The organism is Pseudomonas sp. No.21 (assembly GCF_054558415.1).
Map to the genome: position 1 here is coordinate 335,482 of NZ_BAAJNO010000006.1, position 55,224 is coordinate 390,705.

Annotated in this window: 51 protein-coding genes, 1 tRNA gene and 1 pseudogene (1 of these 53 only partly in view); 27 read left to right on the top strand and 26 right to left on the bottom strand. The window is 66.7% G+C overall.

All coding sequences use genetic code 11. The features are described 5' to 3' along the window. Positions 1-8: 8 nt before the first annotated feature. The 7 genes from ACYJSS_RS14675 (at position 9) to ACYJSS_RS14705 (ending at position 8,916) form a co-directional block, all read left to right on the top strand. On the top strand, positions 9-1,610 hold the full coding sequence (locus ACYJSS_RS14675) for an ABC transporter substrate-binding protein (protein WP_111263645.1): 1,602 nt from the start codon (positions 9-11) through the stop codon (positions 1,608-1,610). 244 nt (positions 1,611-1,854) lie between these two features. Continuing rightward, a complete protein-coding gene (locus tag ACYJSS_RS14680; protein ID WP_236204751.1) occupies positions 1,855-3,300 on the top strand; it encodes an OprD family outer membrane porin in 1,446 nt (481 codons plus the stop codon). A 45-nt stretch (positions 3,301-3,345) separates the two neighbouring features. Further along, complete coding sequence (locus tag ACYJSS_RS14685) at positions 3,346-4,926, top strand: ABC transporter substrate-binding protein (RefSeq protein ID WP_111263643.1); 1,581 nt, start codon at positions 3,346-3,348, stop codon at positions 4,924-4,926. Positions 4,927-5,040: 114 nt separating this feature from the next. After that, positions 5,041-6,051: an ABC transporter permease subunit gene (locus ACYJSS_RS14690; RefSeq protein ID WP_021217741.1), complete on the top strand. Its 1,011-nt coding sequence runs from the start codon at positions 5,041-5,043 to the stop codon at positions 6,049-6,051. A gap of 9 nt (positions 6,052-6,060) precedes the next feature. Continuing rightward, positions 6,061-6,963 carry an ABC transporter permease subunit gene (locus ACYJSS_RS14695; RefSeq protein ID WP_043244191.1) on the top strand — a complete coding sequence of 301 codons (903 nt, stop codon included), beginning with the start codon at positions 6,061-6,063 and terminating at the stop codon, positions 6,961-6,963. 10 nt (positions 6,964-6,973) lie between these two features. Next, the gene (locus tag ACYJSS_RS14700; RefSeq protein WP_043244193.1) at positions 6,974-7,945 is read left to right on the top strand and encodes an ABC transporter ATP-binding protein; all 972 of its coding nucleotides are present in this window, start codon (positions 6,974-6,976) and stop codon (positions 7,943-7,945) included. Further along, positions 7,945-8,916, top strand: a complete 972-nt coding sequence (locus ACYJSS_RS14705; RefSeq protein WP_111263642.1) for a peptide ABC transporter ATP-binding protein — start codon at positions 7,945-7,947, stop codon at positions 8,914-8,916. Before ACYJSS_RS14700 ends, ACYJSS_RS14705 begins: the two co-directional genes overlap by 1 nt. 140 nt (positions 8,917-9,056) lie before the next feature. Here the strand turns inward: ACYJSS_RS14705 and ACYJSS_RS14710 are convergent, their stop codons facing one another. Beyond that, complete coding sequence (locus tag ACYJSS_RS14710; RefSeq protein WP_111263641.1) at positions 9,057-9,692, bottom strand: LysE family translocator; 636 nt, start codon at positions 9,690-9,692, stop codon at positions 9,057-9,059. 131 nt (positions 9,693-9,823) lie between these two features. Between ACYJSS_RS14710 and ACYJSS_RS14715 the strand changes: the two genes are divergently transcribed. Then, the gene (locus ACYJSS_RS14715; protein WP_043244196.1) at positions 9,824-10,306 is read left to right on the top strand and encodes an Lrp/AsnC family transcriptional regulator; all 483 of its coding nucleotides are present in this window, start codon (positions 9,824-9,826) and stop codon (positions 10,304-10,306) included. Between the two features lie 81 nt (positions 10,307-10,387). Here the strand turns inward: ACYJSS_RS14715 and ACYJSS_RS14720 are convergent, their stop codons facing one another. From ACYJSS_RS14720 to ACYJSS_RS14740, 5 genes are all read right to left on the bottom strand, one after another. Then, positions 10,388-11,314 carry a 5-oxoprolinase subunit C family protein gene (locus tag ACYJSS_RS14720; protein WP_111263640.1) on the bottom strand — a complete coding sequence of 309 codons (927 nt, stop codon included), beginning with the start codon at positions 11,312-11,314 and terminating at the stop codon, positions 10,388-10,390. Continuing rightward, positions 11,311-11,988: a 5-oxoprolinase subunit PxpB gene (pxpB, locus tag ACYJSS_RS14725; protein WP_111263639.1), complete on the bottom strand. Its 678-nt coding sequence runs from the start codon at positions 11,986-11,988 to the stop codon at positions 11,311-11,313. The genes ACYJSS_RS14720 and pxpB overlap by 4 nt, the downstream gene beginning before the upstream one ends. Further along, a complete protein-coding gene (locus tag ACYJSS_RS14730) occupies positions 11,985-12,731 on the bottom strand; it encodes a 5-oxoprolinase subunit PxpA (RefSeq protein WP_111263638.1) in 747 nt (248 codons plus the stop codon). Before ACYJSS_RS14730 ends, pxpB begins: the two co-directional genes overlap by 4 nt. Before the next feature lie 124 nt (positions 12,732-12,855). Beyond that, positions 12,856-15,474, bottom strand: coding sequence for a sulfite reductase flavoprotein subunit alpha (locus ACYJSS_RS14735; RefSeq protein WP_236204752.1), 2,619 nt, complete (start codon positions 15,472-15,474; stop codon positions 12,856-12,858). Between the two features lie 220 nt (positions 15,475-15,694). Further along, complete coding sequence (locus tag ACYJSS_RS14740; protein ID WP_111263636.1) at positions 15,695-16,858, bottom strand: type III PLP-dependent enzyme; 1,164 nt, start codon at positions 16,856-16,858, stop codon at positions 15,695-15,697. Positions 16,859-17,421: 563 nt separating this feature from the next. On the opposite strand from ACYJSS_RS14740, the gene ACYJSS_RS14745 reads away from it, so the two are divergent. Continuing rightward, positions 17,422-19,005: a peptide chain release factor 3 gene (locus ACYJSS_RS14745; RefSeq protein ID WP_111263635.1), complete on the top strand. Its 1,584-nt coding sequence runs from the start codon at positions 17,422-17,424 to the stop codon at positions 19,003-19,005. 84 nt (positions 19,006-19,089) lie between these two features. After that, on the top strand, positions 19,090-19,878 hold the full coding sequence (locus ACYJSS_RS14750; protein ID WP_111263634.1) for a TatD family hydrolase: 789 nt from the start codon (positions 19,090-19,092) through the stop codon (positions 19,876-19,878). A gap of 115 nt (positions 19,879-19,993) precedes the next feature. On the opposite strand, the gene ACYJSS_RS14755 is transcribed toward ACYJSS_RS14750, so the two are convergent. From ACYJSS_RS14755 to ACYJSS_RS14775, 5 genes and pseudogenes are all read right to left on the bottom strand, one after another. Continuing rightward, positions 19,994-20,707 (bottom strand): methyl-accepting chemotaxis protein, encoded by a 714-nt coding sequence (locus ACYJSS_RS14755; protein ID WP_373874030.1) that lies wholly within the window; start codon positions 20,705-20,707, stop codon positions 19,994-19,996. A 144-nt stretch (positions 20,708-20,851) separates the two neighbouring features. Continuing rightward, positions 20,852-21,991: pseudogene (locus ACYJSS_RS14760) on the bottom strand (HAMP domain-containing protein); the annotation flags it as partial. 316 nt (positions 21,992-22,307) lie between these two features. Beyond that, on the bottom strand, positions 22,308-23,144 hold the full coding sequence (ampE, locus tag ACYJSS_RS14765) for a regulatory signaling modulator protein AmpE (RefSeq protein ID WP_111263632.1): 837 nt from the start codon (positions 23,142-23,144) through the stop codon (positions 22,308-22,310). After that, positions 23,141-23,704, bottom strand: a complete 564-nt coding sequence (gene ampD / locus ACYJSS_RS14770) for a 1,6-anhydro-N-acetylmuramyl-L-alanine amidase AmpD (RefSeq protein WP_111263631.1) — start codon at positions 23,702-23,704, stop codon at positions 23,141-23,143. The genes ampE and ampD overlap by 4 nt, the downstream gene beginning before the upstream one ends. A 106-nt stretch (positions 23,705-23,810) precedes the next feature. After that, the gene (locus ACYJSS_RS14775) at positions 23,811-26,150 is read right to left on the bottom strand and encodes a DUF1631 domain-containing protein (protein ID WP_111263630.1); all 2,340 of its coding nucleotides are present in this window, start codon (positions 26,148-26,150) and stop codon (positions 23,811-23,813) included. A 321-nt stretch (positions 26,151-26,471) separates the two neighbouring features. Between ACYJSS_RS14775 and nadC the strand changes: the two genes are divergently transcribed. After that, on the top strand, positions 26,472-27,320 hold the full coding sequence (nadC, locus tag ACYJSS_RS14780; RefSeq protein WP_111263629.1) for a carboxylating nicotinate-nucleotide diphosphorylase: 849 nt from the start codon (positions 26,472-26,474) through the stop codon (positions 27,318-27,320). Positions 27,321-27,381: 61 nt separating this feature from the next. Here the strand turns inward: nadC and ACYJSS_RS14785 are convergent. Together ACYJSS_RS14785 and ACYJSS_RS14790 are read right to left on the bottom strand one after the other, a co-directional pair. Continuing rightward, positions 27,382-27,457: transfer RNA gene (locus tag ACYJSS_RS14785), tRNA-Thr, on the bottom strand. Positions 27,458-27,501: 44 nt separating this feature from the next. After that, a complete protein-coding gene (locus ACYJSS_RS14790; protein ID WP_111263628.1) occupies positions 27,502-29,214 on the bottom strand; it encodes an O-antigen ligase family protein in 1,713 nt (570 codons plus the stop codon). Between the two features lie 152 nt (positions 29,215-29,366). On the opposite strand from ACYJSS_RS14790, the gene ACYJSS_RS14795 reads away from it, so the two are divergent. The 6 genes from ACYJSS_RS14795 to yacG all read left to right on the top strand — a co-directional run bounded on the left by ACYJSS_RS14795 (position 29,367) and on the right by yacG (position 34,504). Next, positions 29,367-29,795 (top strand): pilin, encoded by a 429-nt coding sequence (locus tag ACYJSS_RS14795; RefSeq protein ID WP_111263627.1) that lies wholly within the window; start codon positions 29,367-29,369, stop codon positions 29,793-29,795. 103 nt (positions 29,796-29,898) lie between these two features. Then, on the top strand, positions 29,899-31,602 hold the full coding sequence (gene pilB / locus ACYJSS_RS14800) for a type IV-A pilus assembly ATPase PilB (protein WP_111263626.1): 1,704 nt from the start codon (positions 29,899-29,901) through the stop codon (positions 31,600-31,602). A 3-nt stretch (positions 31,603-31,605) separates the two neighbouring features. Continuing rightward, positions 31,606-32,826 (top strand): type II secretion system F family protein, encoded by a 1,221-nt coding sequence (locus tag ACYJSS_RS14805; RefSeq protein ID WP_111263625.1) that lies wholly within the window; start codon positions 31,606-31,608, stop codon positions 32,824-32,826. Then, on the top strand, positions 32,827-33,696 hold the full coding sequence (locus ACYJSS_RS14810) for a prepilin peptidase (protein ID WP_111263624.1): 870 nt from the start codon (positions 32,827-32,829) through the stop codon (positions 33,694-33,696). Further along, positions 33,696-34,307 (top strand): dephospho-CoA kinase, encoded by a 612-nt coding sequence (coaE, locus tag ACYJSS_RS14815; protein ID WP_111263623.1) that lies wholly within the window; start codon positions 33,696-33,698, stop codon positions 34,305-34,307. Before ACYJSS_RS14810 ends, coaE begins: the two co-directional genes overlap by 1 nt. Then, positions 34,304-34,504, top strand: a complete 201-nt coding sequence (yacG, locus tag ACYJSS_RS14820) for a DNA gyrase inhibitor YacG (RefSeq protein ID WP_111263622.1) — start codon at positions 34,304-34,306, stop codon at positions 34,502-34,504. The genes coaE and yacG overlap by 4 nt, the downstream gene beginning before the upstream one ends. Positions 34,505-34,507: 3 nt before the next feature. Here the strand turns inward: yacG and ACYJSS_RS14825 are convergent, their stop codons facing one another. The 4 genes from ACYJSS_RS14825 to ACYJSS_RS14840 all read right to left on the bottom strand — a co-directional run bounded on the left by ACYJSS_RS14825 (position 34,508) and on the right by ACYJSS_RS14840 (position 36,403). After that, positions 34,508-34,717, bottom strand: a complete 210-nt coding sequence (locus tag ACYJSS_RS14825; protein WP_371921727.1) for a hypothetical protein — start codon at positions 34,715-34,717, stop codon at positions 34,508-34,510. Between the two features lie 113 nt (positions 34,718-34,830). Further along, positions 34,831-35,517, bottom strand: a complete 687-nt coding sequence (locus ACYJSS_RS14830; protein WP_111263620.1) for an energy-coupling factor ABC transporter permease — start codon at positions 35,515-35,517, stop codon at positions 34,831-34,833. After that, positions 35,514-35,981, bottom strand: a complete 468-nt coding sequence (locus ACYJSS_RS14835) for an FAD/FMN-containing dehydrogenase (protein ID WP_111263619.1) — start codon at positions 35,979-35,981, stop codon at positions 35,514-35,516. Before ACYJSS_RS14835 ends, ACYJSS_RS14830 begins: the two co-directional genes overlap by 4 nt. Then, on the bottom strand, positions 35,978-36,403 hold the full coding sequence (locus ACYJSS_RS14840; RefSeq protein WP_111263618.1) for a GNAT family N-acetyltransferase: 426 nt from the start codon (positions 36,401-36,403) through the stop codon (positions 35,978-35,980). Before ACYJSS_RS14840 ends, ACYJSS_RS14835 begins: the two co-directional genes overlap by 4 nt. Positions 36,404-36,515: 112 nt before the next feature. Here ACYJSS_RS14840 and ACYJSS_RS14845 point away from each other — a divergent pair, with 112 nt between their 5' ends. The 10 genes from ACYJSS_RS14845 to ACYJSS_RS14890 all read left to right on the top strand — a co-directional run bounded on the left by ACYJSS_RS14845 (position 36,516) and on the right by ACYJSS_RS14890 (position 43,899). After that, positions 36,516-37,142 carry a DUF1780 domain-containing protein gene (locus tag ACYJSS_RS14845; RefSeq protein ID WP_111263617.1) on the top strand — a complete coding sequence of 209 codons (627 nt, stop codon included), beginning with the start codon at positions 36,516-36,518 and terminating at the stop codon, positions 37,140-37,142. A gap of 86 nt (positions 37,143-37,228) precedes the next feature. Next, positions 37,229-37,402 (top strand): DUF3094 family protein, encoded by a 174-nt coding sequence (locus ACYJSS_RS14850; RefSeq protein WP_111263616.1) that lies wholly within the window; start codon positions 37,229-37,231, stop codon positions 37,400-37,402. Positions 37,403-37,465: 63 nt separating this feature from the next. Next, positions 37,466-38,767 (top strand): NAD(P)/FAD-dependent oxidoreductase, encoded by a 1,302-nt coding sequence (locus ACYJSS_RS14855; protein WP_111263615.1) that lies wholly within the window; start codon positions 37,466-37,468, stop codon positions 38,765-38,767. A 312-nt stretch (positions 38,768-39,079) separates the two neighbouring features. Further along, entirely contained in the window at positions 39,080-40,090 is a 1,011-nt protein-coding gene (locus tag ACYJSS_RS14860; protein WP_111259782.1) for a LysR family transcriptional regulator, read from the top strand. Continuing rightward, positions 40,087-40,830 carry a 2OG-Fe(II) oxygenase gene (locus tag ACYJSS_RS14865; RefSeq protein ID WP_236204753.1) on the top strand — a complete coding sequence of 248 codons (744 nt, stop codon included), beginning with the start codon at positions 40,087-40,089 and terminating at the stop codon, positions 40,828-40,830. The genes ACYJSS_RS14860 and ACYJSS_RS14865 overlap by 4 nt, the downstream gene beginning before the upstream one ends. A gap of 53 nt (positions 40,831-40,883) precedes the next feature. Further along, the gene (locus tag ACYJSS_RS14870; protein WP_111259780.1) at positions 40,884-41,120 is read left to right on the top strand and encodes a hypothetical protein; all 237 of its coding nucleotides are present in this window, start codon (positions 40,884-40,886) and stop codon (positions 41,118-41,120) included. Positions 41,121-41,130: 10 nt separating this feature from the next. Beyond that, entirely contained in the window at positions 41,131-41,676 is a 546-nt protein-coding gene (locus ACYJSS_RS14875) for a methylated-DNA--[protein]-cysteine S-methyltransferase (protein ID WP_111259779.1), read from the top strand. Between the two features lie 176 nt (positions 41,677-41,852). Beyond that, complete coding sequence (gene ada, locus ACYJSS_RS14880) at positions 41,853-42,980, top strand: bifunctional DNA-binding transcriptional regulator/O6-methylguanine-DNA methyltransferase Ada (protein ID WP_111259778.1); 1,128 nt, start codon at positions 41,853-41,855, stop codon at positions 42,978-42,980. After that, positions 42,977-43,606, top strand: a complete 630-nt coding sequence (locus ACYJSS_RS14885; protein WP_111259777.1) for a 2OG-Fe(II) oxygenase — start codon at positions 42,977-42,979, stop codon at positions 43,604-43,606. Before ada ends, ACYJSS_RS14885 begins: the two co-directional genes overlap by 4 nt. A gap of 2 nt (positions 43,607-43,608) precedes the next feature. Continuing rightward, positions 43,609-43,899 carry an Ada metal-binding domain-containing protein gene (locus ACYJSS_RS14890; protein ID WP_111259776.1) on the top strand — a complete coding sequence of 97 codons (291 nt, stop codon included), beginning with the start codon at positions 43,609-43,611 and terminating at the stop codon, positions 43,897-43,899. Between the two features lie 177 nt (positions 43,900-44,076). Here ACYJSS_RS14890 and ACYJSS_RS14895 read toward each other — a convergent pair whose 3' ends face one another. The 9 genes in view from ACYJSS_RS14895 to ACYJSS_RS14935 are tightly spaced (at most 58 nt apart) and all read right to left on the bottom strand, a layout consistent with a single transcriptional unit that may run on beyond the window. Then, positions 44,077-45,327 (bottom strand): acyltransferase family protein, encoded by a 1,251-nt coding sequence (locus ACYJSS_RS14895; RefSeq protein ID WP_158545566.1) that lies wholly within the window; start codon positions 45,325-45,327, stop codon positions 44,077-44,079. A gap of 25 nt (positions 45,328-45,352) precedes the next feature. Continuing rightward, a complete protein-coding gene (locus ACYJSS_RS14900; protein ID WP_111259774.1) occupies positions 45,353-46,099 on the bottom strand; it encodes an SDR family NAD(P)-dependent oxidoreductase in 747 nt (248 codons plus the stop codon). Positions 46,100-46,128: 29 nt separating this feature from the next. Beyond that, on the bottom strand, positions 46,129-46,899 hold the full coding sequence (locus ACYJSS_RS14905; RefSeq protein WP_111259773.1) for an aldolase: 771 nt from the start codon (positions 46,897-46,899) through the stop codon (positions 46,129-46,131). A gap of 58 nt (positions 46,900-46,957) precedes the next feature. Next, positions 46,958-48,676, bottom strand: coding sequence for a GMC family oxidoreductase (locus tag ACYJSS_RS14910; RefSeq protein WP_236204754.1), 1,719 nt, complete (start codon positions 48,674-48,676; stop codon positions 46,958-46,960). 53 nt (positions 48,677-48,729) lie between these two features. Then, positions 48,730-49,494, bottom strand: coding sequence for an SDR family oxidoreductase (locus ACYJSS_RS14915; protein ID WP_111259771.1), 765 nt, complete (start codon positions 49,492-49,494; stop codon positions 48,730-48,732). A gap of 35 nt (positions 49,495-49,529) precedes the next feature. Further along, entirely contained in the window at positions 49,530-50,255 is a 726-nt protein-coding gene (locus tag ACYJSS_RS14920; protein WP_236204755.1) for a cupin domain-containing protein, read from the bottom strand. 36 nt (positions 50,256-50,291) lie between these two features. Then, positions 50,292-52,022: an FAD-dependent monooxygenase gene (locus ACYJSS_RS14925; RefSeq protein WP_236204756.1), complete on the bottom strand. Its 1,731-nt coding sequence runs from the start codon at positions 52,020-52,022 to the stop codon at positions 50,292-50,294. A 22-nt stretch (positions 52,023-52,044) separates the two neighbouring features. Further along, positions 52,045-52,758, bottom strand: coding sequence for a methyltransferase (locus ACYJSS_RS14930; protein ID WP_236204757.1), 714 nt, complete (start codon positions 52,756-52,758; stop codon positions 52,045-52,047). A gap of 34 nt (positions 52,759-52,792) precedes the next feature. Beyond that, on the bottom strand, positions 52,793-55,224 hold the 3' portion of the coding sequence (locus tag ACYJSS_RS14935; protein ID WP_236204758.1) for an AMP-binding protein. Its footprint extends 10 nt past the window's final position; only the last 2,432 of its 2,442 coding nucleotides appear in the window; its start codon lies off the right edge, out of view; its stop codon occupies positions 52,793-52,795.

Consider the following 55,224-nt stretch of genomic DNA (forward strand, 5'->3'; position numbering starts at 1 on the left):
AGGTTTGCATGCGCAAGAACACCCCCATCCAGGCCCTGCTCGCCGCAGGCCTGCTTCTCGGTTCCCCATTCGTTTCCGCCGCCAGCAACCTGGTGTTCTGCTCCGAAGGCAGCCCGGCGGGCTTCGACCCCGGCCAGTACACCACCGGCACCGACTTCGACGCGGCATCCGAAACCCTGTTCAACCGCCTGGTGCAGTTCGAACGAGGCAGCACCCAGGCCGTCCCCGCCCTCGCCGAGAAGTGGGACATCTCCCCGGACAACCTCAGCTACACCTTCCACCTGCGCCAGGGCGTGAAGTTCCACAGCACCGACTACTTCAAGCCCACCCGCGAGTTCGACGCCGACGACGTGCTCTTCACCTTCCAGCGCATGATCGACAAGGAGCACCCGTTCCGTAAGGCGTACCCCAGCGAGTTCCCCTACTTCACCGACATGGGCCTGGACAAGAACATCGCCAAGGTCGAGAAGGTCGACGCGCACACCGTGCGCTTCACCCTCAACAGCGTGGACGCGGCCTTCATCCAGAACCTGGCGATGCCCTTCGCCGTGGTGCATTCGGCCGAATACGCCGACCAGTTGCTCAAGGCCGGCAAGGCCGCCGAGCTGAACCAGAAGCCCATCGGCACCGGCCCCTTCGTGTTCAAGCGCTACCAGAAGGACGCGCAGATCCGCTTCGCCGGCAACAAGGACTACTGGCAGCCGGGCGAGGTGAAGATCGACAACCTGATCTTCTCCATCAATACCGACGCCTCCGTCCGCGCGCAGAAGCTCAAGGCCGGCGAGTGCCAGATCACCCTCAACCCGCGCCCCGCCGACCTCGAGTCGCTGAAGCAGAACGCCAAGCTGCAGGTGCCGTCGAACCCCGGCTTCAACCTCGGCTACATCGCCTACAACGTCACCCACGCGCCCTTCGACAAGGTCGAGGTGCGTCGCGCGCTGGACATGGCAGTGAACAAGCCCGCCATCATCGACGCCGTCTACCAGGGCGCCGGCCAGCTGGCGGTCAACGCCATGCCGCCCACCCAGTGGTCCTACGACGAGACCATCAAGGGCAGCGAGTACAACCCCGAGAAGGCCCGCGAGCTGCTCAAGGCCGCCGGCGTCAAGGAAGGCACCGAGATCACCCTCTGGGCCATGCCCGTGCAGCGCCCCTACAACCCCAACGCACGGCTGATGGCCGAGATGCTCCAGGCCGACTGGGCCAAGGTCGGCATCAAGGTGCGCATCGTCAGCTACGAATGGGGCGAGTACATCAAGCGCGCCCACGCCGGCGAGCACGACGCCATGCTGATCGGCTGGACCGGCGACAACGGTGACCCGGACAACTGGCTCGGCACCCTCTACGGCTGCGACTCGATCAACGGCAACAACTTCTCCAAGTGGTGCGACCAGGACTACGACAAGCTGGTCAAGCAGGCCAAGAACGTCACCGACCAGGCCCAGCGCACCGAGCTGTACAAGCAGGCCCAGCAGTTGCTGCAACGTGAAGTGCCGATCACCCCGATCGCCCACTCCACCGTCTACCAGCCCATGAGCAAGAGCGTGCAGGGCTTCAAGATCAGCCCCTTCTCCACCAACTCCTTCTATGGCGTTTCCAATGCGCCCTAGCCGCACCTGACGAACCCGGCGGGCCCCACGCCCGCCGGCTTTCGCGGCCCGTTCCGGGCCACTCCGTGAACCCCATCTCCATCCGACGCCAGATCGGAGGAGGCCTCTTTCATACCTGCCCCAACGAGTTCGCAAGGATGCAGCGCTTGCGCGCGTCGGCACCGGCTTGCCCGGCGTCGGCGGCAGTCCGCATGAGCGTTCCTTGTTTCGATGAAGAAGCGATAACAAAAAAGGAGCACACGTGATGAAATCCACCCCCTTCCAACGAGCAACCCTGGGATTGGCACTGATGGCTGCCAGCGCACACCTCTTCGCCGCCGAAGAGGAAAAGGTCCCGCCGGTGCCCGAGAACCCCAGCTACGCCGCCCAGGTGCAGAACATCCCGTCGGTGGAGAAACCGGTGAAGGGCCAGGCCGGCGCCACCGGCTTCCTCGAAGGCCAGAGCCTGACCCTGACCACCCGCAACTTCGCCGCCCGCGAGCAGATGAAGGACGGCTTCGGCTTCACCATCCCCAAGGATGACGGCCCGCAGCGCACCCACAGCCGCCGCGCCTGGGTGCAGGGCACCCAGCTGAAATACAGCTCCGGCTACACCGAAGGCACCATCGGCTTCGGCCTGGACGTGGCGGCCTTCAACGCCATCAACCTGGAACGCGGCAAGGGCCGCATCGGCGGTGGCGGCAACCGCACCCTGGCCGACAGCAACGGCCACGGCCAGGAGGAATGGTCCAAGCTCGGCGTCGCCAACGTGCGCCTGCGCGCCTCCAACACCGAGTTCAAGGCCGGCCGCTTCCTGGTGGACACTCCGGTGCTCAGCTACATCGACAACCGCGCCCTGCCCTCCAGCTTCACCGGCTACGCGGTGACCAGCGAGGAATTCGATGGCCTCGCCCTGCAGGCCGGCAGCTTCCGCCGCGCCAGCCCGCGTACCGGTGCCGGCGACGAAGCCTTCACCACCGAATACGGCACCCGTGAGGTCACGGGCGAGCACATGCATTACCTCGGCGGCAACTACAAGCCGCTGGATAACCTCGAGGTCGCCGTATACGCCGGCCGCTTCGAAGACGTCTGGGACCAGTACTACCTGAGCGTGGCCCACGACCTGGGCGACCGCGAGACCCTGTCCCTGCGCACCGCCTTCAACGGCTACCGCACCCGCGACACCGGCGACCGCAAGGCCGGCTACATCGACAACGACACCTTCAGCCTGGCCTTCACCCTGGCCCACCAGGCCCACGCACTGACCCTGGCCTGGCAGCAGGTCGACGGCAACGAGTACTTCGACTACATCCACGAGACCGCCGCCATCTACCTGGCCAACTCCCTGCTCTCGGACTACAACAGCCCCAACGAGAAGTCCGCGCAGATCCGCTACGAGACCGACTGGAGCTACTTCGGCATCCCCGGTTTCTCCACCACCGCCTGGTACGCCAAGGGCTGGGACATCGACGGCACCCACTACGACGGTGACCGCAACGGCGCCTACGGCAACTACGCGGAAGTGCGCGCCATGGACGACGAGCACCACCGCGAATACGGCCTGATGGCGGCCTACAAGGTGCAGAGCGGGACCATCAAGGACAGCACCTTCAAGGTCACCTACATGTCCCACAAGGCGAGCAAGCAGCAGATCGACGGCAGCGTGAACGAGCTGCGTATCGTCAGCACCTTCCCCTTCGACCTGCTCTGACATGGATGCGGCGCCGGCCCCGAGCCGGCGCCTGGAGGATTCGACATGAAGCTACGTTACCTGCCCCTGCTGGCAGCCCTCGCCGCCGCCAGCGCCCAGGCCCAGAACCTGGTGGTCTGCACCGAAGCCGCGCCCGAGGGCTTCGACATCGTGCAATACACCGGCGCGGTGACTGCCGACGCCACCGCCGAGACCGTGTTCAGCCGCCTGCTGGCCTTCAAGCCCGGCACCACCGAGCTGATCCCCGGCCTGGCCACCAGCTGGGAGATCAGCGACGACGGCCTGGTCTACACCTTCCGCCTGCGCCCGGACGTGAAGTTCCACGCCACCGACTGGTTCACCCCCAGCCGCCCCTTCAACGCCGACGACGTGGTCTGGACCTTCCAGCGCGCCCTCGACCCCAAGCACCCCTGGCACGAGTCGGCGCAGCGCGGCTACGCCTACTTCGACGCCATGGGCATGCGCGAGCTGATCAAGTCCGTGGAGAAGGTCGATGCGCTCACCGTGCGCTTCACCCTCACCCACCCGGAGGCGCCCTTCCTGGCGGACATGGCCATGCCCTTCGCCTCCATCTACTCGGCCGAGTACGGCGACCAGCTGCTGGCCGCCGGCAAGACCAACCAGCTCAACCAGTTGCCCGTCGGCACCGGCCCCTTCGTCTTCGCCCGCTACGCCAAGGACGCCCAGGTGCGCTACAAGGCCAACCCGGACTACTTCCGCGGCAAGCCCGAGATCGACAACCTGGTGTTCGCCATCACCCTCGACCCCAACGTGCGCTTGCAGAAGGCGCGGGCCGGCGAGTGCCAGGTGGCGCTCTACCCGAAACCCGAGGACGTCGCCGGCGTGCGCACGGACAGCCGCCTGGCGGTGGACGAGATCGACGCCCTGCTGACCACCTACGTGGCCATCAACACCCAGCACAAGCCGCTGGACGACACCCGAGTGCGCCAGGCCATCAACCTCGCCATCGACAAGCAGGCGATGATCCGCGCGGTGTTCGGCGAGGGTAACGCCAGCGTGGCGGTCAACCCCTTCCCGCCGACCCTGCTGGGCTACAACCATGCGATCGAGGATTGGCCGCACGACCCGGAGAAGGCCCGCGCGCTGCTCGCCGAGGCCGGGGTGAAGGACCTGAAGATCACCCTCTTCATCCGCAACGGCACCTCGCCTACCATCCCCAACCCCGCGCTGGCGGCACAGATGATGCAAGCGGATCTGGCCAAGGCCGGCATCCAGATGACCATCCGTTCGCTGGAATGGGGCGAGCTGCTCAAGCGCTCCAAGGGCGGCGAGCACGACATGGTGCTGCTGGGCTGGGCCGGCGACAACGGCGACCCGGACAACTTCCTCAGCCCCAACCTGTCGTGCGCGGCGGCCGAGTCCGGGGAAAACCAGGCGCGCTGGTGCGACCAGGCGTTCGAAACGCTGATGCAGAAGGCCCGCACCATCAGCGAGCCGGCGGAACGGGCGAAGCTCTATGAACAGGCCCTGGAGGTTTTCCACCGTGAATCCCCATGGATTCCCCTGGCACACCCTAAGCTGTTCAATGTGCGCCGGAGCAACATCGAGGGCTATGTGATCAGCCCTCTGTCCAACAACAACTTCGCCACCACCCGGGTGAAGTAACGGCGGCCCCGCGGCGGTCCAACCCATCGCCGCGAGACGCCCGACAACAAGAACAGCGCCCGCCCACCGTTACCCACGGAAGCGGGCGTGATACCTGAGGAGTCAACCCCCGAGATGCTCAGTTTCATCGCCCGCCGACTGGGGCTTCTGATCCCCACCTTCTTCGGCATCACCCTGCTCACCTTCGCGCTGATCCGCCTGATACCCGGCGACCCGGTCGAAGTGATGATGGGCGAACGCCGGGTCGACCCCGAAATGCATGCCCAGGCGATGACCCGCCTCGGCCTCGACAAGCCCCTGCGCGAGCAGTACTTCGACTACATCGGCAAGCTCGCCAAGGGCGACCTGGGCGAATCCCTGCGCACCCGCGAAAGCGTCTGGCACGAGTTCCTCACGCTGTTCCCCGCGACCCTGGAACTGGCCCTGGCCGCCCTGCTGTTCGCCGGCACCCTGGGCCTGCTGGCCGGGGTGATCGCGGCGCTCAAGCGCGGCTCGCTGTTCGACCACGGGGTGATGGGCATCTCGCTGGCGGGCTACTCCATGCCGATCTTCTGGTGGGGCCTGCTGCTGATCATGTTCTTCTCCGTCTGGCTCGGCTGGACACCGGTCTCCGGGCGCATCGACCTGCTCTACGACATCGAGCCGGTCACCGGCTTCATGCTCATCGACACCTTGCTTTCCGATGAGGAAGGCGCCTTCCTCGACGCCCTGCGCCACCTGATCCTGCCGGCCATCGTGCTGGGCACCATCCCGCTGGCGGTGATCGCCCGCATGACCCGCTCGGCCATGCTCGAGGTGCTGCGCGAGGACTACGTGCGCACCGCCCGCGCCAAGGGCCTGTCGCCGGCCCGCGTGGTCTTCGTCCACGGCCTGCGCAACGCGCTGATCCCGGTGCTCACGGTGTTCGGCCTGCAGGTCGGCACGCTGCTGGCCGGTGCCGTGCTCACCGAAACCATCTTCTCCTGGCCGGGTATCGGCAAATGGCTGATCGAGTCGATCGGCGCCCGCGACTACCCGGTGGTGCAGAACGGCATCCTGCTGATCGCCTGCCTGGTGATCCTGGTGAACTTCGTCGTGGACGTGCTCTACGGCTTCGCCAACCCACGCATCCGCCACCAGCGCTGAGGACCCGACATGACCATCGCTCAGAACACGGTCGAACCGGCCATCCTCTACCCCTCGCCGATGAAGGAATTCTGGCGGGCCTTCTCCCACAACAAGGGCGCCGTCGGCGGTCTTGCCTTCATGATCCTCATCGTGATCTGCGCGCTGTTCGCGCCCTGGATCGCGCCCTACGACCCCAGCGAGCAGTTCCGCGACGCCCTGCTCACCCCGCCGGCCTGGCTCGAAGGCGGCCAGTGGCAGTTCGTGCTCGGCACCGACGAACTGGGCCGCGACCTGCTCTCGCGGCTGATCCACGGCGCGCGCCTGTCGCTGCTCATCGGCCTCGCCTCGGTGGTGATGTCGCTGCTGCCCGGTATCCTGCTGGGCCTGATCGCCGGCTTCGCCCCGCTGCTGGGCATGCTGATCATGCGCCTGATGGACATCATGCTGGCCCTGCCCTCGCTGCTGCTGGCGGTGGCCATCGTCGCCATCCTCGGCCCAGGGCTGATCAACACCGTGATCGCCATCGCCATCGTCTCGCTGCCCTCCTACGTGCGCCTGACCCGCGCCGCGGTGATGGTCGAGCGCAACCGCGACTACGTCACCGCCTCGCGCCTGGCCGGTGCCGGCATCTTCCGCCTGATGTTCATCACCGTGCTGCCCAACTGCATGGCGCCGCTGATCGTCCAGGCGACCCTGAGCTTCTCCTCCGCCATCCTCGATGCCGCGGCCCTCGGCTTCCTCGGCCTCGGCGTGCAACCGCCGACCCCGGAGTGGGGAACCATGCTGGCCTCCGCCCGCGACTACATCGAGCGCGCCTGGTGGGTGGTCTCGCTGCCCGGCCTGACCATCCTGCTCAGCGTGCTGGCGATCAACCTGATGGGCGACGGCCTGCGCGACGCGCTGGACCCGAAACTCAAGAATGCCGTCTGAGGAGCCCACCATGAGCCTTCTGGATATCAAGAACCTCGGCGTGCGCTTCGGCGACGCCAATGCGGTACCGGTGGTCGACGGCCTCGACCTTTCCGTGAACAAGGGCGAGGTGCTGGCCATCGTCGGCGAGTCCGGCTCCGGCAAGTCGGTGACCATGATGGCGCTGATGGGCCTGATCGACGCCCCCGGCAAGGTCACCGCCGACAGCATGCAGTTCGACGGCACCGACATGCTGCGCCTGAAGGGCAAGCAGCGCCGGCACATCGTCGGCAAGGACCTGGCCATGGTCTTCCAGGACCCCATGACCGCCCTCAACCCCAGCTACACCGTAGGCTTCCAGATCGAGGAAGTGCTGCACCAGCACCTCGGCCTCAAGGGCCGGGCCGCCCGCCAGCGCGCGCTCGAACTGCTCGAACGGGTGGAGATCCCCGGCGCCGCCAGCCGCCTCGACGCCTACCCGCACCAGCTCTCCGGGGGCATGAGCCAGCGCGTGGCGATCGCCATGGCCATCGCCGCCGAACCCAAGCTGCTGATCGCCGACGAGCCCACCACCGCCCTCGACGTCACCATCCAGGCGCAGATCATGGACCTGCTGCTGGACCTGCAGCGCGACCACGGCATGGCCCTGGTGCTGATCACCCACGACCTGGCCGTGGTCGCCGAGACCGCCGACCGCGTCTGCGTGATGTACGCCGGCCAGGCCGTGGAGATAGGCGAGGTGCCGCGCCTGTTCGACGCGCCCACCCACCCCTACACCGAAGCGCTGCTCAAGGCGATTCCCGAACACAGCCAGGGCCAGCGCCGCCTGGCCACCCTGCCCGGTATCGTCCCCGGCCGCTACGACCGGCCCCATGGCTGCCTGCTGTCGCCACGCTGCCCCTACGCCCAGGCCAGCTGCCGCGAACGCCGCCCCGGCCTGGACCCGCACGACCACGGCGCGGTGCGCTGCTTCTTCCCCCTTAATCTCGGCGAGGTGGCCTGATGAGTGCCGTACTGACCGCCCGTGACCTGACCCGTCACTACGACATCTCCCGTGGCCTGTTCAAAGGCACGGCCACGGTGCGCGCCCTCAATGGCGTGTCCTTCGAACTGCAGGCCGGCAAGACCCTCGCCGTGGTCGGCGAATCCGGCTGCGGCAAGTCCACCCTGGCCCGCGCCCTGACCCTGATCGAGATCCCCAGCTCCGGCTCGCTGCAGATCGCCGGGCAGGAAGTCACCCGCGCCAACGGCGCCCAGCGCAAGCAGATGCGCCGCGACGTGCAGATGGTGTTCCAGAACCCCTACGCATCCCTCAACCCACGGCAGAAGATCGGCGACCAGTTGGCCGAGCCGCTGCTGATCAACACCCAGCTGTCCCGCGCCGAACGCCGCGAGCAGGTGCAGGCGATGATGCAGCAGGTGGGCCTGCGTCCCGAGCACTACCAGCGCTACCCGCACATGTTCTCCGGCGGCCAGCGCCAGCGCATCGCCCTGGCCCGCGCCATGATGCTCAACCCCAAGGTGCTGGTGGCGGACGAACCCACTTCGGCGCTGGACGTCTCCATCCAGGCCCAGGTGCTCAACCTGTTCATGGACCTGCAGGAACGCTTCAACACCGGCTACGTGTTCATCTCCCACAACCTCTCCGTGGTGCAGCACGTGGCCGACGACGTGCTGGTGATGTACCTCGGCCGCCCGGCGGAGATCGGCCCGGCGGAACTGATCTACAGCCGCCCGCTGCACCCCTACACCCAGGCGCTGCTCTCGGCCACGCCGACCATCCACCCGGACCCGGCCAAGCCGAAGATCAAGATCGTCGGCGAACTGCCCAACCCCCTCGACCCGCCCAGCGGCTGCGCCTTCCACAAGCGCTGCCCCTACGCCACCGAACGCTGCAAGGTGGAAGTCCCCGAGCTGCGCCCGCTGGACGCCCGCCAGGTGGCCTGCCACCACGCCGAAACCATCGCCCCGTAACCCCGCCCCACGAACCCCATCGCCACGATGGGGTTCGCTGGCCCGTGATGACCGCTCTGTAGGAGCGAATTCATTCGCGATGCCCGTAGGTCGGGTGAAACCCGACACATACATCCCCTGTCACGCGGGTTTCACCCGCCCTACATCTCCCGCAACAGCGCCAGCCTGACCCCGAAGCCCACCAGCACACCACCGAACAGCCATTGCTGGATGCGCTGGGCCAGCGGTCGCCTGCCCAGCCAGCGCCCGATGCCGGCACCGGCCAGCGCATAGCAGGCATCGAAGGCCAGGCCCACGCCCACCAGCACCGCACCCAGCAGGGTGAACTGGGCGAACAGCGGCCCCGCCGCCGGGTCGACGAATTGCGGCAACAGCACCGAGCAGAACAGCAGCGCCTTGGGGTTGAGCAGGTTGGTCAACAGCCCACGGCGGATCGCCGGCCACCAGGCACCGCCCAGGGGAACACCTTCTCCTCCGGGGCCCGCCACCAGGTCCGAAGCCGGCGTCTGCAGGATGCGCACGCCGATCCACAGCAGGTAGGCCGCACCAGCGAGACGCACCAGGTCGAAGGTCCAAGGCGCGGTGCGGAACAGCACCGCCAGGCCCAGACCCGCCAGCGCCACATGGCAGGCGCGCGCCACTGCCAGCCCCAGCGTCGTGGCCAGCGCCAGGGCGCGGCCCTGGCGGGCACCGGTCTGCAGCAGCAGGATCATGTCCGGCCCCGGCAGCAGGTAGGCCACTGCCAGGGCCATCAGGAATACGCCGATGTCCGCCATCACCTTCTCCTCCACGTCTGTGAGAGGAAAATTCTATGCCCGAAGGCCAGGGCAGGTGCTTGCGTATTCCGCCACGAAGAGGATACTGTTTAGCACGAACAAACACTTATCCACAGTATGACCATCCACTTATGCCAAATCTCAAACTGGACGCCTTCGACCACAAGATCCTCGCCGCTCTCCAGCGCGATGGCCGCCTGAGCAACGTGCAATTGGCCGAGGAGATCGGCCTGTCGCCCTCTCCCTGCCTGCGCCGGGTGCGCCTGCTGGAGGAAGCCGGGGTGATACGCGGGTACCAGGCCGACCTGGATCGCTACGAAGTGGGGCTGGGCCTGACGGTGTTCGTCGGCATCAAGGTCGAGCGCCACAGCCCCGACCGCGCCGACGCCTTCCGCGAGGCGGTGGTGCTGCTGCCGGAAGTGATCTCGGTGCACCTGGTGTCCGGCGAGGCGGATTTCCTGCTGCAAGTGGTGGTGCCGGACCTGCGCGCCTACGAACTCTTCCTCACCAACCACCTGATCAAGCTGCCCGGCGTCAGCGACATCCGCAGCAACTTCGCCATCCAGACGGTGAAGGCACCGGGCCCATTGCCCCTCAACCACCTGCCGAGGTGATACACCGGCGGCTCCCTTCCCGTGCTGAAGCACGGGCTGCGGAACGAAACGGCTCTTGTAGGTCGGGTGCAACCCGACGCCCTACGAACCGGCGCCGAAGAAGCGGCGGAACGCACGCACCTCGGCCTGTACCGCCGAGATATCCACAGCCTGGAAACGCAGCCTCTGGTGCGCCGCGCACTGGGCCAGGCGGTCGCAGTCCCGGGGGTGCAGCCAGCCGAGGATGGGGTAGCCGCCCATGGTCTGTTGGTCGGCCTGGAGGATGATCGGCTGGCCATCCGGCGGGACCTGCACGGTGCCGCGCACCACGCCCAGGGACCATTGCCGCTGCGGCGCACGGATCGCCTCGCCCTGCAGGCGCGCACCCATGCGATCCGATTGCGGGCTGAGCTGCCAGGGCCGCTCGAAGAAGGCCTGCAACTGGTCGTTGGCGAACTGCCCGGCATCGCCGCCGAGCATCACCCGCAGCGGCCGCTCGGCGCGGTAGTCCGGCTGCCAGGGCCAGGGCACGCTGGCGCCACGCTCGAAGTGACCGCCCCCGCCCGGCAGCAGGTCGCCGTCGGCCAGCCTCGCGCCCCGGCCGCCCAGCCCGCCGAGGCCTTCGCGCACCTGGCAGGCGACGCTGCCCAGCACCGGCTCGACACGGAAGCCACCGGCGATGGCGAGGTAGGCCCGCTGGCCGCTGCGGGCGAACCCCAGCGTCAACCGCTGCCCGGCGCGCAGCGCGAAGCGTGACCAGTTGGGCCGTGCCTCGCCATCCAGGGTGATGGGCAGGTCCGCGCCGCACAGTGCCACCCAGGTGTCGCCGAGGCTCTCCAGCTCGACGCCGCCCAGGGCGATCTCGACCAGGGGGCGGCCCGGCGCATTGCCCAGCAGGCGGTTGGCCCAGGCAGCGGCATGACGATCCATGGGCCCGGCCGGCGACACACCCAGGTGTTGCCAGCCCTGACGGCCGCTGTCCTGCAGCAGGCTCAGCGGCCCGGCCTTCAGCAGGCGCAGGCCGTTCATGGCTCGCCCCGCTCGCGGCGATAGGTGGGTTCGTCGATGGGCACGAAGCGCACGCAGTCCCCCAGTGCGAGCGGGCACGGGGGCTCGCTCACCGGATCGAACAGCGGTCGGGGGCACAGGCCCAGCAGGTGCCAGCCACCCGGTGAGGCCTGTGGATAAATCGCCGTCTGCCGCTCGGCGATGGCCAGGCTGCCCGCCGGCACCCGCGTGCGCGGACTGCTGCGACGCGGCAGGGCAAGGCGCCTATCGACCTCGCCCAGGTAGGCGAACCCCGGCGCGAAACCGATGGCACCGACCCGGTAGAGGGTGGCGCTGTGCAGCTCGATCACCTCGGCCGGGTCCAGCCCGCAGGCCTGCGCCACCCAGGCCAGGTCCTCGCCGCCATACCAGACGGGCATTTCGTGCACGCGCCCTGCCTGCTCGGGCACCGTCGTCCGCTGCCACTGCTGCAGCAGCGGCTCCAGGTCGGCGGCCAGCTGCGTGGGATCGGTGCGCAGCAGGTCGTAGTGCAGCAGCAAGGTGGTCCAGCCCGGCACCAGGTCGCGGAGCTGGCAACCCAGGCGCTGGTGGATGGAGTCGGCGAGCTGCGCGATACGAAGCGGCAGGCGCGCATCCGGCTCGTCGGCCAGCACCAGCAGCAGCGCCTCGGCGCCGACCGGCTCGATGCGGATCACAAGGCGTCCAGATGGGCTCGCAGGCGTCGCAGCACCGCCAGGGATCCGGGGTTGTCGCCGTGCACGCAGAGGCTGTCGGCCACCAGTTGCAGGGGCTTGCCGTCGATATCGACGAACGCCTCGCCCCGGGCGATGGCCACCGCCTGGGCGATGATGCGCTCGGGGTCATGGTGCACGGCACCCTCCAGCCGGCGCGGCGCCAACTGGCCATCGGACAGGTAGGCGCGATCGGCGAAGGCTTCGAACATCAGCGGCACGTCGGCGGCATCGGCCAGCCGCAGCTCGCGACGGTTGTCGGCCAGGGCCAGCACCATCAGCGGCAGGCCCTTGCGGTAGCTGGCGCAGGCGTCGAGCACCGCCTCCAGCAGGGCGTCGTTGCGCACCAGGTCGTTGTACAGCGCGCCGTGGGGCTTTACATAGGCGACCTGGGTGCCGGACGCGCGACAGAACGCATCCAGCGCGCCGATCTGGTAGAGCACCAGGGCACGCACCTCGTCGGGCGGCAGCTCCATGCGCCGACGGCCGAAGCCGACCAGGTCCGGGTAGGCCGGGTGGGCGCCGATGGTCACGTCGTGGTCCACGGCCAGCTCGACGGTGCGCAGCATGGTCATGGGATCGGAGGCGTGGAAACCGCAGGCCAGGTTGGCCTGGTCCACCAGGGGCATGGCGTGCTCGTCGTCGCCCATGGCCCAGGCGCCGAAGCTTTCACCCATGTCGCAGTTCAGCAGGATTCGATTTTTCATCGCCTGATTATGGCGACAGCGGGCGGGCTGTGCGAGATGGGGCTATCCACAGGTCGATCGCGCCCGTAGCCCGGGCTTCAGCCCGGGAAGCACACCCGGGCCTGAAGCACAGCCCATGAACCGATCAATACACGTCGCGGCGGTAGCGGCCTTCGGCGGCGAGACGGTCCAGGCCCTCGTCACCCAGGAGCTCGCGCAGGACACCATCGACACCGTCGGCCATGCCCTGCAGGCTGCCGCAGATATAGAACACCGCGCCCGCCTCGACCCAGGCACGGACCTCGGCGCCGGCTTCGCGCAGGCGATCCTGCACATAGACCTTGTGTGCCTGGTCGCGGGAAAAGGCCAGGTCCAGCCGCTCCAGCTCACCACTGGCCAGCCAGCCTTCGATCTCGTCGCGGCAGTAGTAGTCGTGGGCCTGGTTGCGCTCGCCGAACAGCAGCCAGTTGCGGCCGTTGCCGGCGGCGACGTTGGCCTTGAGCAGCGCACGCAGGCCGGCGATGCCGGTGCCGTTGCCGATGAAGATGGCCGGGCGCTCGCCTTCCAGGCGGTGGAACCGGGCGTTGCGACGCAGGCGCAGCGGCAGGCTGGCGCCGGTCGGCAGGTAATGGGTGAGCCAGCCGGAGGCGATGCCCAGGGTCCCGTCGGCGTGCTGCTCCTGGCGCACGATCAGCTCCAGGGCGCCGTCGCTTTCCAGGGAGGCGATGGAGTACTGGCGCACCGAGAGCACGATCAGCGCATCCAGCAGCGCCTGCGGGTGCAGGCCCACCAGGTGCTCGAAGGAGTCCGGCAGCAGGCGCGCGCCCAGGGCCTGGCGCAGGGGCTGGGCGATGCCGTCCACGGTGACCGGGGCCTCGCCGTCGAGGCCATGCTGGTCGAGCCAGCGCTGGATGCGCGAGTCGGCCTGCCGCGGGAGGATCTCCACCAGGTCGCCGGCCTGCCAGCTGATCCGGCTGCCCGCCGGGGCACCCAGGCGCAGCAGCCAGGTGGATTCACCCTGGCTGCCGGGGTTGAGGTGTTCGCGAGCGTCCAGGGTCCAGGTTTCGAAAGGCTGCTCGGTCCATGCCGGCACCAGGCTGGAGCCGGACAGGCCGGCCAGTCGTTGCTGCCAGCTCTGCAGCGCGCCGGCATCGCCGTTGTCCACTTCCACCGTATCGAACAGGGGGTTGGCGCCCTGCCCCTGGAGCCAGGCCTGCAGGCGGTGGGCGAAGCCACAGAAGTGCCGGTACTGGCGGTCGCCCAGGGCGAGCACGGCAAAACGCAGGTCAGCCAGTTGCGAAGCCTGGCCCAGCACTTTGCGTTCAAAGCTGCGAGCGGCGTCCGGGGCCTCGCCGTCGCCAAAAGTGCTGACCACGAACAGGGCATTGCGCGCCTCGGCCAGTTGCCCGGCGTCCAGCTCGCCCAGTTGCTGCACACGCACCGGGAGGCCGGCGGCCTGCAGCTGCCCCGCACTCTGCCAGGCGAGCTGCTCGGCGAAGCCGCTCTGGCTGGCGAAGCCGATCAGCCAGGGCTCGCCGTCACCGCCCTGGCCGAGGCCACCACGAGCCGCCTTGATCGCGCGCTTCTTGCGCCGGCGGTCGAGGTAGAGCAGCCAGCCGGTGATGAAGAACAGCGGCATGGCGAGGCTCGCCAGCATCATCAGGATGCGCCCGGGCAAGCCGAAGTACTCGCCCACGTGCAGGGCGTAGATGCTGGTGAGCAGCTGCGCCTTGAAGCTCTTCTCGGCGTAGCGCTCGACGCGGGCGACCTTGCCGGTGGCCGGGTCGAGGGTGATCTGGTTCAGCGCGCGCGGGTGGGCGGCATCCTCCAGCAGGAAGAACACCGTCGCCGGCTGGCCGCCCACCGGGGGCAGGCGCAGGTTGTAGGCGGTCATGCCGGGGCCGGCCGCCTCGCGGATGCTGGCCCAGACGGCGTCGTAGTCCACCACCAGCGGCGGGCCCGACGGGGCTTGCTGCATACCCGGGCGGCCGCCTTCGCGGCGCTCGCCACGGCCTTCACCACGGCGCTCGCCCGGCTTGCCCTGCTGCTGTTCGACGGGTGCATCGGCCAGCAGGCGCTGCAGACCGGCGCGGTACCACTCGTAGGACCAGAACAGGCCGGTGAGTGCGGCCAGGAGGTAGAGCGCCAGGCACCAGGTGCCGGCCACGGCGTGCAGGTCCCAGTTGAAGCTGCGGCCCTTGCGCGCCCAGTCCAGGGTCAGCCAGGCGCGCCAGCTGCCGGTCTGGCGCGGCCAGCGCAGGTAGAGGCCGGAGAGGCAGAAGAAGATCAGTGCCAGGGTGCTGGCGGCGGTGATCTGCTTGCCGGTCTCGCCCATGGCGAGGAAGCGGTGCAGTTGCAGCATCAGGCCGAAGAACGGCTGGCCAGCCGGTTCGCCCAGCAATTCTCCGCTGTAGGGATCGAACCAGCGCATGGGGCCACGGCGCTCGCCGGGCGGTGGCATGAAGAACACCCGTGCGGCCTTGCCCGATTGGGTCTCGACCCAGAGCCCGGACACCTGCTTGCCCTCGGCGGCCTCGATCCTGCGCACCAGTTCGGCCGGCGGCAGCACGCCGGCGTCCCGCACCTCGACGCGCAGGGTATCGGCGTTGAGCCATTCGAGGATTTCGTCCTGGAAGCTGTAGGCGGCGCCAGTGACGCCCATGACGGACAACACCAGGCCGGCACTGATGCCGAGGAGCCAGTGCAACTGGAACAGGACTTTCTTGAACACGGTGACCCCTTGTGGAAAACAGACAGCCGCCATCAGCCGGTCGGACGGAGGCCATGGATTCTCAGATGGGATGCGATTCTATTTGAGAATAAGTTTCACAAACAGAGTGTTCGACGCGTTTTACTTTCTATTTACCTTCGCCCGTAGCCGGCATGCCGCGACGGCACGGGCTCCTGGGCAGCCGCTGCGGTCCCAGGTACCACGAGGGCATAAAAAAGCCTGCCGGAGCAGGCTTTTTCCTTCGGGCCGGCGCTTACAGGTAGAAGGCCTTCAGCGGCGGGAAGCCGTTGAACTCCACCGCGCTGTAGCTGGTGGTGTACGCACCGGTGGAGAGCCAGTAGAGGCGGTCGCCGCTGGCCAGGTTCAGGGGCAGGCCGTACTTGTAGTTCTCGTACATGATGTCGGCGCTGTCGCAGGTCGGGCCGGCGATGACCACTTCTTCCATCTCGCCCTTCTTCTCGGTCCAGATGGGGAACTTGATGGACTCGTCCATGGTTTCGATCAGGCCGGAGAACTTGCCCACGTCGGTGTAGACCCAGCGCTCCACGGCGGTGCGCGACTTGCGTGCCACCAGTACCACTTCGCTGACCAGGATGCCGGCGTTGGCGATCAGCGAGCGACCCGGCTCCAGGATGATTTCCGGCAGCTCGTCGCCGAAGTCTTCCTTGAGGAAGCGGGTGATCTCCTCGGCGTAGGTCTCCAGGGCGTTGGTGCGCTGGATGTAGTTGGCCGGAAAGCCACCGCCCATGTTGATCATCTTCAGGGTGATGCCGTCTTCTTCCTTGAGGCGCTCGAAGATCACCTTGACCTTGGCGATGGCGGCGTCCCACACGTCGATGTCGCGCTGCTGGCTGCCCACGTGGAAGGACAGGCCGTAGGGTTCCAGGCCCAGCTGCTTGGCGAGGATCAGCAGGTCCAGGGCCATGTCGGGGTTGCAGCCGAACTTGCGCGACAGCGGCCAGTCGGCGGAGGTGGAACCCTCGGTGAGGATGCGCACGTAGATCTTCGAGCCCGGCGCAGCCTTGGCGATGTTGCGCAGGTCCGCCTCGGAGTCGGTGGCGAACAGGCGCACTCCCTTCTCGAAGAAGTAGCGGATGTCCTTGGCTTTCTTGATGGTGTTGCCGTAGCTGATGCGCTCCGGGCCGACGCCGGTCTTCATCACCTTGTCCAGCTCGTAGATGGAGGCGATGTCGAAGTTGGAGCCCTTGTCGCGCAGCAGCTCGGTGATCTCGGTGGCCGGGTTGGCCTTGACCGCGTAGTAGATCTTGGCGAAGGGGAAGCAGCCGACCAGTTGGTCATAGGCATCGGCGATGGTCTGCTTGTCGATGACCACGAAGGGGGTTTCGTGCTGATCGGCGAATGCCTTCATGCGCTGGAAAGTGGCGGGTGCGAAATAGTCTTCGACCTTGATCGACATACTGGGGCTCCATTGGGCAAAAAACACAAAAGTTGCAAGGGATGGGCTTGGTGCGAAAAGCCTGAACGTCTAATCCGTTTCCCCACTTTGGTTCGCCTACTTCCCAAGGCATGTCGCCGAGGATCTACAGCCTTGCGGCTGCCAACCTCTCGTCGTCAGTACTTGAGCCGGATGGATCGTTTCCAGCATGGACGTTCGGGCGCGAACTTTAGGACCATGGGAAGCGCAGATCAATCAAAAAATGCCGCTTTATCGCATCCCTTTGTCGCGTTACCTGTTGACTGTTCTGTATTCAAAACAAACCGTCATGGAATGCTGCACAAAACCGCTGCCGGCGGCCTTCGCAGCGCATCGGGGCGTGCTCGGGCCAGGCGATCATGGCCCTCTTTTCTGACAGACCGATGATGCCCGCGAGGGTTCAGGCGCATCGCCCCGAGGGGTGCCGAAAAGGCCGGGCACGCCGCCTGCGACATGCGGACTGATCCACCGGGCGTTTCCCGCTATAATTCCGCGCTTTTCGGGCCGCGCATGGCCTGCAACCGTTTCCAGCCAGGCACATATCCATGACCATCCAGGCCGCCGAAGTCGCCAAACGCCGCACCTTCGCCATCATTTCCCACCCCGACGCCGGTAAGACCACCATCACCGAGAAGCTCCTGCTGATGGGCAAGGCGATCGCGGTCGCCGGTACGGTGAAGTCGCGCAAGTCCGACCGCCACGCGACCTCCGACTGGATGGAGATGGAGAAGCAGCGCGGCATCTCCATCACCACCTCGGTGATGCAGTTCCCCTACCGCGAGCACATGATCAACCTGCTCGACACCCCCGGCCACGAAGACTTCTCCGAAGACACCTACCGCACCCTGACCGCGGTGGACTCGGCGCTGATGGTCCTCGACGGCGGCAAGGGCGTGGAGCCGCGCACCATCGCCCTGATGGACGTGTGCCGCCTGCGCGATACGCCCATCGTCAGCTTCATCAACAAGCTGGACCGCGACATCCGCGACCCCATCGAGCTGCTCGACGAGATCGAGGCGGTGCTGAAGATCAAGGCCGCGCCCATCACCTGGCCCATCGGCTGCTACAAGGACTTCAAGGGCGTCTACCACCTGGCCGCCGACAAGATCATCGTCTACACCCCGGGCCACGGCCACGAGCGCACCGAGATCAAGGTGATCGAGAAGCTCGACTCGGACGAAGCCCGCGCGCACCTGGGCGACCTCTATGACAACTTCGTCGAGCAACTCGAGCTGGTACAGGGTGCCTGCCACGAGTTCGATGAAGAGGAGTTCCACCAGGGCCGCATGACCCCGGTGTTCTTCGGCACCGCGCTGGGCAACTTCGGCGTCGACCAGGTGCTCGACGCCGTGGTCGACTGGGCCCCGCGCCCGCTGTCGCGCGCCGCCCACGAGCGCGTGGTGGAGCCGACCGAGGAGAAGTTCTCCGGCTTCGTGTTCAAGATCCAGGCGAACATGGACCCCAAGCACCGCGACCGCATCGCCTTCATGCGCATCTGCTCGGGCAAGTACGAGAAGGGCATGAAGATGCGCCACGTGCGCCTGGGCAAGGACGTGAAGATCGCCGACGCGCTGACCTTCTTCTCCAGCGAGCGCGAGCAGCTCGATGAAGCCTTCGCCGGCGACATCATCGGCCTGCACAACCACGGCACCATCCAGATCGGCGACACCTTCACCGAAGGCGAGGCGCTGGGCTTCACCGGTATCCCGCACTTCGCCCCCGAGCTGTTCCGCCGCGTGCGCCTGAAGGACCCGCTGAAATCCAAGCAGCTGCGCCAGGGCCTGCAGGAACTGGCCGAGGAAGGCGCCACCCAGGTGTTCTTCCCCGAGCGCAACAACGACATCATCCTCGGCGCGGTCGGCGTGCTGCAGTTCGACGTCGTCGCCAGCCGCCTGAAGGAGGAATACAAGGTCGAGTGCGCCTACGAGCAGATCAACGTCTGGTCGGCGCGCTGGATCGAGTGCAAGGACGAGAAGAAGCTCAAGGAGTTCAAGGACAAGGCCATGGAGAACCTCTCCGTGGACGGCGGCGGCCACCTCACCTACCTGGCCCCGACCCGCGTCAACCTGGCCCTGATGGAAGAGCGCTGGCCGGACATCAAGTTCCGCGCCACCCGCGAACACCACTGATCGCGAGCGCCGATCGAGGCGCCGCTTCCCGGCGGCGCCTCTGGGCTAGGCTGTACCCCATCCCCTGATGCGACCGCCGCCCCGATGCTGATCGACACCCACACCCACCTGGACTTTCCCGAGTTCGACGCCGACCGCGCCGAGGTGCTCGACCGCGCCCGTGCGCTGGGCGTGAAGCGTCAGGTGCTGATGGGCGTGACGCGGGGCAATTGGCAACGTATCTGGGAGCTGGCCACCACCCAGGACGACCTCTACGCCGCGTTCGGCCTGCACCCCATCTACCTGGGCGAACACCAGCCTGCCCACCTGGATGAACTGCGCACGATGCTCCTGGCCCATGCCGGGCACCCCAAGCTCTGCGCGGTTGGCGAGATCGGCCTGGACTATTACCTCGAAGACCTCGACCGCGACGCCCAGCAGGCGCTGTTCGAGGCCCAGCTCGCCATCGCGGCCGACGCACAGTTGCCGGTGCTGCTGCACGTGCGCAGAAGCCACGCGGCAGTGATCGCCACCCTCAAGCGCTTCCGCCTGCAACGGGCCGGCATCGTCCACGCCTTCGCCGGCAGCGTCGAGGAAGCGCGCGAGTACCTGAAGCTGGGCTTCCGCCTGGGCCTCGGCGGCGCCCCCACCTGGCCCCAGGCCAACCGCTTGCGCAAGGTGGTGCCGCAGTTGCCGCTGGAAGCCATCGTGCTGGAGACCGATGCCCCGGACATGGCGCCGTCCATGCATCCGCAGCAACGCAACAGCCCCGAGTACCTGCCGGACATCTGCGCCAATCTCGCCGACTTGCTGGGCATCCCCCCGGACGCGCTAGCCGCCGCCAGCAGCCGCAACGCCTGCGAGCTGTTCGGCTGGGAGCCCCTCCCGGGCTGAAGCCCGGGCTACGAAGCTCCACAGGCCAGATGTAGGGTGGGCTTCAGCCCACCGGCGGCGCCTCCAATAAACGAAAAAGCCCGCCAATCGGCGGGCTTTTGCGTGGCGCACCGGATCAGACGCGGAACGCGCCGATCAGCTGCTTGAGCTGCGCAACCTGCTCGGAAAGCTGGCGGCTGGCCTGCTCGGTCTGGCTGGCGCCCAGGGCGGTGCGCTCGCCGGCGCTGTTGATCTCGACGATGTTCTGGTCGATGTCGTGGGCCACGGCGGTCTGCTGCTCGGCAGCGGCGGCGATCTGCTGGTTCTGGTCGACGATCATGCCCACCGCCCCCAGGATGTTCTCCAGCGCCTGCTGCACGCGGCCGGACTGGTTGACGGTGCCGTCGGCCATCTGGTGGCTGGTGTTCATCGCTTTGACCGCCGCGCCAACGCCGCCCTGGAGCTTGGCGATCATCTGCTCGATCTCCTCGGTCGACTGCTGGGTGCGCTTGGCCAGGGTACGGACCTCGTCGGCCACCACGGCGAAGCCGCGACCCTGTTCACCGGCGCGGGCGGCCTCGATGGCGGCATTGAGCGCCAGCAGGTTGGTCTGCTCGGCGATGCCCTTGATCACCTCCAGCACGCGGCTGATGGAGGCGCTGTCGGAGGCGAGCTGGTTGATCACGTTCACCGACTGCTCGATCTCCTGGGCCAGGCGCTCGATGCTGCCAAGCTGGGATTCCACCAGGGCGCGGCCGCTGACGGTCTCCTCGTTCACGCTGTGCGCGCTGTTCACTGCGGCGGCGGCACTGCGGGCGACCTCCTGGGCAGTGGCGGACATCTCGTTCATCGCCGTGGCCACCTGCTCGATCTGGCTGCGCTGGCCGGCGACGGCCTGGTTGCTCTCCTCCGAGACGTTCTGCACGCGTCCCGCCTGGCGCTCGACCTCGACGACGGTCTGGCCGACCAGCTCGATCAGGTCATGGATCTTCGCCACCGTGCCGTTGAACACCTGGCCCAGCTCGCCCAGCTCATCGCGGCTCTGGGCGCGGAAGTTGACGGTCATGTCGCCGGCGGCGACCTGGTCCATGACCCGGCCGAGGCTCTTGAGGGTGGTGCGGGTGGAGACGTAGAAACCGCTGTAGAGGTAGACGATGGCGAGGAACACCACCACCAGGGCGACCACCAGCAGCACGGTCTGGGCGCGCTTCTCGCCGAGGCGCTTTTCCAGCTCGCTCTTGAGGAAGCCGAGCGCGGCGTCATTGAGCTGGTAGGTCTTGTCCATCTGCGCGGTGGCCTGGTCGTAGAACTGCGGCCAGGGGGTGTCGAGGGTGTCGGCCATGATCACCTGGTCCTCGAACAGCGTGGCGCTCTGCTTGAGGGTCTCGCGGCTGGCGTTGCCGAGGTCGGCCAGGGCCGCCTGGGCGCGCGGGTTGCCGTTGAGGGCGTCCTGGATCTTCAGGCCGTATTCGGAGCCGATCTTCTCCAGCTCCAGCAGCAGGTCGTCCAGCTTGGTGCTGGCGGCGGAATTGAGGAAACCCTGGCCCAGGGAGTAGGCGCCGATGGCGCGCCCCTTGCTGATGGCGGCGGTGACGGTCGAGGTGACCCCGGTGACCAGCTCGGCCACCTGGCGCACGTCGCGCTGGCTGTCCTGGCTGAGGCCGGCCTGGCTGGCGACCAGCTTGATGAACACCTGGGCGTTGCCCAACTGCTTCTCGATCATGGCGCTCTTGCTCTGCAGGGACGTCTCTTTACCGGCCGCCTGCAGGCCCTTGAGCATCTCCTCGCGCTTGTTGTTGAACTCGGCGACCTGTTCCGGATCGGTGGTGACGGGTGCGAGTTTCTCGAGGGCGTCGGCCAGGTCCTTCTCCAGCTTGCCGATGCGCGTATCGAGATCGCCGGCCTGCCCGGACTGGCCGATCAGCGAATTGATCAGCACCAGGTCGTTGAGGTTTTCCAGGTTGCGCCGGATGCCCTGGCTGGCGCCCAGCAGATCGAGGCTTTCCAGCTCGGAACGGGTGCTGACGAATTCCTGGTAGGACTCGCGCACCAGGTAGAAGTTGGTGACCAGCATCGGCAGGAAGAACAACACGCTGATCAGACTGAATTTCATGCCGAAGCTGAGGCGATTCATCAGCGCGATGGCCGGATACAACACGGTCTTCACAAGACGTCTCCTGTTTCCTAATTATTCTTATGGGTCGCCTCGGGGGCGGCCAAGGATCGCATCTGGCAGTGCGGCCGTCCCAGATCGTCCGACCTGTGGGTGACAGATAAGGACTAACGATGCCGCGCAATAAACGTGATGCATGTCACGAAATGCCCGACAAGGTGCAGGAACTGTGTACCTGATATCGGCGGAACATTCTGTAACTTAAGGTTAAGAACGCTCGGAGCGCGACCCGGCAGGCGCGGGCCGGACCGGCGGCATTGCGCCGCCGGTCGCATCGTCAGAACAGAAGGGTCCAGAGGGCGAAGCCGGCGTACCAGAGCACGGCGGCCCGGACCAGCAGGTGCCAGAGCGCATCCAGGCTGGCCACGCCCGCCTCACCGGCCGTGTCGTCCGGCAGCTCGCCGGCGGCGCGCCCGGCGATGACCACGAAGCGCTCGGCGGCGATGTCCCAGTTCAGCAACTCATGCAGCAGCACGCGGCTGACCGCGACGAAATTGCCCACCAGCGAGAAGCTCGCTGCCAGCACCCGCACCGGCACCCAATCGAAGGCATGGCGCATCTGCGCGGCACGCTCGCGCAGGGCGGGCTCCTCGGCGTGCTCGGCGGCCAGGGCCAGCAGGCGATAGGCCAGGGCCGCAACCGGGCCCAGCAGGAAGTACCAGAAGATCACCGCGAAGAAGCTCTGGTAGGCCTGCCAGACGAGATGCCCCTGAACCCGCAGCAGCAGGTCATCGCCCTCTTCCACCTCGAGGCCCAGGTCACGCTCGGCGACATGGTAGGCGCCCTGTACGTCACCCCGGCGCCAGGCATCGCGGAAGGAGCCGAGGTCCGCCTGGACGTCACCGCGCCCGAGGGCGTAGATCACCACCAGCAGGTGCAACGGCAAGGCCAGCCAACCATAGGCGAGCGGTTGCAGGGCCATCAGCAAGAGGGCCAGGACCACCAATGGCAGCACCACCAGCAGGCCGAGGATCGCCCAGGGGCGCCCGGCCAGGCGCGGGTTGCCGGAAAGGCGGGCCAGCTGGCGCAGCCAGGGCCCGTCCTGCTGGATGCGCTGGCGCAGGCTGGAGAACTTCTCCACCCAGAGCACCAGCAGGAGAACCAGGAAACTCATGCGTCTACCTCCTTGTCGTGCAGGCTGGCGCGAAAGCGCGCCCAATCGAATCCGGGACCGGGATCGGTCTTGCGCCCGGGAGCGATGTCGCTGTGCCCCCGGACACGCTCCGGGGTGATCCCGGGATAGGCGCGCAGCAGGCCGCGCGCGAGCTGGCCGAGCACGGTGTACTGGGCCTCGGAATAGGGCTGGTCGTCGGTGCCCTCCAACTCGATGCCGAGGGAAAAGTCGTTGCAGTTCTCACGCCCCTCGAAGAAGGACTTGCCGGCATGCCAGGCGCGGTCCAGGCAGGAGACGAACTGGGTGACGGCGCCGTCGCGCTCGATGAGGAAGTGCGCCGAGACCTGCATGGCGGCGATGTCGGCGAAGTAGGGATGCTCGGCGGCGTCCAGCCGGTTCTGGAAGAACTGCTGGACCTTGCCGGTGCCGAACTGGCCGGGCGGCAGGCTGATGTTGTGGATGACCAGCAGGGAGATCTCCCCCTCCGGGCGGGCATTGAAGTTCGGCGAGGGGCAGTGGCGGGCGCCTTGGCACCAACCTGTCGCGGGGTCCGGCTGCATGGTGGGCTCCTTGGTTGGCGGACACTCTAGAGCAGGCGAAGCCCAGGGCCAAGGCCCTGAAACGACGACGCCCGGCAAGCCGGGCGTCGGGGGGCGGAGCGAGGGATCAGGCGCCCTTGAGTCGGCGCAGGTTGCCGATGACCGACTCCAGCGCGCGGTCGAACAACAGGGCGTCGTCCAGCAGGCGGATGGCCTGGCGGCGGAACTCGACGGCCAGCCCCATGCGGGTCTTCTCCAGCACCTTCATGCCGGTGCGGTTGACGAAGATGTACTTGCCGGTGGGCTTGATGATGGCCGCCAGCTTGCAGCGCACCTTGTGCTCCTCGTCTTCCTGGAACTCGACCCAGCTGCCGACACGCAGGTTGTCGACCTGGTCCAGGGCCTCGTCGTCATCCGGCAGGGCGGCTTCGGGCTCGGGCGCACGGGTCTCGCCCGGTGCGAGCAGGACGATCTCCTCGACCACCTCGACCATCGCCGGCGCTTCGGCGGGCATGCCCACCTCCAGGTCGGCGGGCAGGTCGAGCAGGGGCATCTCGATTTCCGCGATGACGCCCGGCTCCTGGCCTTCCTCGGCGTCCACCACCGGAGCCGGTACGGGCTCGGTCTCGACGCGCTTGAAGCGCTGGAAGGCCTGCACGTGCAGGGTTTCCAGCTGGCTGAAGAATTCGCTGGTGGAGAACGGGTCGAAAGCGGCGCTGGTCAGCCCCTCGCGCAGCGCCTTGAGCAGGCCGGGGACCAGTTCCAGGAGGCGCATGCGTGCCTCGGGCGCTTCGTGGGACTCCACGCTCCAGATCAGGTCGTCCATGGTCGACAGGGTGGCCTGCCATTCCTCGGAGCCGACGCCGTGCTTGAGGCAGGTCAGCAGCATGACCTTGCTCCAGGCCTCCTGCAGCAGGCGCACCACCACTTCGGGCAGGGTGCGGCCCAAGAGACGCTCGTTCAGGGCCTGCTCGACCTGCTGGCGTGCCAGCTCGGCCTTGGCGCGACCTTCCTCGGCATCACGGGTGCGCTGTTCCAGCAGATCACTGCGACGGCGCTCGTCACCGGTGTAGGCGAGGAAGTCGGACAGCAGGTCGGAGAAGATGGTCGGGTCGTCGACGAAATCGTTCAGCAGGCGCAGCACGACCTGCTCGATGCGCTGGTACAGGGCATCGCGCTGGACGTCGTCCTGCTCGCTCCAGCCCATGGCGGCCGAGGCGATCTCGTTGAGCAGCCGGCGCGCCGGGTGGCTGCCACGGCTGAAGAAGGTCTTGTCCAGCACCGCGACCTTGAGCATCGGAATCTGCAGGCGGCCGATCAGGGCCTTGAGCGAATCCGGCAGGGAGCGGTCATCGAGGATGAACTCGAAGAGCATCGACACCAGGTTGATGACGTCGTCGTCCACCTGGCCCACGACACGGGACTTGCCGCTCTTGGCGCTGGCACGGGTGAGCAGGTTGTCGAGCTGGAAGCGCAGGTCGACATCACTCGCATTCTGCGCAGGCAGGTGCTGCTGGAGGTGCGAGAGCAGGCGCATCAGGTCGTTGCTGGTGATGGGCACCGCATCGGCCGGTACCTCGCGACGCCCCATGCCGATCCCGGCGCCGGTACCGGAACCCCGGACCTGGGACAGCAGCTCCTGGAGGGCGCCGAAGACTTCCTGCACGCCTTCGTCCATGTAGGCGCCTTCACCGGCAACCTGGCCACCTTCGGCGGCCTGGGCGGAGCGGGCGGCACCCGGGGCGCGCCCCTGGGGACGACGGGCCGGCGGCGCGGACTTGAGCTCGGGCAGCACACCGGCGGTGATCAGCGCCTGGTTGGATTCGGCGTAGAGCTGGTCGAGGTCGCTGAGGACGTACTTCTCGAACAGCTTGAAGATGATCAGCTTGACCTTGATCTCCACGCCCAGGCTGCGGCAGGCATCGAGGAAGGCTTCGCACAGCGCGCGCGGGCCGAGCGGGTTGCTCTTGTCCTCGATCTTCTTGGTGACCAGGGTGTTGAGGCGGGTGGTCAGGTGGCCAAGGGCGATGCCGTCGCGGCTCATCACCTTGGCGACCATGGCGTCGAGGGCGACGGACTCTTCCAGCTCGTCGTTCTGCACCAGGCTCAGGCTTTCGAAGGAGACCGCATCCAGCACCGGCGGCTTGCCGATCTCGTACTGGTTGAGGTTGGAGAAGGTCTCGAACACTTTCTGCAGGAAGCCGCGCTCAATGCTCTTGCGCTTCAGGCGCAAGTCGCGCATCGCCTCGAAGAAGGCGTTCTGCTCGGCGTTGCTGGTCGCACGGTCGGCCATCTGGAAGAGGGTGTCGTCCGCGTTGTCGAATAGCGCCTGCAGCGCTTGCTTCAGCTGTTGTGCAGCCTTGTCGCGCACCTGGATAAGTGCCACGGGCAGCCTTCCTACCGGCGAAGTTGGCGATAGCTCGGAGGCGCCCTTGTTCAGGGGCACCACGTTCGCGTCGGTCTGCATAGCGAATCTCCCGCAACCAGCGCCCGAACTAGGGGGCTTCGCTGGTTGCACAGCTATAAACGGGGAGTTATCCCTAACGTCAAGCTTCTGGCGTCAAATAGAGAAAGTCAGAATCATTATAGGGATACTCACGTCGCAACCAAGGGGAGATTTCCTCCAGACATGAAATACGTCACAGATGTCCCTGCCCTTTGTAGGCCGGCCTCTGTCAGACCTACCCATCCCCTGAATATCTAGCAGAAAGCCCAAGACAGTTGCCACCAACGCTGTACCAGCGGTCGCCTGCCTCTATAATCGCGCCATTCTGCAGCGGAGCATCCCATGCCCAACCTCAAACTCGCCGACCTGAACGCGGAAATCGAAGCCAACGTGCGCCGCGCCCTGACCGAGGACGTCGGCAGCGGCGACATCACCGCCCAACTGATCCCCGAGGAGCGCCTGGCCCACGCAACCATCATCACCCGTGAAGCGGCGGTCATTGCTGGGACCGCGTGGGTCGATGCGGTGTTCCGTCAGATCGACCCACGGGTGGCGGTGCACTGGCAGGTGGCCGATGGCGACAAGGTGCGGCCGAACCAGCCGCTGTTCCACCTCGAAGGACCCGCCCGCGCCCTGCTCAGCGGCGAGCGCAGCGCGCTGAACTTCCTCCAGTGCCTCTCCGGCGTCGCCACCCGCGTCGCCCACTACGTGGAACTGGTACAGGGCACCCAGGTGAAGCTGCTGGACACCCGCAAGACCCTCCCCGGCCTGCGCCTGGCGCAGAAGTACGCCGTTACCTGCGGCGGCGGCCATAACCACCGCATCGGCCTGTACGACGCCTTCCTCATCAAGGAAAACCACATCGCCGCCTGCGGCGGTATCGCGGAAGCCATCACCACCGCCCACCGCATCGCCCCCGGCAAGCCGGTGGAGATCGAAGTGGAAAGCCTCGACGAACTCAACCAGGCCCTGGCCGCCGGCGCCGACATCGTCATGCTCGACGAACTCAGCCTCGACGACATGCGCACCGCCGTCACCCTCACCGCCGGCCGCGCCAAGCTCGAAGCCTCCGGCGGCATCAACGACACCACCCTGCGCACCATCGCCGAGACCGGCGTCGACTACATCTCCATCGGCACCCTGACCAAAGACGTCAGGGCCGTCGACCTGTCGATGCGCCTGAGCATCTGACCCTTTCCTTTATATAGCGCCCAACAAAAAGCCCCGCCGAAGCGGGGCTTTTTGTTTGAGCTGGTGCCGGAGACAGGAATCGAACCTGCGACCTTCGCGTTACGAGTGCGCTGCTCTACCTACTGAGCTACACCGGCGGCGGGGCGGAATTTAGCATTGAGCGGAGGGGCAATCAATGTGCTCATTTCTCGAAAAGGACAGAGAAATCGACGCCTGGGAAGGCCACCTCTGCTTCTTCAAGAGCAGTACTTATGAAACCCTCAATACCACTGGTTCCATAGTAGATACGACTCTCTCGCACAGTTTCTTTACCCGCCTCTACATCCCCCATGGCAACCTGAATGATAGCAAGCCGCGCCATCAGCGGTGGATACGGTACATAGCCCCGAAATCTTTCCAGAACCTCGCGCTCCTGAGCCGCTGTTTTTTTAGACACCTGGAAGTTGGCGAAATAAATAATATAGCTCGTCGACTCCATCAGGGGGTCCTTCATCATGGCGCTCATGAAGTCGTACTGCTCAACCTTCACTGGCGCCCGAACAAGATACTGGACGTAGGACCAGTAAAAACGCTCCACTAAAGGCACATAAACAGCCAGCGTTACAAACAACACAAAACCAAGAACAATCGAAAAAATCTTGTGTAGACGAAGCTTCAGCACTACTCCCGTACTAGACAGACTTCCTATCAGCAAAAGGTTCAGAATCAGAAAATTCATTATCCACAGCGGAAACTCAAACAAACTATAAATTGCAAATATCAAAACAATGGAAACCGGCAGCTGACTAGCTTCATCCTTCAAAGCAGACCATGCTAAAAAGCAGAAGAACACACCAAACACCAGACACCAAACACCTCCCAGCACTCCCAACTCAACAAGCAACTGCAAGACGACATTGTGACTGTGCGTAAATAACCCCGCACTTGAGCTTATTCCCTGAGCAATGTGCTCTGTATACGCAGCATGAGAATAGTTTCCAACCCCAACCCCCAGCCAGGGACTCCCCTTCCAAACATCAAATGCGATCTTCCACTCCGTCAGTCGCGCCGGGCTGTCTACCCCACGCTGCCCAATAGCTTGCAAACGGCCATCCAGCACACCCTCCGGGACGAACTGAGAGAACAACTGGATCAGTTCAGGCACAACGGGCATTAGAGCGAGAGTACAAAGCACACCACAAGTCAGCACCGCGCAGTATCGCCCTCGCGCCTGCCCCCTCAGCCATAAAAAAATCACTAGACAAAGCCATGCGAGCAATGCAGACCTGGACCCAGACATCAGCAGCCCGAGAATGCATAAAGCCGCGCCAATAATCAGAGAAATAGCATTGATAGCACGCCGGTGGTGTAGCCATGCTCCAGATAGGACCCCCATCAAACAGAGATACCCGAAGTAGTTGCTCTGCCCGATTAAGCCAATCATTCGCTCCGTCTGAACCTTGGGGACAAAAGCGTCGAATCCAGTCCATAGAAGGCCAAAATGTCTAAGCCCCCCCACGACAGCTCCAAATACTGCGCAGACGAACAACACCCAAGCCAAACGATCAGCAGTACGCCAATCGGACCAGTCCAGCTGCTCACCCACGACTAAAGCCAGCGCCCCCATAAACCAATATAGAAGGTATGCAAGTTTCCCCGAGTCGAAAGTAGCTGGCTGAATCAGTGCAGAGACAAGGAAAAGCCCGCCCAATACCAGCCAAAGGGCAGAGACCACCGAAAACCGATATTCCCGGTGACACCACATCAGCCAAGCTGAACCCGCTACCACGGAACACGCTGCGATGAGCTCTTCAATGTAGTTAAGCGAAGGAAAGAGATGGAGTGGGTTGCTAAAGGAAATCGCTAGCATCACCACAATGAAAGAGAAAACCCGCAGAGCATTTGGCCTAAGCATTCTTGGCAACTCATTGACGTTTTTTGTCAGTTTTACCCTGCCTACTCTGGCCGCCACCCGCAGGGAGCGCCTCAGAGAAAGTTGGCAAGACTCTTGCTTAAAGCATGTCAGCTGCCAATGCAGTCGTAAACATCTACCTCGGAGAAACACGAATGAAAGCTCAAAAAGGCTTCACCCTGATCGAACTGATGATTGTTGTCGCCATTATTGGCATCCTGGCCGCCATCGCCATCCCGGCGTACCGCAACTACATCGCTCGCTCGGAAGCAAATACCGGCCTCCAGGCCATTGCTCCGCTGAAGACCGCAGTGGAAGATGCTTTTGCTCGTGGAGTAGCTGGCGGATCCCTCAGCAGCCTCGGCCTGCTGGGTACCACCTCCAGCGCCAGCCCCCTGGGCACAATCGCCGCCAACTTTGCTGCCGATGGAAGCGGTACTCTGACCTTCACCTTCGACAACCAGGCCAGCCCGGCTCTGAAGCAACCCTCTGTGGCTGTCCATACTCTCCGTCGTGCCACTGATGGAAGCTGGGTCTGCAACTCCACTGCCAACGCAGACTTCCGTCCTCGCGGCTGCAACTGATTTAATCTGCTCTAAACAAGGCACCTTCGGGTGCCTTGTTTATTTCTGCCTGTATTGCTCTAGTACACTCTTGAGATACACCAGCCAAACGGATGCATGCTTGATGAGCGACTCAATTCCCCTCACAGGTCTGGCGCGCCAGATCGTCATCGCGGAGCTGCTTGACGAGAAAAGTGCTCAGCAAGCACAGCAGCAGGCGCTGCGCAATAAAATGTCGCTGGTGACCTATATCGTTCAGAACAAGCTGGTGAAGAGCCGCCCACTGGCGGAGATTGCTGCCGAGCAGTTCGGGGTTCCCTTCTTTGACCTCAGCGCTATCGACAAGGACTCCCAGCCCAAAGACCTCATCAGCGAAAAACTGGTTCGCCAGCATCGTGTCATCCCTCTATGGAGGAGGGGCAACAAGCTCTTCATTGGTGTATCAGACCCAACCAATCATCAAGCCATCACAGATGTGCAGTTCAGTACCGGACTGACAACGGAAGCGATCCTTGTCGAAGACGACAAGATCGGCGAAGCGATAGAGCGCTTCTTCGAGTCGTCAAACAGCGGCATGGATGATTTAGGCGATGTCGACTTGGATGGTGTCGATATCGAGGCAGTGGATGATGACAAGGACGATAAAGGTGGGGGAGGTGATGCTGACGATGCTCCAGTTGTTCGCTTCGTCAACAAAATGCTACTCGACGCAATCAAGGGAGGCTCTTCAGACCTTCATTTTGAACCCTACGAGAAAAGCTACCGAGTCCGCCTTCGCACCGACGGCATTCTCCATGAAGTGGCACGTCCCCCTATACAGCTAGCTAGCAGGATCTCTGCTCGCTTAAAGGTCATGGCCGCCCTTGACATCTCCGAACGCCGCAAACCACAGGACGGTCGGATAAAGATGAAGATTTCCAAGACCAAGGCCATCGACTTCCGCGTCAATAGCCTGCCGACGCTCTGGGGCGAAAAGATCGTGATGCGGATTCTCGACCCTTCCAGTGCTCAGATGGGTATCGATGCCCTCGGGTACGAGGAGGTGCAGAAAGAGCTCTATCTAAGCGCCCTGAAACAGCCTCAAGGCATGATCTTGGTGACAGGCCCAACTGGTTCGGGCAAAACGGTTTCGCTTTATACTGGCCTAAACATCCTCAATACGGTCGATATCAACATATCCACAGCTGAAGACCCTGTGGAAATCAACCTGGAAGGCATCAACCAAGTCAACGTCAATCCGCGCCAGGGCATGGACTTCGCCCAGGCCCTTCGCGCCTTTCTACGCCAAGACCCGGACGTGATCATGGTCGGCGAGATTCGTGACCTCGAGACTGCCGAAATCGCCATCAAGGCGGCGCAGACCGGTCACATGGTGATGTCCACGCTGCACACTAACAGCGCAGCGGAAACCTTGACCCGCCTGCGCAACATGGGGGTCCCGGCCTTCAATATCGCAACGTCGGTCAACCTCATCATCGCGCAGCGCCTGGCCAGGAAGCTCTGCAGCAGTTGCAAGAAGGAGGTCGAGGTGCCTCGTGAAACGCTGCTCAAGGAAGGCTTCCCCGAGAGCAAGATCGGCACTTTCAAGATCTATGGCCCTGCGGGTTGCGAAAACTGCAAGGGAGGCTACAAGGGCAGGGTCGGTATTTATGAAGTGGTTAAAAACACGGCTGCGCTACAACGCATTATCATGGAGGAAGGCAACTCCATTGATATCGCTGCGCAGATGCGTAAAGACGGCTTCAATGATCTGCGCGCTTCGGGCCTGCTGAAAGCCATGCAAGGCGTAACCAGCCTCGAGGAAGTCAACCGCGTGACCAAGGACTAATCCATGGCGGAAAAAGCACTAAAAGCGAGCGTCTTCAAATGGGAAGGCACCGACAAGAAAGGTAGCAAGGTCAGCGGTGAAATCAGCGGACTTAACCCTGCGCTGGTGAAAGCGCAACTGCGCAAGCAAGGGGTCAACCCGACAAAGGTACGTAAGAAAGCGGCCTCCCTTTTCGGTGCGGGCAAGAAGATCAAGCCTTTGGACATTGCGCTTTTCACTCGACAAATGGCCACCATGATGAAGGCAGGTGTTCCTCTTCTTCAAAGCTTTGACATCATCGGAGAAGGATTCGACAACCAGAACATGCGCAAACTGGTTGATGAAGTGAAGCAAGAGGTGGCCTCGGGCAACAGCCTCGCCAACTCACTTCGTAAGAAACCACTCTTCTTTGATGACCTTTATTGCAACTTGGTGGACTCAGGCGAACAGGCGGGCGCACTCGAAAACCTCCTTGACCGTATTGCCACCTATAAGGAAAAGACCGAATCCCTGAAGGCCAAGATCAAGAAGGCGATGACATACCCCATCGCAGTCGTCCTAGTGGCATTGATTGTATCGGCCATCCTATTGATCAAGGTCGTCCCCCAGTTCCAAGCGATATTCTCGGGCTTTGGAGCAGAGCTGCCAGCCTTTACTCAGATGGTCATCAATCTCTCTGAGGTCTTGCAAACCTGGTGGTTCGTCTTCCTGATCGCTATTTTTGGTGCTTCCTTTACGTTGCGTGAAGCACATCGGCGCTCCGAGAAGTTCCGCGATGCCATGGATCGTGGGGTCCTGAAGCTGCCGATAGTAGGTGACATCCTCTACAAGTCTGCTGTTGCCCGGTTCGCACGCACGTTGTCCACTACATTTGCTGCGGGTGTTCCGCTCGTGGAGGCACTGGACTCAGTATCTGGCGCCACGGGCAACGTGGTTTTCAAAAACGCGGTCACCAAGGTCAAGCAGGACGTCTCCACCGGCATGCAGCTGAACTTCTCCATGCGCACCACTGGGGTATTCCCATCCATGGCCATCCAGATGACAGCCATTGGTGAAGAGTCAGGCGCGCTAGACAGCATGCTCGACAAGGTCGCCTCGTTCTATGAGGAAGAAGTCGACAACGCCGTCGACAACCTGACCACGCTGATGGAGCCCATGATCATGGCCGTCCTCGGCGTACTGGTCGGCGGCCTGATCATCGCGATGTACCTGCCTATCTTCCAGCTCGGTTCGGTAGTGGGATAAGTGACAGTCCTCGACTTTCTGGCCGGCAACTTGCCGGCCTTTGTTTTCTGCATATTCCTCCTCGGCCTTCTCGTCGGCAGCTTCCTCAACGTCGTGATCTACCGCCTGCCGGTAATGATGTTCCGCGACTGGAAGGCGCAGGCGCGGGAGGCGTTGGAGTTGCCGGCGGAGCCCAAGGGCGAGACCTTCAACCTGATCCTGCCGAACTCGCGCTGCCCGCATTGCCAGCATGAGATCCAGGCCTGGGAGAACATCCCGGTAGTGAGTTGGCTGGCCTTGGGTGGCAAGTGCTCCTCGTGCAAGGCGCCGATCAAGAAGCGCTACCCGCTGGTGGAACTGGCATGCGGCCTATTGTCGGCCTATGTCGCCTGGCATTTCGGCTTCACCTGGCAGGCCGGGGCGTTCCTGGTGCTGACCTGGGGCCTGCTGGCGATGAGCATGATCGACGTCGACCACCAGCTGCTGCCGGATTCCCTCGTGCTGCCGCTGCTGTGGCTCGGGCTGATCCTCAATAACCAGGGCATGTTCGCCACGCCCAGCGATGCACTCTGGGGCGCGGTGGGCGGCTATCTCAGCCTGTGGTCGGTGTACTGGGCGTTCAAGCTGGTGACCAGCAGGGAAGGCATGGGCTACGGCGACTTCAAGCTGCTGGCGATGCTCGGCGCCTGGGGTGGCTGGCAGGTGCTGCCACTGACCATCCTGCTGTCATCCCTGGTGGGCGCGATACTGGGGATCATCATCCTCAAGCTGCGCGACGCGGACAGCAGCACGCCCATCCCCTTCGGCCCCTACCTGGCCATTGCCGGCTGGATTGCATTGCTCTGGGGTGATCAAATAACCGGGACCTATCTCCACTTCGCCGGTTTCTGATGAACAAACCCTGGATCCTTGGCCTTACGGGCGGCATCGGCAGCGGCAAGAGCGCCGTCGCCTCCCATTTCGGCAACCTCGGCGTGCACCTGGTGGACGCCGACCATGCGGCGCGCTGGGTGGTCGAGCCCGGCCGCCCTGCCCTCGCACAGATCACCGAGCACTTTGGCCGCGATGTGCTGCAGGCCGACGGCCAGCTCGATCGCGCCACGCTGCGCCAGCGCATCTTCGAGCAGCCGGAAGAGCGCCGCTGGCTGGAAAACCTGCTGCACCCACTGATAGGCGAGGAGATCGTCCGCGACCTGGCCAGCGCCCAATCGCCCTACGCCATCCTCGTCTCGCCGCTGCTGATCGAGTCCGGCCAGCACCGCATGACCCAGCGCGTGCTGGTGGTCGACGCACCGGAGGCGGTGCAGGTCCAGCGCACCATGGCCCGGGACAAGGTGTCCGAAGAACAGGTCGGCGCCATCCTCAAGGCCCAGGCCAGCCGCGAAAAACGCCTGGAAGCGGCGGATGACGTCCTGGTCAACGACCGTGACCTGAAATGGCTGCAGCGCGAAGTCGAACGCCTGCACGCCTTCTACCTGACCCTGCGCGGAGGCCAAGCATGAGCCAACCCATGACCGTCGAATGCCCCACCTGTGGCGCCCCCGTCGAATGGGGCCCGCAGAGCCCCAGCCGGCCCTTCTGCTCCGAGCGCTGCAAGCTGATCGACCTGGGCGCCTGGGCCGCCGAGGAACATGCGATCCCCGGCGACATCCAGGAAGACGATCTCTTCTCCAGCGACCTGCCCGAGCGCGGGCACTGAGCCTCAGGGGCGCATGAAGGCGTAGTCGCGTTCGTCATCGAGGTTGTCGGCCAGGAAACACAGCTCCTGGGCCAGGTCCTCGATCGGCCGCACCGCCTTGCTGCGCTCCACCACCTCGCTGAGCAGCGCTCGCAGCGCCAACGCCTCGTCCATCCCCGCCGCGCCGGCCGCCGCCAGCTCCCGATCCAGCATCTCGCGCGCCCATTTGTGCATGGCCATCTCCCGCTCATCGTCTGTGAAGGCGCCATGATCAGCGTGCGGGGGGCTGTGGATAATTGATCGGGATCAAGCTGCCAGGCGTCATGCCCCTGGTGAATTCCCGGCCATCACTTCGGCTCGTCGTCCTTCCAGGGCGCCTGCAGGTAGCGCGAGCGGTTGAAGGTCTCCAGCCAGTCCGGATAGAACACCACCAGCGCCGTCACCGCCGTGCCGTTGATGAAGGCCTCGGGGAACATCACCAGCCAGAGGTAGCCGACGAAGTCCTCCAGCCAGGGAGGCATCGGGAAGATGCCGTCCAGCCAGAGGATGCCCAAACCCAGCAGTGTGCACAGCAGCGCCGCCAGCGCAGCGGGGAAGAAGCCGCAGCAGAAGATGTAGACGAACAGGTTGCGCGGCTGGAAGCGCTCCACCCAGATGGCGCAGCACTCGGTCACCAGCACCGGCAGCAACACCAGCAACGCACCGTTGATGCCGAGCGCGGCGAAGTCCTGGCGTCCCAGCGCCACCAGGCCGAGCTGAGCCGCCAGCCCGCCCAGCACCGCCAGCGGCCAGTCCAGCAACAGCGTCACGGCCGTCATGCCGATGAAGTGGTAGGACACGCCCGAATCGAAATCCCGCCGCACCATCCACAGCAGGAACAACGCCAGCACCGTGCCGAACAGCAGGTGCTGTCGCCGCGTATCGCTGAACAGCTCGACCCACGGGGCCCGCCAGACCGCCCAGGCGATGGCCGGCAGGTAGATGGCCCAGCCCAGGCCCAGGCTGGTGGTGGAGAGCAGCTGGGACGCGATCACTCTGCGGAGGACTCGAGAACGGCACGCAGCGCCGCGGCATCGGTGAAGGTCAGGGTTTCACGCACCACGCCACCTTCCAGGCGCAACAGCAGCACGCTGCCCGCCTCGGCCGGATAACGGGGCGCCACGCGAGACTCGCGGTCCAGCATCACCCGGTAGTTGTAGTCACGCATCGCCGGCACCGCGAAGAGCTTGGCGATCACCGCCGGCATACGACTGACATCGGCGAGGAACACCGCCTTGCGTGCCTCCAGGTAACCCTTGGGTTGCCCCTCCAGCGCCGCCTTGACCAGCTTCGCGCCGTCCATGTCGCGGGCCACCAGCAACAGCCGCAGCCCGTCATCGAGGGTGTAAGGCTGGTCGTACTGGTCCAGCAGCGTCCAGGGCGCGAGCCGTGAACCCTCCTCCTGCGCCTGGGCAAGCCCCATCCACGCCATCAGCACCACCACGAAAACCGCTTTCATTCACTCGCTCCCCTTGTGGAAAAAACCTGGATATCCCCACGCTCGCCCCAGCCCTCCTGCGCCTGCCAGAAGGCCAGCGCCTGCGGCGCATCGCGCAAGACGAAGACATGGGACTTGCCGATGCCCTGCTCGGCCAGCCGCGCCAGCACCTCCTCGAGCATCCTCCGCGCCAGCCCGCGCCCGCGAAAGGCCTCCTCGACCACCAGGTGCTGCAGGTAGCCGCGACGACCATCGTGCCCCGCCATCAGGCAGGCAACCACCTCGTCGCCGGCCTCGACCAGCAGGCTCAGCCCCGGGTTTCGCGCGAGATAGGCGCAGAACGGCGCGTACTCGTCCTCCGGGCGCAGGCGGATACCCGGCGTCCGGCTCCAGAGGGCCAGCAGTCGGGAATGGTCGGCGGGGGTGAGGGTGCGCAGTTGCATGACAGGCTCCAGAACAGGCTCCCGAGTCTATACCAAGGCCCGCCGCACGGCGCCGTGCCCGTATGCCGCGTCGGGCTACCACAGCGAGGCGCGGCGAGGCTAAGCTCCGCTCATGGACGAATCCGACTACCTGCGCCTGCTGACCCGCCAGGCGGAACAGGCCAACGACTTCCTCTCCAACGCCCGCAAGTGGGAACGCGAGCGCTGGGTCTGCCAGCGCCTGCTGCAGGCCCTCAACGTGCCCCATCGGCTGGAGGACTTCAGCACCGGCAGCGAGCCGCCGGACGTGCTGTTCCGCGATGCCGCCTTCGAGGTGTTCTTCGTCCTCGACGAGGGCCGCCGGCTCAACGATGAATGGCGGGCCGAGCTGGAGCGCCGGCGCAGCGCCTTCTCCCTCGCCCAACTGGTGCGGCGCGAAGCCCGGCCCAAGCGCATCGCCACCGCCGAGTTGCAGGGCCGCCTCGCCCCGACGCTGCGCAAGAAGGCCCACAACTACACCGAGCGCGGCCTCGACCTGGGCGAGCTGGACCTGGTCGCCTTCGTCAACCTCAAGCGCTCGGTGCCCGATTTCAACAGCCCCTTCCCGCCGCCCACGGAGTTTCTCCGCCAGGGCTGGCGCTCGCTGTCCATCGTCGGTTCCACCTATGCCCGCGTGCTCTTCGCCCATCCGGATGCCCCGGAATTTCTGCGCGCCAACCTGGGTCGAACGGTGATCTTCGATGCCGGGATCGGCCTGTGACGCAGCAGTCGAATTAATCGCGCCGTCGATTGAGCCTGGCCGAAACACGCAGCTAGAATGAGCCCATTCCCCCGTCGAGGCTTCCCATGACCAGCCGCCTGACACCCGAAGACCAGCAGAGGGTCGACCAGTACCTGAATCTCCCCCAGCACCAGGTGGAACGCGAGCCGTTCAAGCCCTGGCGCCTGCTGGCGATCCTGCTGGTGATGGTGATCGGCCTGGGCCTGCTGAGCCGCCTCCTCGCGCGACTGGTGCTATGAGCCGCCTCCTGCGCTCGCCCGGCGCGACACATAAGAATTCCTATAGCCTTGTGAGATATCCCCATGTCCCATCGTATCGTGATCGTCGGCGGCGGCGCCGGCGGGCTGGAGCTCGCCACCCGTCTGGGTAGAACCCTGGGCAAGAAAGGCCAGGCCAAGGTCATCCTGGCCGATGCCAACCTGACGCACATCTGGAAACCCCTGCTGCACGAAGTGGCCGCCGGCTCCTTGAACTCCACGGAGAACGAGCTCAACTACGTCGCCCAGGGCAAGTGGAACCACTTCGAGTTCCAGCTTGGCCGCATGAGCGGGCTGGACCGCGAGCGCAAGGCCATCCAGCTCGCCGCCACCCTCGACGAGGACGGCCGCGAACTGGTGCCCGCCCGCGAAGTGGCCTACGACACCCTGGTGATAGCCGTCGGCAGCACCACCAACGACTTCGGCACCGAAGGCGCCTCGCGCCACTGCATCTTCCTCGACACCCGCGAGCAGGCCGAGCGCTTCCACCGCCAGTTGCTCAGCCACTACCTGCGCGCCCACGCCCGTGAAGGCAACAGCGACCAGATCAGCGTCGCCATCGTCGGTGCCGGCGCCACGGGCGTCGAGCTGGCCGCCGAGCTGCACCACGCCGCCCGCGAGCTGGCCGCCTACGGCCTGGACAGCATCCAGCCGGAGAACATGCGCATCACCCTGATCGAGGCCGGCCCGCGCGTGCTGCCGGCGCTGCCCGAGCGCATCAGCGCGCCGGTGCACAAGACCCTGGAGCAACTGGGCGTCACCGTGATGACCGGCGCCGCGGTCAGCGAAGTCACCGCCGAGGGCCTGCGCACCGCCCAGGGCGAGGAGATCCCCGCCAGCCTCAAGGTCTGGGCCGCCGGCATCCGCGCCCCCGCCTTCCTCAAGGAGCTCGATGGCCTGGAGAGCAACCGCATCAACCAGTTGGTGGTCAAGCCCAGCCTGCAGACCACCCGCGACGAGAACATCTTCGCCTTCGGCGACTGTGCCGCCTGCCCCCTGGGCGACGGCAGCGACCGCAACGTCCCGCCCCGTGCCCAGGCCGCCCACCAGCAGGCCTCCCTGCTGGTGAAGTCAATGAAGCTGCGCATCGCCGGCCAGCAGGACCTGCCCGAGTACCGCTACAAGGACTACGGCTCGCTGATCTCGCTCTCCAGCTTCAGCGCCGTCGGCAACCTCATGGGCAACCTGATGGGCAGCGTCAAGCTCGAAGGCTGGCTGGCGCGCATGTTCTACATCTCGCTCTACCGCATGCACCAGATGGCGCTCTACGGCAGCTTCCGCACCCTGCTGCTGATGCTCAGCGACCGCATCGGCCGCAGCACCGACCCCCGCCTCAAGCTCCACTGATCCCCCCGGCCGGCATCCCCGCGATGCCGGCTTCCCCACCGCTCGCCACCCCCTCGCGCAACGGTCTGCGCCGCAGCCGTCCGTCGCCCTCTCCCATCCTGCAGATTCGACCGCAAGAAACGGAGTGCAGGGCGGCCTCTTCACGCCGATATTGAGCCCCGCAACGCGTCTGGCCAGGGCGTTTGCGCCATCGGATCGGCGCTACCCGGGCCACTCGCGCACCAGGACCACTACGCAGTAAGGGCTGGAGGAACGCAGCAACCCGGGCACGGCCCGGAACCAGGGTCGATGACAGACAGGAGAGAGTCACCTATGGAACTACGTCATCTTCGCTATTTCCTCGCCGTGGCCGAGGAGCTGAATTTCACCCGCGCCGCCGCGCGCCTGCACATCGAGCAATCGCCCCTGTCCCGGGCCATCAAGGAGCTCGAGTCGGATCTCAACACCCTGCTCTTCGAGCGCAACCCCCGGGGCGTGCAACTGACCTGGGCGGGCACCGTCTTCCTGGAGAACACCAAGCGCATCTTCGCCGCCCTGGAGCAGGCGCGGATGGACATGCGCGGCGTCGCCATGGGCTTTCGCGGCACGCTGCGGGTCGCGGTGTCCGACGGCATCGCCCCGCAGAAGCTCGCCGACCTGCTGGCACGCTGCCGCCAGGAAGAACCGGAGATGGAGATCCGCCTGTTCGAAGTGAGCCACGCCCAGCAGGTCAAGGGCATGCTCGACCACAGCTACGACGTCGGCTTCGCGCGCACCGACAACGCCGTCGACGGCATCTGCGCGCGGCCCATCTGGAGCGACCCGCTGGTCGCCGCCCTGCCCGCCCGCCATCCGCTGCTGTCGCACCGCAAGATCCCGCTCAAGGAGTTGGTGCGCCACCCGCTGATCCTCAGCCACCCCGAGGTGCACGAGGGCCAGCACCAGCAGATCAGCCGCATGCTCAAGGCCAACCTGAGCGAAGCCGAAGAAGCCTCGCTGAACATCGTCGAGCAGTACATCTCCCGCGAAACCATGCAGGCGCTGGTCTCGGCCGGCTACGGCGTCGCCCTCATCTGCGGCACCGAGCACAGCTACCTGCCCGGCAGCGAGATCGTCACCCGTGCCCTGTCCGTGCCCGACTCGGTGCTGACCACCTACCTGCTGCGCCCGGACAGCGAACCCTCGCCGCACCTCTCGCGCTTCCTCGAACGCGTCGAGCAGGTGTGCAACCAGCAGGAAGAGGCGGAAACCTGCCTGTTCTCCGAACTCCACCCGATCGCCCCCGTCTCGCGCCTGGCGCGCGTGGGCCTGTCCTTCAGCGCCGGGGACTTCTCCACGCCATGAATCCCCTCGCCACCCTCGAACGGGCCGTGCCCGATCCAACGCTGGAGCGCATCGAACAGCTCGACTGGCAGGCCCTCGAAGCCGAGCTGGACGCCAATGGCAGCGCCCTGATCCCGCACCTGCTGGACGATGCCGCCTGCGCCCGACTCGCCTCGCTCTACAGCCAGGAGGCAGGCTTCCGCTCGCGCATCGCCATGGAGCGCCAGGGCTTCGGCCGCGGCGAATACAAGTACTTCGCCTACCCGCTGCCCGCGCTGCTCGGGCGCCTGCGCCACCGCCTCTACCCGCCGCTGGCGGCCATCGCCAACCGCTGGAACCAGCGCCTGGGCCTCGACACCCGCTACCCCGCGCGCCTCGACGGCTTCCTCGCCCGCTGCCACCGGGCCGGCCAGCACCGCCCCACGCCCCTGCTGCTGCAGTACGGCCCGGGCTGCTACAACCGCCTGCACCAAGACCTCTATGGCGAGCACGTCTTCCCGCTGCAGCTGGCGGTCCTGCTGTCGGCACCCGAGCAGGACTTCAGCGGCGGCGAGTTCGTCCTCACCGAGAACATCGCCGGGCAGCAGCGGGCGGACGTCGTGCCCCTGGGCAAGGGCGACGCCGTGCTCTTCCCGGTGGACCTGCGTCCCGTGCCCGGCAAGCGCGGCGGCTTCCGCCGCGCCGCTATGCGCCACGGCGTCAGCCTGATCAGGAGCGGCGAGCGCCGCACCCTGGGGCTGATCTTCCATGACGCCAGCTGAGAGCAGCGGATGAACGCCCCCCTCCTCCCCGCCTCCCGGCAGGCGGGCTGAACATGCCCATTCGCCCACAGGACATCGGCCCTGCCGCCTTCCTCGAGCCCGGCACGGCAGCCAGCGGCCCGAGCGAAGACGACCCGGCCGCGCGCCTGCGGGTGATCAGTGCCTTCCAGGCACTGGTGGATGCCAGGCAGGCCCGCTGGCACACGGATGATTCGGGCCTAACCGAGCTGCACCTGGACAGCGGGGAAATCTTCCTGCTCCGTCCCCACAGCGTCACTCGACTGCGATAAGGAGATTGCCATGACATTGATGATGAGCCGCCTGAGTTCGCCCCTGCGCGAACTGCTGCTGGTGACCGACGAACAGCAACGCATCCGCGCCCTGGGCTTCGGCGACTACAAGCGCCAGCTCACGCGCTCCCTGAAGGACCGGCCGAGCGCCAAGGACCTTCCCGAGATCCCGGCGCCCAAGGCGATAGCCACCGCCCTGCGCCGCTACTTCGAAGGCGATTGCGATGCGCTCGACGAACTGGTCGTGGAACCCAACGGCACGCCCTTCCAGCTCCAGGTCTGGGCGGCGCTGCGGCAGATTCCCGCCGGCACCACCCGCAGCTATGGCCAACTGGCCCGCGACCTGGGCCTGGAGGACCCCCGTGCCGCCATCGACATCGGCGTGGCCAACGCCGCCAACCCCATCGCCATCGTCATCCCCTGCCACCGGGTGATCGCCGCCAACGGTGAGCTGCGCGGCTACGCCTGGGGCCTGGAGCGCAAGCGCTGGCTGCTGGAGCACGAGAAGGCCCTGCGCCCCGTCGTGGCCGAGCCGCGAACCGCCGCCCTGTTCTGACGCAGCGCCCGGCACGGGAGGCGAAAGGCGTTCATCACGCCTAACCTCCAGCGCCCCTCCGCCCGCAGCGGAACGCCTGGGCGGAACCACGGTGAATTCGAACGCAAGAACCGGAGTTCTTGCGTTCGGGTTCGGTTTTAACCTGCAATAGTCAACGGTCTTTCTGGATAACCACCATGAGCAGGAACCTGCAAGAAACCGCTCTCTACATCACGGACGATCAACGCTGGGCAGCCGTCAGGGCCCGCGACAGCGCCGCCGACGACCAGTTCGTCTATGCGGTGAAGACCACCGGCGTCTACTGCCGCCCCAGCTCCTCGACCCGTCTGCCCAACCGCAAGAACGTCGAGTTCTTCGACACCCCGGCCGCCGCCGAAGCCGCCGGCTATCGCGCCAGCCGCAGCCTGGCGGGGGACCGCACCAGCACCGCCGCCCGCCGTGCCGCCCTGATCGCCGAAGCCTGCCGCACCATCGAGGCGGCCGACTCGCCGCTCAACCTCAACCAGTTGGCGGCACGCTCGGGCATGAGCCCCTCGCACTTCCACCGGGTGTTCAAGACCGAGACCGGGCTGACCCCGAAGGCCTACGTCTCGGCCTACCGCGCCCGCCGCCTGCGCCGCGAGCTCAGCGATGTCGGCACCTCGGTGACCGACGCCATCTACGGCGCCGGTTTCAACTCCAACAGCCGCTTCTACGAAACCTCCGACCAGTTGCTGGGCATGCGCGCCAGCGAATACCGCGATGGCGGAGCCGGCGCCTCGATCCACTTCGCCGTGGCCCAGTGCTCGCTGGGCGCCATCCTCGTCGCGCAGAGCCAGCGCGGGGTCTGCGCCATCCTCCTGGGCGACGACCCCGACGCCCTGGTACGAGACCTGCAGGACCAGTTCCCCAAGGCCCAGCTGGTCGGCGGCGACGCGGACTTCGAGCGCCTGGTGGCCCAGGTCGTCGGCTTCATCGAAGCCCCCTCGCTCGGCCTCAACCTGCCCCTGGACGTGCGCGGCACCGCCTTCCAGGAGCGGGTGTGGCAGGCCCTGCGGGACATCCCGCCAGGCACCACCGTCAGCTACACCGACATCGCCGAACGCATCGGTGCGCCCAAGGCGGTACGCGCGGTGGCCCAGGCCTGCGGGGCCAACCACATCGCCGTGGCCATCCCCTGCCACCGCGTGGTGCGCCGCAACGGCGACCTCTCCGGCTACCGCTGGGGCATCGAGCGCAAGCGCGAGCTGTTGCAACGCGAAGCCAAGCCGGCAGCCGCCCCCAGCGTGCCGCCCCGTGCCAAGCAGGCCGTGGCGCAGCCATGAGCCTGGACTGGCCGTCGCTGATCCACTGCCTGGATGAAGACGGCTACGCCCTGCTGCCCGGCCTGCTGGATGCCGGCACGGTGCAGCAGTGGCGGCGGCAGGCGCAGGGCATGGGCACCCGCCTCGCCCCCCTCGAACCCGGCTGCGGCGAGTGGCTCGCCACGGCCGGGGCCCTGCCCGGCGAACTCGGCGACGGGCTCTACCCCGCGCTGGCCCGGCTGGCCAATCGCTGGAGCGAGGAACTGGACGAGCCCGGGCGCTACCCGACCGGGCCGGCCGGCGCCATCGATGCACGGCTCTGCCATCTCGGCTCGGGTGAGTACCTGGCGTTGCGACAAGGCGACGGCACCGCTGCCCTGCCCCTGCGTCTGGCCATTCTCCTGGCCTGCCCCCGGAACGACTTCACCGGCGGCGAATTCGTCGTCACCGAACAGCGTCCGCGCATGCAATCGCGCGCCACGGTGCTGCCCCTGCGCCAGGGGGACGCCGTGCTGTTCAGCGACGGCCGCCGCCCAGTGCGCAACAGCCTCGGCCAGCTCTACGGTGCCGGTCTCAAGCACGGCACCAGCCGCGTGCGCAGCGGCCAGCGCCTGAGCCTGGAGCTGGGCTTCCCCGCCGGGCGCTGACCATGCCGGACAAGACCTGGACCCTGGTCGGCGCCGACGGCCGCCCCTTTGCCAGCCACCGCCCCGGCACCCTCGGCGGCCACCGCCGCAACAGGCTCTACGGCCGACTCGACTGCCGCAGCGCCCTGCAGGCCCTCGCCCGTGGTGGCTACCAGGCGCAGCGGGTGTTCTTCCTCGATGAGGCCACGGCGCTCGCCGCCGGCTATCGGCCTTGCGCGGTGTGCCTGCCGGAGCGGTACAGGATGTGGAAGGCGGGGGAACTGGGTGTTCAGGTGAAGCCTGATCGCGAATGAATTCGCGCCTACAGAACAATGCCAATGCACGGGGGCGAGCGTCGCGTAGGGTGGAGGTCGCTCTTCACCTCCACCAGGCGGGGTCGAACAGGGCACGCCGTCATGCCCGACGCGTTGCATTGAAACCCGCCCCCGCACGGTGGATGGGTGAAGCGTCATCCACGCTGCCGCCAGCACCTATGGGGCCGGCGTGGGCGCCAGGGCCTGCGGGGCCGGTTCGGCGGGTACGCGCGAGCGCTCGGCGATGCGCTTGCCTATCGCGATCATCGGTTTCTCCACCGTGCGGTGGATCAGTTCGGTGGCGCCGAACACCAGCACCAGCATCAGCACCGTGTACTGCGGCCACAGCGCATCGGTGATGGCGATGCCCTCGCTGCGGGTGTAGCGGAACATCAGCTCCAGGGTCAGGTAGAACATCGGGATGTGCACCAGGTACAGGGTGTAGGAGCGCTTGCCGAGGTAGTCCAGCGCCCACTGCAGCGGCTGCGGGAAGACGATCAGGTTGCCCTCGCAGGCCGCCATGAACACCATCACCAGCGACAAGGCGCAGACCACCGGGATCGCCAGGGTGTTGCCGAAGCCGATGGCGGTGACGCTGCCCAGCACCAGCGCCAGCAGCACCACCACCCAGGCCCCGGCGTAGCGGTATTGCCCGGCGCGCACGCGGATCGCCTCGAACCAGCCCTGGGTGGTGGCCAGGTACAGCAGGCAGCCGTAGAGCAGCCCGTCGCAGCGGGTCTGGGTGAAGAAGAACACTTTCATCGGGTCGGAAAGGCTGAAGGGCCGCAGCACCAGGCTCACCAGCAGCAGCCCGCCCACCAGTGCCATCACCCGCGCGCGAGTGCTCTTGAGCACCAGCAGGAACAGCGGATAGAACAGGTAGAACTGCTCCTCCACCGACAGGCTCCAGTAGGGCGCCAGCGGCACGCCTTCGGCGATCTTGTTGTCCGGCAGCCAGAAGTTGAAGGTGTAGGTGAAGATGCCCAGCGCCGCCTGGGCGTTGTACACCGGCGAGGCGAAGTACTGCCCCTGGTTGAGGAACAGGCTGCAGGCCATCACCAGCGCCACCACCACCCAGGCCACCGGCAGGATGCGGAACACCCGGCGCACGTAGAAGGCCTTGATGCAGGCCGCCCGCTGCACGCCGCTGCGCAACCCGTCCAGTTGCTCCAGCAGGGTGCGCGAGATGATGTAGCCGGAGATCACGAAGAACAGGTCGACCCCCGCCCAGGCGTTGCCGAACAGGTCGAGCACCGACTCGGGCTTGGGGTAGTGCATGGTGAAGGTCCAGGGGTAGAACACCTGGTACAGGTGGACGTAGAAGGTCAGCAGCACGGCGATGGCACGCAGCCGGTCGAGTTCGAGGTTCCTCGACGCACCGGCATGGGCCGCGGGCGCGCCGGCAGGCAGTTCGGTCTTCATGTTCATGGTGTCTACCCCTGGCGGCCCGTGGTTACAGCTTGGTGCCGCCGTCGACGCTGAGGATGTCCCCGGTGATCCAGCGCGAGGCGTCGGAGGCCAGGAACAGCGCCGCATCGGCGATGTCCTCCGGCTGCGCGATGCGTTGCAGGGCCTGGATGCCGAGCACGAAGTCGCGCCCCTCGTCGCTGCGCACGAAGCTGGACATCTCGGTGTCCACCACCCCCGGGGCCAGGCCGTTGACGCGGATGCCGCGCCCGCCGAGCGCCTGGGCGAAGTGCAGCACCAGGGTGTCCAGCGCGCCCTTGGTGGCGGCGTAGGCGGGAATATCGCCGACCGCCGAGCGCGCGCCCAGGGACGAGATCAGCACCAGGCTGCTGCCCTCGCCCAGCAGCGGCAGCAGCTGCTGGACCAGGAAGAACGGCGCGCGCACGTTGACCGCGAACAGGCGATCGAAGTCCTCGATGCGCGTGTCCTCCAGCGTCGCCGTCTGGGCGATGCCGGCGCTGGCCACCAGCACATCCAGGCGACGCACGCGCTCGCCCACTTCGGCAGCGAGGATGCGCGGCCCTTCGGCGCTGGCGAGGTCGGCCACCAGCACGTCGGCGCGGCCCCCCCGGTCGCGGATCTCGGTGACCACGCCCTGGGCCTCGTCGAGGCCACGGTTGCAGTGCACCAGCACATAGGCACCGGCGGCGCCGAGCGCCAGGGCGGTGGCCTTGCCGATGCCACGTGAGGCGCCGGTGACCAGGGCGTTCTTGGAAAGCAGGGAGTGCTGCATGGCGATACCTCGCAGGAAAGGGTGATGGGTCAGAACGGCAGCTCGCGCAGGGCGCGGCGGGCGAAATAGTCGAAGGTGGCGCGGCTGCGCGTGGGCTGGAGGATCCAGTCGTGGGCCTCGCGGGCCAGGGCCGGGTCGATGTCGCGGATCTCCCCCGCCGCCTCGGCCAGCAGTTGCATGCGCGCCGTGCGCTCCACCTGCACGGCGAGCACGCAGGCTTCCTCGACGCTGCGCGCGGCGATCACCAGGCCATGGTGGGCGAGCAGCGCGGCGCGACGGTGCTCCAGCACCGAGGCGATCAGCTCGCCCTCCTCGTTGCCCACCGGCACGCCCGGCCAGCGCGCGAGAAAGGACACCTCGTCGTAGAGCATGCAGCTGTCCATGTGCGCCACCTTCAGCGGGCGCTCCAGCAGCGACAACGCGCTGGCGTGCATGGGGTGGGTGTGGACGATGCAGTTCACGTCGGGGCGCGCGCGGTAGATCCAGGAATGGAAGCGGTTGGCCGGGTTGGCCATGCCGTCGCCGGCCATCACCACCAGGTCCTCGTCCACCTCCAGCAGGTTGGCCGGGGTGATCTCGTCGAAGCCCAGCCCCAGGCGCTGGGTCAGGTAGCGGCCCGGGGTCTCGGTGCGCGCGGTGATCTGCCCGGCGAGGCCGGAATCGTGGCCGTGGGTGAAGAGGATGCGGCAGGTCAGCGCGACCTTCTCGCGCAGCGGCCGCTCCGTCGCCACCAGGTGGGTCTTCATGGCGTCGACGCTCTGGTCGATCAACTCGGCCTTCTCGGCCAGCAGGGTCTTCATGGCGGTGCCTCGGATTCGTTGGGAAAAGGCCCGCGCCGGTCAGGGCGCGGGCACCGGCTCAGGCCGTGGCGGCGTGGTGGTGCGAGCGACGCTCCTCCACCAGCACCCGCGCGGCGAGCTGGGCGACGCTGAGCACCGAGGCGTGGATGTTCACCGCCGGCATCTCGGGGATCACCGAGGCGTCCACCACCCGCAGCCCGTCCACGCCCCAGACCCTGAAGCGCGCATCCACCACGCTGCTGGCCGGGTCGCGGCCGGCGGAGCAGGTGCCGGTGTAGTGCAGGCCGGGGCCGGCGTTGCGAGCGATGAAGGCGAGCTTCTCGGCGTAGGTGCGCAGCGGGTCCGCCGGGTAGAGGCCACCGTTGAACCCGGCCAGCGCCCGGCTCGCGCCCAGGGCCAGGCCGCGCTCGAGGGCGAAGACCATGTTGTCGCGGTCGATGCGCTCGGCGAGGTAGCCCGGGTCCAGCAGCATGCTCTGGCGCGGGTCCGTGCCGGCCAGGCGCGCGCGGCCACGGCTGCGCGGCTTGGCGAGGAAGGGGATCAGGGTGTAGGAGCCGCCGGCCGGCGCCTGCAGCGGGCCGAAGGGATACTGCATGCCCGCCACCTGCACGTCCGGGGCGAGGTGCGCCGGGCCGTTGCTGTAGTACGACATGGTCGACACGCCGTTGGACAGCTGCGGCGGCACGAACACCCGGGAGCGGTACTGCAGGCTCAGCAGCAGGTGGTCCTGCAGGTTGCGCCCCACCGCCGGCAGGTGCTGGCGCACCGGGATGCCCTGGGCACGCAGCTCGTCCAGCGGGCCGATGCCGGAGAGCATCAGCAGCTTGGGCGACTCGCAGGTGCCGGCGCAGAGAATGGTCTCGCGGCTGGCGCGGATCTGCACCAGGGCGTTGTCCACCAGCACGCGCACGCCCTGGCAGCGGTTGCCCTGGATGATCAGGTTTGTGATCAGCGCATCGGACAGCACGCTGAGGTTGCGTCGCGCCAGGGCCGGCACCAGGAAGGCCTGGGCCGGGCCGACCCGGTAGCCGTCGGCGGTGGCGTTGACCTCGGTGACCCCGGCGCCGTTCAACGGGCGGCCGGCGTTCAGCTCGATGGTGCGCAGGCCGGTGTCGGCACTGGCGCCCAGGTAGGCGGCAGTGAGCGGGTGCGGGTCGGCATAGCGGCCGACGCGGATGCGCGAGGGGCCGTTACCGAGGCTGCCCACCGGCCGCGCCATGTCGTCGTAGGCGCGGTGCAGCGCCTCGACGCTCCAGGGGCCGCCGACGTGGCGCTGCCACTGGGCCAGGTCGCGGGGGTCGCCGCGCAGCCAGATCATCGCGTTGATGCTGCCGGAGCCGCCCACCACCTTGCCGGCGGCCAGCGCCTGCTGGCGGCTGTCGAGCTGCGCCTGTGGCGTGCTCTGGCGGGCCCAGTCGGTGTCGCTGCCGATGTTCTGCAGCCACAGCGCCACTTCGCGGATCTTCGGCTGGTCGATGCGGTGGCTGCCGGCCTCGATCAGCAGCACCGAGGCGCCGGTGGCGGACAGGCGGTCGGCCAGCAGGCAACCGGAGGAGCCGGCGCCGACGATCACGTAGTCGTAGTCCTGGCGGTGGGAGGGGCGGCCACCGCGCTCGCCGGCCAGCGTGGCGGCGGGCAGCAGGCCCAGGCTCGCGGCACCGGCGCCGGCCCCCAGGGCCAGCAGGCGGGAGAGGAAATCGCGCCGGCCGGAGGGACCGAAGCCGGCTGCGCCCTCGACGTGCGAGTCGAGCGACGGGAAAGGGTTGCGGTTCTTCATGTTCGTTCCTGAACGGGGGCTTCCTGGAGCGGGGGCGCGAGGCCCCCGTCGGTTCACGTGCGGGTGATGGTCACGCCGCCTTCCACGAACAGGGTCGTACCGGTGACGAAGCTCGCGGCATCGGACGCCAGGTACAGCGCCGACTGGGCGATCTCCTCCGGGCGCGCCATGCGCTTGAGCGCGTGGATGCTCTCGACGAAGGCCTTCTGCTCTGCCGTGGAGGCGGCTGCGCGGCCCATCTCGGTGTCGGTGCCCCCCGGCAGCAGCACGTTGACGCGCAGGCCCTGGGCGCCGTACTCCGCCGCCAGGGTGCGGGTCAGGCCGACCAGGCCGGCCTTGCTCGCCGCGTAGGCGGCCATGCCGGGGAAGCCGACACTGTGGCCGACGAAGGAGGAGGTGAAGATCAGCGAGCCGCCGGGGCGCTTGAGCAGCTCGGGGATCTGGTGGCGCGCGCAGAGGAAGGCGCTGGTCAGGTTGGTGTCGATCGTGTCGTGCCAGCCTTCGACGCTGATATCGGTCACCGCGCCCAGCGCGCCCATGGAGCCGGCGTTGTTGAAGGCGATGTCCAGGCCGCCGAAGCGGCTCACCGCCAGGGCCACGGCTTCACGCATGCAGTGCTCGTCCTTGACGTCGCCGGCCAGGGCCACGGCCACGCCGCCGGCGGCGGTGATCTCGTTCACCAGCCGTTCCAGGGCCTCGCCCCGGCGTGCCACGGCCACCACCTTGGCGCCCTCCTTCGCGAAGAGCTTCGCGGCCTCGAAGCCGATGCCGGAGCTGGCCCCGGTCACGATCGCGGTCTTGTTCGCCAGAATACTCATGTCTCACCTCGTTCCTTGTTGGGTTGTCCCGTGTTTCACGCCTGCTTGGCGGATTCGAACAGCCTGATCAGGCCGTCCAGGTTCTTGCCGAAGGGCGCCTCGCCCTCCTCCACCTTCTCGGCGTATTGCCAGAAGTCGGTGCTGAACATCATTCCGTAGTCGCGCGCCTCGCTGACCGCCTTGAGCTGCACGATCGGGTTGTTGCGCGCGCCACGGACGCCCGGGAGGATCGGCCGGGCGATGGATTCGAAGTAGTCCTTCAGGGTCACTTCGGGGGTGTCCGGGGTCCACACCAGCCACATCATCACGGTCTTGTCGGAGATGTTGAGGAAGCCGTGGATGTGGTTGCGCCGGCCGAAGACCATGGCGCCCTTCTTCATGGGGATCATGCGGATGGTGTCGCGCCCGGAGACGTCCGGCGGGTTGTCCATGTCGGTGTAGGTGCGCGTGCCCATGAGCATCACCACGCCGCCGTCGGGGGCGTAGAACCACTCGTCCGTGCGGGTGTGCACGTGCAGCGGCGGGCCCGAGCCCGGGGGGATCTCCACCTTGGCCATCAGGTAGCGGCCACGGGTGGTCTCGCCGGTCTTGACGAAGCGGATGGAGGCGCCTTCCGGCTCGCCGTTGACCACTTGCGGGTCGGGGTCGTCCTCGATCAGGGCGAAGGCCGCTGCGTTCTCCTCGGCATCCTCGGCGTAGTCGGATTGCAGGTCCTGCTCCAGCACCGCGCCGACCTCGAAGCCGGCTTCCAGTGAACTCATACATCCTCCTTGCGGGTCGTCGACCCGGTCGTTGATCTAGCCAACCGCACCCAGGACGCCAACCAGCGCCTGGCCTTCCTTCGGGTGCACGGCGCAGCCGTGTCCCACCAGTTTTTCCAGTACTGCGCCGGCGTCTTCCGGCACCTCGTCGCCACGCCAGCCGATGTGCTGGTCAGGACGCACCAGCAACAGGGCGACCCGGTAGCAATCACGTGCACCAGCCGGCAGCTCCACCACCATCAACGGGATGCCCCGGGCCGCGGCGGCCTCGCGCAGGCGCTCCACCGAGGGCGCATCGGGCCCGACCCGGAGCAGGGTGAAGCCCACGCCGAGCAGGTCGAAGACCGAGCGCCGCGTGCCGTCGCCGGCGGGCAGCCACAGGTGCGGCAGGCGCCCGCCGGGCACGGTGCTGGGCCGGTAGTGCAGCGGGTCGTCCTCCGGTGGCTGGCCCTGTTGCCAGACGATGGGGGAGGCGTCGTAACGGGCCCCGAGTTCGACGCCGATGGAGGTGAACTGCCCACGGAAGCCACGCAGCGACACACCGAGCTGCGCGCGCGCCCGGTCGCCCTCGGTGCCGCGGGCCTCGACGGCCGCCGGCACCTCCACCTTGCCCACGCGCTGGGTGAGCTGGCGCGCGGCTTCGGTGTTGCGCAGGGTGACCGGGCGCCGCTCCAGCTCGTAGGACGCCAGCAGCCCTTCCCCGGCCCAGCCCTGTACGGCGGCGGCCAGCTTCCAGGCGAGGTTGGCGGCGCCGTCGATGCCGGTGTTCATGCCGAAGCCGCCGGTGGGCGAGAACAGGTGCGTGGCGTCGCCGGCGAGGAACACGCGGCGGTCGGAGAAGCGCTCGGCCACCAGGGCCAGGCCGCCATGCCACACGGCGTGGGCCAGCACCTCGACCTCGACGTCGGCACCGACGCCCTGGCGGATGGCGGCGATCACCCGGTCGTCCTGGGGCATCTCGTCATGGGAGCGCGCCTGGGTCATGAGCAGGAACTCGTCCTCGCCATCCAGGCTGATCAGCAGCATGCGCGCGTCGGGCGCCACCACGTTGTACATCCAGGCCTTGCGGTCGGGGAGGATGTCGCGGTGCAGCGCTGGGACACGCACATGGCTGGAGAACATGCGCCCGCAGAGGAAGCCGCCGCTGGAGCCGTCCGGCCCCAGGTAGCCGATGCCGAGGGTGCGGCGGACGAAGCTCTGCCCGCCGTCGCAACCCACCAGGTAGTCGGCGTGCCAGTGCTCCAGGGCTTCGCCGCTGGCGCTCTCCACGGCGATCAGGCGCACGCCGTCGGCGTCCTGCTCGAAGCCGCTGACCCGCCAGCCGAAGCGCAGCTGGATATTGGGCCGGGTGCGGATGTGTTCGAGGAGGAAGCGCTCGACGTACATCTGGTTGGCCCGCAGCAGCGGCTCGGGCACCTGGTCGGTGTCCTCGGCGGCGCGCGCCGCCGCCATGCGTTCGCGCTCGGAGGGCATATCCAGGCGCGCAAGTTCCCAGGCATTGAGGCGGGTGAAGTAGGCGACGTCGCGCGGGTGGTCCAGGGGCAGGCCGAGGCGGCGGATGGCCTCCGCCAGGCCCAGGCGCCGGTAGTGCTCCATGGTGCGCGAGTTGTGGGTGTTGCCCTTGGGGTGCCAGCGGGTGTTGCGCTCGCTGTTGAACAGCACCACGGGCACGCCGTGGTGGTCCAGCAACAGCGCGAGCATCATCCCCACGGGGCCACCGCCGACGATGGCCACGGCGGCGTGCTGGGTCTTCTGGCCTGTGCTCACGATGAGCCTCCGTCGCTGCCGGTCAGGCGCCTGCGGATGCGTGCGCACCCGGCAGGAGCTGGAGGATGTCGTAGCGCGGTGCGCCCGCGCCCTGGCCGGTCACCGAGGCGACCAGGCGCGAGCCGTAGCCGTGTTCGGCGAGCATCGCCTCCAGTGCGCCGCCATCGCCCTGGCTGCTGAAGCCCATGAGCAGCATGCCGCCTTCGGCCAGATGCTCGGGGGCCTCGTCGAGGAAGCGCTTGTGGGCGGCGTAACCCGGGTCGCAGAAGGCGAGCATGATGGCCTTGTCGAAGACGTGTTCGGCCTCGACGAAGACGAAGTTGGAGTTCCAGAAGATGACGTCGAAACGCTCGCCCGGCTCCAGTACCTCGAACAGGTCGCCCTGGCGGATCGACATCTTCCCGGTCACGCCATGGCGCGCGGCATTGGCGCGGGTGTTGCGCACGGCCGCCTCGCTGATGTCGCTGGCCACCACCTCGCGGCAGCCCTCCAGGGCGGCGGTGACGGCGGTGACGCCGGCGCCGCAGCCGATCTCCAGCAGGCGCCCGCCCCGGGGGTAGGGCAGGTGGCGGGTGAAGATGCCGGTGGACTGGAAGTGGGTCGGCGGGAATACGCCGTCATGCACCGCGAAACGGCGGCCCATGCATTCGTACTCCGTCTGCCCTTCGGCTTCGGCGGCGGCGAGGCGCTGGCGGACCGACGCCAGTGCGCCGGTCTCGTAGGTTGCTTGGGTCATGCTGGGATTCCTTGTGTGGTGGCGGGCCTGCAGCTCAGAGCCCGTGTCCGGCGGTGGCGAGCTGGCGATGGGCGGGGCGCAGCAGGTGCTGCACCTGCTGCCCTCCCTCCCCGGCCAGCAGGGCCTGGGCGACGCTGCGCAGGTGGCGCTTGAGCACCTTGCCGGTGGCGCCTACGGGCAGGAACGCCAGGTCGCTGACCACGGCGACGGCGATGAAGCCTTCCGCCACCAGCGCCCCACGCGACGCTGCGGCCTCGTGCAGGGTGCGCAGCACCCGGGCGGCGATGGCCGATGCGTCGGTCGCGCCGCGTTCGGGCAGCACCAGGGCGAGCAGGCCGACGCCGCCGCTGCGGGCCGGGTCGACACCGACCACGGTGACATCGCATACGCCCTCCACCTGCTGCGCCGCTTCCTCCAGCTGGAGGGTGTGCAGGGCACCGGCGGGCGAGTCGATGACGTCCACCGCGCGGTCGATCTGGAAGAACTCGCCGTCCTTGCAGAAGGCGATGTCGCCGGTGAGGAAGTAGCCGCCGCGCCAGGCGTCGACGGTCTTCTGCGGCTGCTTCCAGTAGCCGGAGGTGACGGTGGGCGAGCGCACGGCGAGCAGGCCGACCTCACCCGGCTGCACCTCGTCGCCGCTGAGCGGGTCGAGCACCTTGGCCACGGCGATGTCCACCGGGCGGCCGATGCAGCGCTGCGCGGCGACGGCACCGAGGCTGGACTCGCTGCGGAACAGCGCCATGCCCAGCTCGGAGCTGCCGAAGGCGTCGATGAAGCGCGACTGCGGCGCGCCTTCGAGGATCCGGCGGATGTGGCTCTGGTGCGAGGCGTCGCCCATGGCGAACCAGCGGCGCACGGTGGGGAACTCGTCATGGGCGATGCCACCCTCGACCAGCAGCACGTAGCTGCGCGGGAACGCAGCGACCGTGGTGGGTGCGAAACGCTGGATGGCGTCGCGCAGCGCCTGGCCCTGCTGGGTGCCGAGGACGAAGGTGGGAATGCCGTGGAGGATGGCGGTTTCCAGGTGGCTGATGGCCGCCGAGTGGGATTGCGGCAGGGCGCTGAGGAAGCGCTCGTCCGGGCCCTCGGCGAAGCGTCCGATACGGGCGCGCTTGCCCATGAAGAACTGCCGGTGTTCGAAGCGCACCGCCTTGGGCAGGCCGGTGGTGCCGGAGGTGTGGCTGAGCATCACCAGGGTGGAATCCTCCGGCTCCAGCGGCCACCAGGCGGGCATGCGCGGTGCCGGGTCGAGGGCCGTGCGGGTGACATCCAGCACCGGGCGGCCGGCGTCGCGCCACTGCCGGGCGAAGTCACTGGCCACCAGGGTGGCGGTGTCGGTCACCAGCCGCTCGAAGCCGTTCTCGTCCATGTAGGCGATGCCGAACTCCGCGGGCATCGCCGGGTTCATCAGCGAGATCGCCGCGCCCAGGCTGGTCAGCGCCAGGTAGTGCAGCAGCGGGGAGAGGCCGTCCTCGACCGTGACCGCGACGACGTCGCCGGGCTTCACGCCCTGTTCCAGGTACCAGGCGGCCAGGGCCATGCGGTGGTGCTGCAGGTCATTGAGCGCGAGGGCGCCGATCGGCGTGCCGCGCAGCAGGGTCAACGGCTTGTCCAGGTACAGGAAGGGTTCGTCGGGCGTGGTGCTCAGCGCCAGGCAGCGATCGAGGAAGTTGCCACTGCCGAGCGAGGCATCGCCGCGCAGCGTCTGCAGGGCCTCCGCACTCATCAGGGTGCTGGCGGCACCGAGGGGCTGGGCGCTGGGGCCCTGGGCCAGCTCGGTGAGCATGGCCATGCGCAGGTGCACCATCTCCTCGCCGATGGCGATGACGCGGGCGCGCAGGTAGGGACGCTCGACGAGCATGCGGTCGATGATCTCGCGCATGACGATGGCGTGGTCCTCGTCTTCCTCGATGTGCAGGACGAAGAAGTGCTCGGCCTCGCGCGGGGCGTTGTGGCTGCGCAGGGCGTCGAGCACCGGGCCGTAGATCAGCGGGACTATGGCTTCGGCGCCGAGGCACAGGGCTGCCAGGCCGTCGATCGGGTCGCTGCTGCGGCAGTGGCGGAACATGCCGTCGATCAGCTGGCGGGTGCCGGGCAGCAGGGGGCGGCTGCGCGGCGGGGCCGACATCAGGTCCATGGAGCGGCGGTACAGCTCGGCGTGGGAGATGTCGACGCTGTCGCCGCCGGACAGTTCCTCGGTGAGGTTGCAGGACAGCGACTTGAACTCGCCCTGGTCGGCGATGCTGCCCATCAGCGCGCAGAGGTAGCGGGTGAAGTACTGGGAGTAGTAGTGGTGCTGGATGAGGAAGTGGCGCACCTGGTCGAGGCTGACCGCGCCGTTGCGGCAGGCCACGAGGAAGGGGTTGGCGTTGAGCCGGCTCAGCAGCCCCTCGGGGAAGAGGTCCTTCCACAGCGGCGAGAGCACGTATTCGTTGCGGGCACCGGTGGGCGCCGCGTTGTCGTCGA

What these genes read in the sequence shown, in the direction of transcription:
- ACYJSS_RS14885 (WP_111259777.1), top strand. Translation starts at nt 42,977, where the DNA reads ATGAGCCTGGACTGGCCGTCGCTGATCCACTGCCTGGATGAAGACGGC.
- ACYJSS_RS14860 (WP_111259782.1), top strand. Translation starts at nt 39,080, where the DNA reads ATGGAACTACGTCATCTTCGCTATTTCCTCGCCGTGGCCGAGGAGCTG.
- ACYJSS_RS14720 (WP_111263640.1), bottom strand. Translation starts at nt 11,314, where the DNA reads ATGAACGGCCTGCGCCTGCTGAAGGCCGGGCCGCTGAGCCTGCTGCAG.
- ACYJSS_RS14700 (WP_043244193.1), top strand. Translation starts at nt 6,974, where the DNA reads ATGAGCCTTCTGGATATCAAGAACCTCGGCGTGCGCTTCGGCGACGCC.
- ACYJSS_RS14920 (WP_236204755.1), bottom strand. Translation starts at nt 50,255, where the DNA reads ATGAGTTCACTGGAAGCCGGCTTCGAGGTCGGCGCGGTGCTGGAGCAG.
- ACYJSS_RS14890 (WP_111259776.1), top strand. Translation starts at nt 43,609, where the DNA reads ATGCCGGACAAGACCTGGACCCTGGTCGGCGCCGACGGCCGCCCCTTT.
- ACYJSS_RS14795 (WP_111263627.1), top strand. Translation starts at nt 29,367, where the DNA reads ATGAAAGCTCAAAAAGGCTTCACCCTGATCGAACTGATGATTGTTGTC.
- ACYJSS_RS14930 (WP_236204757.1), bottom strand. Translation starts at nt 52,758, where the DNA reads ATGACCCAAGCAACCTACGAGACCGGCGCACTGGCGTCGGTCCGCCAG.
- ACYJSS_RS14705 (WP_111263642.1), top strand. Translation starts at nt 7,945, where the DNA reads ATGAGTGCCGTACTGACCGCCCGTGACCTGACCCGTCACTACGACATC.
- ACYJSS_RS14690 (WP_021217741.1), top strand. Translation starts at nt 5,041, where the DNA reads ATGCTCAGTTTCATCGCCCGCCGACTGGGGCTTCTGATCCCCACCTTC.
- ACYJSS_RS14745 (WP_111263635.1), top strand. Translation starts at nt 17,422, where the DNA reads ATGACCATCCAGGCCGCCGAAGTCGCCAAACGCCGCACCTTCGCCATC.
- ACYJSS_RS14905 (WP_111259773.1), bottom strand. Translation starts at nt 46,899, where the DNA reads ATGAAGACCCTGCTGGCCGAGAAGGCCGAGTTGATCGACCAGAGCGTC.
- ACYJSS_RS14835 (WP_111263619.1), bottom strand. Translation starts at nt 35,981, where the DNA reads ATGAAAGCGGTTTTCGTGGTGGTGCTGATGGCGTGGATGGGGCTTGCC.
- ampD (WP_111263631.1), bottom strand. Translation starts at nt 23,704, where the DNA reads ATGCAGCCGGACCCCGCGACAGGTTGGTGCCAAGGCGCCCGCCACTGC.
- ACYJSS_RS14775 (WP_111263630.1), bottom strand. Translation starts at nt 26,150, where the DNA reads ATGCAGACCGACGCGAACGTGGTGCCCCTGAACAAGGGCGCCTCCGAG.
- ACYJSS_RS14755 (WP_373874030.1), bottom strand. Translation starts at nt 20,707, where the DNA reads ATGAACGAGATGTCCGCCACTGCCCAGGAGGTCGCCCGCAGTGCCGCC.
- ACYJSS_RS14865 (WP_236204753.1), top strand. Translation starts at nt 40,087, where the DNA reads ATGAATCCCCTCGCCACCCTCGAACGGGCCGTGCCCGATCCAACGCTG.
- ACYJSS_RS14855 (WP_111263615.1), top strand. Translation starts at nt 37,466, where the DNA reads ATGTCCCATCGTATCGTGATCGTCGGCGGCGGCGCCGGCGGGCTGGAG.
- ACYJSS_RS14735 (WP_236204752.1), bottom strand. Translation starts at nt 15,474, where the DNA reads ATGGCGGCTGTCTGTTTTCCACAAGGGGTCACCGTGTTCAAGAAAGTC.
- ada (WP_111259778.1), top strand. Translation starts at nt 41,853, where the DNA reads ATGAGCAGGAACCTGCAAGAAACCGCTCTCTACATCACGGACGATCAA.
- pilB (WP_111263626.1), top strand. Translation starts at nt 29,899, where the DNA reads ATGAGCGACTCAATTCCCCTCACAGGTCTGGCGCGCCAGATCGTCATC.
- ACYJSS_RS14750 (WP_111263634.1), top strand. Translation starts at nt 19,090, where the DNA reads ATGCTGATCGACACCCACACCCACCTGGACTTTCCCGAGTTCGACGCC.
- ACYJSS_RS14840 (WP_111263618.1), bottom strand. Translation starts at nt 36,403, where the DNA reads ATGCAACTGCGCACCCTCACCCCCGCCGACCATTCCCGACTGCTGGCC.
- ACYJSS_RS14845 (WP_111263617.1), top strand. Translation starts at nt 36,516, where the DNA reads ATGGACGAATCCGACTACCTGCGCCTGCTGACCCGCCAGGCGGAACAG.
- ACYJSS_RS14875 (WP_111259779.1), top strand. Translation starts at nt 41,131, where the DNA reads ATGACATTGATGATGAGCCGCCTGAGTTCGCCCCTGCGCGAACTGCTG.
- ACYJSS_RS14900 (WP_111259774.1), bottom strand. Translation starts at nt 46,099, where the DNA reads ATGCAGCACTCCCTGCTTTCCAAGAACGCCCTGGTCACCGGCGCCTCA.
- ACYJSS_RS14805 (WP_111263625.1), top strand. Translation starts at nt 31,606, where the DNA reads ATGGCGGAAAAAGCACTAAAAGCGAGCGTCTTCAAATGGGAAGGCACC.
- ACYJSS_RS14730 (WP_111263638.1), bottom strand. Translation starts at nt 12,731, where the DNA reads ATGAAAAATCGAATCCTGCTGAACTGCGACATGGGTGAAAGCTTCGGC.
- yacG (WP_111263622.1), top strand. Translation starts at nt 34,304, where the DNA reads ATGAGCCAACCCATGACCGTCGAATGCCCCACCTGTGGCGCCCCCGTC.
- ACYJSS_RS14915 (WP_111259771.1), bottom strand. Translation starts at nt 49,494, where the DNA reads ATGAGTATTCTGGCGAACAAGACCGCGATCGTGACCGGGGCCAGCTCC.
- nadC (WP_111263629.1), top strand. Translation starts at nt 26,472, where the DNA reads ATGCCCAACCTCAAACTCGCCGACCTGAACGCGGAAATCGAAGCCAAC.
- ACYJSS_RS14740 (WP_111263636.1), bottom strand. Translation starts at nt 16,858, where the DNA reads ATGTCGATCAAGGTCGAAGACTATTTCGCACCCGCCACTTTCCAGCGC.
- ACYJSS_RS14870 (WP_111259780.1), top strand. Translation starts at nt 40,884, where the DNA reads ATGCCCATTCGCCCACAGGACATCGGCCCTGCCGCCTTCCTCGAGCCC.
- ACYJSS_RS14825 (WP_371921727.1), bottom strand. Translation starts at nt 34,717, where the DNA reads ATGCACAAATGGGCGCGCGAGATGCTGGATCGGGAGCTGGCGGCGGCC.
- ACYJSS_RS14695 (WP_043244191.1), top strand. Translation starts at nt 6,061, where the DNA reads ATGACCATCGCTCAGAACACGGTCGAACCGGCCATCCTCTACCCCTCG.
- ACYJSS_RS14680 (WP_236204751.1), top strand. Translation starts at nt 1,855, where the DNA reads ATGAAATCCACCCCCTTCCAACGAGCAACCCTGGGATTGGCACTGATG.
- ACYJSS_RS14675 (WP_111263645.1), top strand. Translation starts at nt 9, where the DNA reads ATGCGCAAGAACACCCCCATCCAGGCCCTGCTCGCCGCAGGCCTGCTT.
- coaE (WP_111263623.1), top strand. Translation starts at nt 33,696, where the DNA reads ATGAACAAACCCTGGATCCTTGGCCTTACGGGCGGCATCGGCAGCGGC.
- ACYJSS_RS14850 (WP_111263616.1), top strand. Translation starts at nt 37,229, where the DNA reads ATGACCAGCCGCCTGACACCCGAAGACCAGCAGAGGGTCGACCAGTAC.
- ACYJSS_RS14685 (WP_111263643.1), top strand. Translation starts at nt 3,346, where the DNA reads ATGAAGCTACGTTACCTGCCCCTGCTGGCAGCCCTCGCCGCCGCCAGC.
- ACYJSS_RS14895 (WP_158545566.1), bottom strand. Translation starts at nt 45,327, where the DNA reads ATGAACATGAAGACCGAACTGCCTGCCGGCGCGCCCGCGGCCCATGCC.
- ACYJSS_RS14710 (WP_111263641.1), bottom strand. Translation starts at nt 9,692, where the DNA reads ATGGCGGACATCGGCGTATTCCTGATGGCCCTGGCAGTGGCCTACCTG.
- ampE (WP_111263632.1), bottom strand. Translation starts at nt 23,144, where the DNA reads ATGAGTTTCCTGGTTCTCCTGCTGGTGCTCTGGGTGGAGAAGTTCTCC.
- ACYJSS_RS14715 (WP_043244196.1), top strand. Translation starts at nt 9,824, where the DNA reads ATGCCAAATCTCAAACTGGACGCCTTCGACCACAAGATCCTCGCCGCT.
- ACYJSS_RS14790 (WP_111263628.1), bottom strand. Translation starts at nt 29,214, where the DNA reads ATGCTTAGGCCAAATGCTCTGCGGGTTTTCTCTTTCATTGTGGTGATG.
- ACYJSS_RS14910 (WP_236204754.1), bottom strand. Translation starts at nt 48,676, where the DNA reads ATGAAGAACCGCAACCCTTTCCCGTCGCTCGACTCGCACGTCGAGGGC.